The following is a 57671-nucleotide window of genomic DNA, read 5'->3' on the forward strand; positions in this document are numbered from 1 at the left end:
TGCCACCATGACTTTGGGCTTCCCAACCTCCGAAATCGTATACAATGGTTGCCGATGCAAGTTGGATTCGTCGACCACATCGCCATCTGCAATTCCGATATGTCCGACACCAGCTATTACTAAGTTCTGCAAAACGGGACAACCCAATCCACCAGCACCAATCACCAAAACACGAGCGTTTTGTAGTTTTTGCTGGCCGTGGTCACCCACTTCAGAAAGGATGATTTGTCGGGAATAGCGAGTGTTGTTTTGCATTTTAAAGTATTGTAATTAATTCTGTTTAAACATTTAAGTCATGTAAGCATCCTTTTGATTGACTAGGTTTTAAAGAAAAAATGAAGTCCATAAAAGTAAATCCTTGAATTCGATTCAATAATAAAAACAATCTGATACATTTTGCTTTAAATACTATTTTCAATCCGCTCCTATGAACTTTTACCACTCATTTTATAAATGAAATTGCTACTATTTAAAAACTTAATTGACTTAAATGTTTCATTTTTTTAATAATTTGTGAATAGCAAAAAAAGTGCTTTATCATCCTCCAGCAAATGGAGGTAAAAAAGCGATAACGTCAGCTTCTTTTAAATCAACTTCGTCATTGCATAAGGATCGATTCAAAGCAATGCTATAAACTGTTTTTTGAAAAGCGGGAAAACGATTTTCGATTGCACTTTTCAATCCCAAAAGTGTAGTCACATCGGCCTTCAATTCTAATGATTCTTCAGGGCAATGGGTGATTTCTGCCAGCAAACCAAAATATTTTAGCGTAACTCTCATTGATTTAAATTTTTATACTCTTCAGGTGTATTGATATTTTGTAATTGGGCACTCCATTGTTCAGGAACACTTAGGGTTTGATGGCTAAGCTCTTCGACAAATTTCCTTACTTTTAATTGGTTTGCTGATAAAAATTCTGGCAAAAGAATCCGTACCGACCGATCATACACTGCCACCAAAGGACAGGATTTTTCATCGACTTGTACTTGCGTCATTTGATATGCATTTGAGTGAGCATCGACCAACCACTGTAGCAATTCGGAGGAAATCATTGGAACATCGACACTCAAAATCAGATTCCGTTTGGTAGCGGTATGTTTCAAAGCGCTATAGATTCCTCCCAAGGGTCCTTTGTTGGAAACAATATCCGAAATACGGGTTACACCCAAAGCATCATATCGTTCATCCGAAGAGACAATTACGATATTCCCCCCCACTACAGGCGTTACCGCAGCGATAATATTGGCCATAAAAGATTGTCCTTTCCATTCCAAAAAACCTTTGTCTGTACCCATGCGCTGACTTTTCCCTCCAGCCAAAATATAAGCAGTTATAACGTTTTCCATAGCTCTATTCTAATTAATTGAAAAATATTCAATGACGTATTAAATCGATTTCTTTTTTAAGTCTTTTATCTTTCGTCTATTATCTTCTTATGCGGTTGTATACAATTTTAAAATAGCAATACCTAATACCAAAGCTAAAACGTAACGCAACTGATGGGTATTCATTTTTTTACTACCAAAAAAGGCTCCCAATAATCCTCCTACAAAAACAATTCCTATCAATGGTAATGAGGCTTCTGGTACAATACCCCCTTTGGAAACAAAACCAATTAATCCAGAAATTGAATTCACCAAAATAAATAATGCCGAAACCGCGGCAGTTTGTTTCATATTCGCCCAGCCCAAAAGCAAGAGTACGGGACTCAATACAATTCCCCCTCCGATTCCTAATAACCCCGACAAAAAACCAATTACAGCACCAATACCCAAGGCCAAAGGAAGATTTACCGCTCGTAATTCCGTTATTTCTTTTCCAAAAAATCCCAGTAATCTTAGCACTGCAAAAACCAAAACAGTGGCTAACATGATTTTATAATAAAACGCATTAATCGTCAAAAAACCACCTAAAAAAGAAAACGGAATCGAGGTAATTGCAAAAGGATAAAACAACAACCAATTCATTTTTTTTTCTTTATAATAAAAATAAAAAGATACCGCCGAAACTAAAATATTCAACACCAAAGCGGTTGGTTTCATAAACGTCATGGGCAAGGCAAAAAGACTCATCAAAGCCAAATAGCCACTTGCTCCACCATGCCCCACACTAGCGTACAAAAAAGCCACAATGGGCAAAAGTAGTAACAAGAGTGGTGAATCAAAAAGCAAAGCAACCGTCATACTATAATTGTTTTAATTGTTCGTCTAAAAATGTCCAACAAGAGCGATTGATGGCTTCAAATGAAGCGATTAAAGATTTACCGTAAGGAGTCAAAACCGAGCCTCCTCCACTTTTTCCTCCAACTTGAGTTGTTATCAAAGGGCTAGGTGCTGATCGGTTAGATTCGTCCACCAACTTCCACGCTTTTTGATACGACAAATTCATGGCTTTTGCGGCTTTGTTCAACGAGCCTGTCTCGTCTATAAGCTTTAGCAGCTTTACGCGACCTTCGCTTATCAAAATTCCATCCTCGGATTCAATCCAAATTTTACTTTTAATTTTCAATTGTCGTTTCGTTATCTTTTATCAAATATAACGAAATGTATTGTATTCCACCCTACTTAACATCATAAAGTATTCTTATCTATCAAATGCTGATGTGAAATACTGAAATTCAGACTAGAGCAAATAGACCTGTACCATATCTCCTTTTTGTAATTCATAATTGCCTTCGGGTACATAAACCAACGCATTGGCAAGCGAAAAAGAATTCAACATTGACGAGGCTTGATGCGATAAAATCTTCACCCCTTCGTCAGTAACAAAAGCTTTTAAAAATTGAGAACGAGTAGCATTTACCGTTAAATTATCTTTGATACCTATTCGTTTTGTAGCATCAAACCGAGCAGATGCACCAGAAATCATTTGCAATGTTGGCAACACATACACATAAAAACAGGTCAAACAAGCCGCAGGATTTCCAGGCAATGCAAAAATCATCTTTTCATTTACTTTTCCTGCAAAAAGAGGTTTCCCAGGTTTTTGATTCACTGTATGAAACAAGGTTTTTACTTGTAATTCCTGAAGTGCTTGCGCTACAAAATCATAATCCCCTACCGAAATCCCACCAGAAACCAAAACCACCTCGTGCTGACTTATTGCGGTTTGAAGGGTATTTTTAGTACTTTCAAAATCGTCTTTTACTGAATACAGCGTCACATTTTGATAAAAAGCATCTAATAAGGCGACTTCCAACATTACACCATTACTTTCATACACTTTCCCGTAAGTCAAAGGCAAACCAGGAGCAAGCAATTCGTTGCCTGTTACCACTATACCTACACTTTGTTTTTTATACACCGGCACACTAGTTACCCCCAAAGCAGCCAAAAAACCTATAGCTGCAGCATCTAGTAACGTACCTTTTTCAAGAGCTAGATCTTCCTTTTTAATTTGCTCTCCTATAGGTCGAATGTTATCATGGAGTTTTGGAATGGTTTGCAAGGTTAAAACTGATTGCTCAACTAAAACTTTCTCAATCGGAATCATGGCTTGTCCCGAATCAGGTACAGGAGCGCCAGTGAATATTTTTACAGCTTGACCTGGTTGCAATACAAAAGATTCGGCATCACCCGCTTTGATTTCACCAATAATTTGATATCTCAAACTTTCATGTAAGCAAACCACATAACCATCCATAGCCGATTGTCGAAAAGGAGGCATATTGATTGGTGAAAGGATGGATTGTGAAAGTATCTTTTTTCTAGCTTCAAGCAAAGAACAATTTTCTTCTTGAGGAGTTGGTATATTACTTTGTAAAATTGAGAAGGCTTCTGAAACGGTAATCATAAAAATCAGTTTTTGATGCTTTCAAAAATACAATTCCGAATTGATTTTACTGTGTCAGAATGTAGCATAAATCGTCTTTATTGTTGTTGTTTATTCCCTGAAGGCAAATAGTACAACCATCCAAAACCGATTAAAAAAAGAATTAAAGATGCTATAAAAGCAGGAATTAATATCTCTCGATTGTTTTCTAATGCATTGTTCAAAGCGGCATACAACAACCAAATTTGTATGGTGACATTCAATATCAAAATGAATATCAACGTAGAAAGGATATTATTAAGTTTGTTGGGATTGGCTTGATTCTGACTGGTTCTAAAAGTGCTCATAATATTTTTGTTAGTTTAAACTACTTTAGCTTCCTGTTGCCCTGCTTTTACATAGAGATCGTTTCCTATTAAAAAAACTTCTAAGTTTGGTAATGCTCTTGGTGGAGGCCCTGCTAACACTTCTCCTGTATTGGCATCAAAGGAGCCGTTATGACAAGGGCAATAAATTACATTTGTACCCGGTTTATAAAAAACAGAGCAAGACAAATGAGTACACTTTTGTTCATAAGCTTTGAATTCACCTGATTCTAAATGTATCAAAATGTAGGGAATAGTACTGCCTTCAATGACAAATGCACGAGTGCCACCTACAGGAATTTCGTCTTTTTTACACACAAAATGCTCGCCTTCTACTTCCTCTTTTGGAAGTATGTAAGCTTTTGCGGCTACTAGTCCACTTCCTACCATTAATCCGCCAGAAACTAGCGTAAGAAACTTAGCGAAATCTCGTCGGCTAACATTACTCGCTTGCTGCTTGAGAATAGGAAAATCTTTTTTCCAATTTTTATTTAAATTATCTTCTTTTGACATAAGACAGTTATCTGTTTTCGGTTATCAGTTATGAGTTGTCGGTTATTGGTGTTTAATGTGCTATGAAGTTACCCCTTTGGAGTTGGGAATTTTTAATAAATGATTAATTCCGTACTTCCTTTAGGCATCATAATATTAACTTTGGTATTGACCACTTCTTTTCCAAAAATAAAAGTATTGATTGGACTACTATTGGGACGCATTTCTTCTATTTCGGCTCGGGTTCCATAAAACAAAGCACCACTAGGACAAACAGTTGCACACATGGGTTTTTTACCAATGCTTGTTCGGTCATAACACATGGTACACTTCATCATCAAATCGTAGGATTCCTCTTTTTTGGGCACGCCAAACGGACAAGCCATCACACAATTGGAACAACCTATACAACGTTCAGTATTGGCGGTATGCACGATACCGAACTCGTCTTTTGAGATGGCATCGGCTGGGCAAACATTGGCACACACTGGATCATCGCAATGCATACAAACCTGAACTGTGGTTTGGATTGTCGACGCTCTATCTACATAATTGACATGAATCATAGAGTCCTGTCCATTAGTCTCGCATTCGGCACAAGCCATTTCACAAGCTTTGCAACCAATGCATCTTTGCATATCTACAAAAAATTCCTCGTTTGTATTGAAACTGGTGTAATTCATATTTCTTTTTTATAGATTAAACACTAGCAAATGCAGTTGATTCTTTAGAAGGTCCAGCTATTTCTTTTAGGGGTTCCAAATGACAAGCGCAAACTTTAAATTCAGGTATTTTAGAAACGGGATCTAAAGTTCCTGGTGTTAACTGATTCGCTGATTTTTTTCCTGACCAATGATAAGGGATAAAAACAGTATCTTCTCTGATGGTTTCAACTATATTCGCAGGAAAAATTCCTTCACCCCTTCGAGTAGACACTTTTACTAATTCTCGTTGTTGAATACCATATTGCTCAGCCAATTTGGGATGAATTTCTAGCAGCGGTTCTGGAAATTGATCTACTAATTTCCCTATACGTCGAGTTTGCGTACCACTTAAATACTGAGAAACCACTCGGCCTGTAGTCAAAACCACTGGATAATCTGCATCAACTACTTCGCCCGGTAATTTATATGGTGCAGGATTAAAATGCGCTTTACCGTCTGGAGTTTTAAATTTTTTATCTTCCCAAAGTCTTGGAGTTCCAGGATGATCCTCGGTGGGACATGGCCAAAAAATACCCATATTATCTTCTATTCTTTTATAGGTAATTCCGTTATAATCGGCTGTTCCTCCTTTAGACGCTACTCGTAATTCGTTAAAAATTGCCTCACTATTTTCATAAGTAAATTTATCCTTAGCTCCCAAGCGATCCGCCAACTCTAATAAAATAGAAGTATCCGTTCTCGCATCACCTGGAGGCGTTACTGCTTGACGAATACGGATGACGCGACCTTCTGCCGAAGTAGTAGTGCCTTCCTCTTCTTCTTGTAAGGAACCCGCTAAAATCATATCGGCATGACGAGCCGTTTCATTCAAGAAAAAGTCAATACAAACATAGTATTCTAATTTCTCTAATGCTTCACGTACGTAATTACTGTTTGGTAATGACACTAGAGGGTTGAAACAAATCGAAATCAATCCCTTAATTTCTCCACGGTGAATGGCTTCGATAATTTCATAAGCAGACAAACCTTTTCCGGGTAAGTCTTTTTCATTAATTCCCCAAACTTCCGAAATATACTTACGGTGTTCAGGATTTTCAATATCTCGATTTCCAGGTAATTGATCGCATTTATGACCGTGCTCTCTTCCTCCCTGACCATTTCCTTGCCCTGTTATCGTTCCGTAACCACAATAAGGTTTCCCGATTCTACCTGTTGCCAATACTAAATTAATACAGCCTACCACATTGTCTACTCCTTTAGAATGGTGTTCAATTCCTCGTGCGTGTAATAAAAAACTAGTTTTTGCTTTGCCCCATAATTCTGCTGCAGCCTTTATTTTATTTCGATCAATTCCGGTCACTTCCTCTGCCCATTCTAGAGTATACTCTTTAACCGCATCAATGGTTTCTTGAAATCCAGAAGTGTAATTATCAATAAAATCGTGATCCAAAAGATCATAATCTACTAAATATTTCAACATAGCACCATACAAAGCTGAATCCGTTCCTGGACGAACATCTAAATGAATATCGGCTGTTCTTGCTAAAGGAATCATCCTTGGATCGACAACAATAATCTTAGCACCACGATCACGTGCTTTCCAAATCCAATGGGTTAGCGTAGGAAACGTTTCACTAATGTTGGCTCCAGCCACAATAATGACTTCGGCATATTCTAAATCAGAATAGTTATTTGAAGCTCTGTCCAAACCAAAGGCCTTCTTATTACCCGCTCCTGCACTCACCATACACAAACGACCGTTATAATCTAAGTTTTTGGTTTTTAAAGCTACCCTAGCAAATTTTCCAACCAAATAACTTTTTTCGTTGGTCAATGAAACACCTGAAAGCATCGAAAAAGCATCTTTACCATATTTTTCCTGAATACGTTGTATTTCTGAAACGGTTGTACCTAAAGCCTCGTCCCAAGAAGTAGGCACAAATCCTTTACCCTCTACCCTTTTAAGTGGAGAAAGTAATCGGTCTGGGTGATTGTTTTGCAAATAGCGTTGTACACCTTTGGGACACAATCTTCCTTCGTTAAATGGAAATTCCATCCAAGGTTCAAAACCAACCACTTTATTGTCTTTGACCAATAACTCAATGCCACACTGCATACCACAAAAGCAACAATGGGTTTTTACATTTTTGTCAGGTTCGTCTTTACCGTCGTAACCATCCTTGGGAGCATAATTCAAATGTGGCCCAAACTTGGCAATGATATTTTCTTCTGCTGTAGGTAATTTTGCCATTTTATATATTATTAGCCCCTAACCCCCAAAGGGGGAATTAGTGATTGGGATTTTTTTTATTTTCTTAAATTCCTTATTTTATCTTCAACAATTCCCCCTTTGAGGGTTGGGGGGCTTTATCCAAACAAATTCCCTCCAGCTTGTCTTGCTTTCAAATGAGCTTGTGCCAATCGAGATCTCTTTCCTTCAGGACTCAAGTCCAAGTGAGAGGTACCGTCTTCATGAGAAAAATCAAAACCTAACTCCTCTGTTACCATTTTCAAATCTTGAATGTGCAATTTGGTAGCAAATTCTTCCCCAGTATGAGGACAAACCGCCATACCCATCTTCATACCTTGTTTTTTATAGATATGTGCCCCAATTTGAGCGGGTCTTTGAATGATGTGGAAAAACTTTCCAAAGGGAATCCAAATCAAAAATAGTATCACCGTAACAGCATGTAAAACTGCTAAGAAATCAAAGGCAAAACCTTTCATGAATTGATAAGAATAGGTCAAACCTAAACCCGTTACTGAAATAGCAATTAACAAAATCAATGGCAATAAATCACCTTCAAAAGTTTGGGTAGCAATTAAACCTGGATTGGTTAAACGTCTTCTTAAATAATATAAAGACCCAAAAATCACCAAGTACGAGGACCAATTCAAAGCATGAAAAGTTAGAAAAGCCATAATAGAATCGAGTTCAAAATCCATTACTTTAAAACCAAAGAAATAGGCCTCATAGGTAGAAATCGTATTGGGCGCCATTGCGAAATGAATCCAACCAAAGGTGAGTGGAATGGTAATCAAAAAAGCAGAGGTACAGCCCACGGCAATCATAAAATGTGCTAACCAACGGTATTTACCCCTTGGATAAATAAATTTTTGAAACGCGATATTTTCAACTGATTCCTTCGTGGCAAACCAAAAATGAGAAAACACTTTACCGGTTACCAAATAAGTAATTCCCCTTTTGAAATAAATCCATGTCGGCGGGCGTTGTAACCACACCGAATAACGATAGACAATTCCGAAAAACGCAAAAACGGTTCCAAATAAATAGGTAATTAAAGCCGCATCGAAATTTTGTAGTTTTCTCGAACCAAAAAACACCAAGGCGATCATAACTATAGAAAGCCCTGTTGCAATTAGTAATGCTTTGGTATTAAGATTTTTATTTTTCATTATATTTTATAACAAATTAAATACTCAAGACTTTCAATTAACTTGGTTTTTCACAACCTTTTCTATTATAAAACCACCAATTAATGATTGTAGCTAAGATACTAAATAAAATCAAACCAATAAAGAATTGATTTACAGTACCATTAGAAGATAAATTATTTCCAATTAATTTTGAGAAAATAAAAGGCCCAAAAGCAGCTATAGCAGCAGTCCACCCAATAACACCGGCAGCTTGACGCGGATCGTGTGAAAAAATAATAGGATATTGTCTAAAGGTACCAGCGTTACCAACACCTGTAAAAAAGAACATCACTAATATTACCCCAACAAACATCGGAAACTGATCTAAACTAGTAGGAGCGACAAGACCTTGAACAATCAAAATAATTGAGCCACCAATAATACCAACCCCTGTAAGCGTAGTCAAAATAGCACCACCCACTCTATCGGCTACAAAACCAAAGGCTACACGGCTCGCAGAACCAATTAATGGGCCATAAAAAGCATATACTAAAGGATCCGGAGCATTAGGAAAATCGCCATATAAGAACTTAATCATTAATGGAAATGCAGCTGATAGTCCAGCAAAAGTTCCAAAAGTCATCACATAAGTAATAGTACAATACCAAGTATGTTTGTTACCAAAAATATCCATTTGCTCTTTTATAGAAGAATGCATGGGAATACTTTTCAAATACAACCAGCTTATAATCGCAAGAAGCACCAAAAAAGGAACATACCAGAAGGCTGCAGATTGAATAAAAATTTGCTTATTCACAACCGCTTTATTATCTGAACTTAAATTATTTAAGATTTTTTCCGCTAGTTTTGGATTTGCATTAGCTATAGCTTTGGCTTTGGCTTTGGCAGGTAAGGCTGATAAAAGTGTAGCAGTGTCAGCTGAAGCAATAGTAGCCTTCACAGAATCTAAAACAGTAGGTTTTATAGAAGATAATAAAGCATTTTGCACTTCAACTTCTAGTGTACCAAAAACCTCTTTTTGTTTGGCAACGTCCACAGTTTTAAAAACACTTAAAGCTTCTTTGGCATCAATACTTGTAAAAATAGAACCTGCACCATAAAGACTTACACTTAAAATAAGAGGTGTTACAAACTGAGCCAAAGACACACCAAAGTTACCAATACCCGCTTGAATCCCTAACGCTGTTCCTTTGAGCCTTTTTGGAAAAAACAAACTCGTACTTGGCATGTATGACGAAAAATCACCTCCACCAAAACCACAAGTAAAAGCCAAAACCGCAAATACCCAAAAAGGAGTACTGTTGTCCATAACCGCAAAACCAATTCCAACAACAGGAATTAATTTTATGATGGTCGCCCAAGCTACCACGTGTCTTGTTCCAAAAATTGGTAAAATAAAGGTGTGTACAATCCTTAAAAAACCTGCAGCTAATCCTGGTATAGCCACCAACCAAAAGAGTTGATCTTTTGAAAAAGAAAATCCTAAGCCTGGTAATTTTACAGCAATTACACTCATCATAAACCATGAGGCAAAGGACAATATTAATGAAAGTGTGGTAATTGTTAGCGTTTTCCAAGCAATTGCGCTACCTGTATTGTTCCAAAATTCGTTATCTTCTGGTTCCCATTTATCTAGCCATGTTTTCATGTGTGATTTTTTTTTATGTTAGCAATACTTTTAAAAAATGATTATTTATAAATTTTCGATGTTTTTGCAAATAAAACACCTATTATTCATGTTCTATATGTTTAGAAAACTGAGGGATTTGTACTCGGATAGCTTTGATGATGGTTTTGTGCATCCATAGTAAACAAATCGTTGAAATAGCAAAAATGAAGATCCAAGAACTCGTCCACAAACCGGTTGTACTGAGCAAATACCCAAAAATGATAGGCCCCAAAAAACCGCCTAAACCTCCGATTAACCCAACCATTCCTCCTACTACACCCACTTCATTAGGAAAGTACTCTGGTATGTGTTTGTACACCGCCGCCTTACCAATTCCCCATGAAATCCCAATCAAAATGACTAAAACTAGGTATACCCACATATTGGCTTCAAACTTAATTTGGGTAATTCCTTTAGCAATGAGTTCCTTCTTTTTGACCGCCTGATTTTGTTGCACCAGTATTTCCTGCCAAGAAGTTTTTTCGGGAAAAATAGCTGCTTTTTCAGTTTCAACATTTTTTTTGCTGTTTATAGTGTGAACTTTATCATCAATTTTTATTTCATTGGAAGTGATTTGGGTAACCACACCACTATCAGTGGCTAAAACTCCTGGTCCTGCAGTGAAAATCTCCATTTTGGGAAACATCAATAAAAAACTGATTACGATTGAAGAACCCAACACCCAATACATTACTTTTCGTGCCCCAAATTTATCAGATAGATAACCGCCAAAGGCTCTAATTACTCCAGAAGGTAAGCTAAATAATGTAGCAAACATACCGCCCATGACTAATGAAGTTTGATAAACATTCATAAAATTGGGTAATAACCATTGAGAATAGGCCACAAAACAACCAAAAACTAAAAAATAGTAAGCGCCAAAGCGCCAAACACGAACGGATTTAAGAGGTTTTAAAAGATTTTTAAGCTCCTTCGCTTCTACAGCTGATTTCTTATTTTTAGCAAAGAAGATAAATAATAAACCCATTATTACTAAAACAACGCCATAGGTAATGGGTAACATTTTCCAACCTTCAGAAGGATTATCTTGAGAAAAATTGGTCAACAAAGTCGGCGCTACAAACGTAGTGATCGCAGCACCTGCATTGCCCATCCCAAATATACCCAACGCTCTTCCCTGCCAATGTTGCGGATACCAAACAGAGGTATACCCAATACCAACGGCAAAACTAGTCCCTACCATTCCGAAAAGAAAACTCAAAACAGCGAAACTCCAAAAACTAGTTGCTAGGGGCAATAAAAAAAGAGGAACCGCACAAAGTAATAATAACAGAGAAAAAACTATTTTACCTCCAAACTTATCGGTCAAAATACCTATTGGTAGTCTGAAAATCGATCCTGATAAAATAGGAATTCCAAGCAACCATCCCACTTGTACCACACTCCAGTTGAAAATACCTCTATCTACCAAAAAAGTAACCAATACACCATTGAGTGTCCAACAAGCAAAGCAAATGGTAAAAGCCAAGGTATTTAGAAAAAGGATTTTGTGAGATTGTACTAAATTATTCATAAATTGTTTTATATCAATTATTACAAGAAACTTATTGTTTTCAAAAAAAAAAGGGGATTTTAACCCCCTAATTTAATTAAAAAAACCTAAACATCAACACTTTAGACCTATTTGTTATTTGTACTAAATAATTTTGGACTGAAAGAAACCATTACCCAAGCCCAGTTGTTGGCATCGGCAGCATTGGTAACATTTTTAACTCGCTCTAAAGTAGATGAGGTGAATATTTGTGAAAAACCACCACTTAAAACGATGTCTTTTTGCAAGGCATAAGAGGCGGTAAAGTCAATTTCTGTCCCTAAATAGCTATCCATTTTTTTGCCTTGAGCATCGAATACTTTACTAGGCGCATTAAATATATGAGGTACTAAAGTAAATTGCCATTGCTTATTTTTATAATTCAATTTCAAATAAGCATCTTGTAAACCTACATTATTTTGGTGATTTCCTACATAAAAATAATCCATCAAACCATTAAAAGCATGGTTGGTACCAAACAATGGTGTAAATGATTTCAGCTTAGCATCGGTATCATTTTGATCTTTACCTGAAAGAAATTCATACCCTAATCCTGTTGAAAAACCATCCGCTATAGCATAATTTACAAAACCTGAAGCATACCAAGCACTCAATTGTTTGCCTGCACTTTGTCCAGTTTGCGCGTACAATCCTAAATTAGCATCCCACTTGTTTTCTTTATAAGTAAGATAGGTCCCAAAGGTTTGCTTGTAATCTACTTCTAATTCGTTTGGATTTTTTTGAAATTCATACCCTGTATTTAAAAACAACAAACTCATGTTGATTTTTGACCAGTTATTATGAAACCATGCATATTGCATCGATTTGTAATTGGTGGTATAAGGCGTTTTAGGCTCTACCAAATTCTCCGCATTAGCGTTTAGAGCAAACCCTAAATCGAGTTGGCTTTTACCTTTTTTATAACTGATTAATGCCGCATCATGACTTTGTCCTTGTTGCAACCAATCAATACCTCCCATAATTCTTTCATTGTCATACGAAAGTACTTGTCGTCCTAATCGGGTCGACCAATTGTCATTGAAAGTATATTTTGCCCAAGCTTCAAAAACAGCCAAACCGTTTTTACCAGCAGTGGCAGTTGTGGCAGCATCTCCCCAAGTACGAATGTCTTGAACGCTTAATTTGGTTGTTAATTTATCTTGATGAAAAGAGAAATTAACACGAGAGCGTTGCGAGATAAACGAAGTGGCATCTTCCGAATCTAAAAGAGGACTTTTAAAACCATTTCTGAATTCAAATCGAGGTCGTAACTGAAGATCAACATCAAACTCTTGCGAAAAAACATGATGACTACAACCGATTATCGCGACAAGGAAAAACTTTTTTAGAGTATTCATTTTAAATGTATTTAATTTACTGTTCAAAAATAAAAGACATATTTATCTTTTATTATGATAAAAATCATTTTATGTTAAATTTATTAAAAATATTTATAAGCTTTGTAAGTTTTTAATAATTAAATCAAAAACAGGCTTAATTTAAGAATTAGTGTAAGTATGCACACTATTCTGTGCAGTAGGCAAATAATTCACTCCAAACCAACAGATTAACAAGATCAAAAAGGCAGATGCCAATAAATACATGGCTTTTTTATCTTCTCTTGGATGGTAGAATCGATAATGAATGTAAAGAATATAACCGATCCAGGTTAAAAAGGCCCAAGTTTCTTTTGGATCCCAAGTCCAATAATGCCCCAAGCTTCTTTGGCCCATAACGCCCCAAATAACAATCCTAAAGTTAAGAAAGCAGTGCCTATGTACACCAAATTATCAGCCATTTGAAGGCTATTACTGGATGGTTTTAGAATTTCTTTAATGGCAACAAGACAAGAAACACCAAGCGCAGCATAAGAAAACAAATACACTATAACATGAGGTACAAACCATGGACTTTGCAACGCTGGCATTAACGTTTGGGAGTACATATCAGGATTAAAATAGTTTAAAGTAAGAAACAAAAATGCCATAAGAATAGTGTAAAATAATATCCAAATGTATTTCCATCTCAGATAAAAAACGGTTCCGATAATGGGCAAAAATAAAGCGTACCACAATCGGGTTTCACCCAAAGTTCTCATGGGTGGACGGTCTAACATCTGCCATAAATAAACTACAAAACCAATAATAACTAGTATTGCCATGGCATTAAAAACCAAACCTACTTTTAAAAAAGTATTCGAGTTTTTAAACGACAACAGTAAGAATACTATGGACAACAACCATAATACTCCACTGACATAATAAAATGAATTATAATCAATCATTTTTTTTAGATTTTACATTGCCAATAAAAAAGAGATAAATTGCTCCAGCAATCATCATAAAGACTCCTGTGTATACTACAGGCAACCAAGGGTCTTTTACCAACTCAATAGTTGATGTGGTTGAGTATTTTCCAAATCGATCATCATAACTCAATTGATACATTTTCCAACCCATGACCTCAAAAGGCTTGTTTACTTCTACCACAGCCGAATATTCTTCCTTGTCAACGGTGAACACTTTTATTTTTGAACTGAATTTTTTAGGCTCCGGTTTCGTTAAAACCAAATATTGATGTTGATCTAAATTCAAAGATTGTTGATCGTACAAAAAAGACCCCGAGGCTAACCAACCCTCACTTTTAAAACCGCTACTTTTATTAACCACTTTAACATATACCGCTGGAGTAGCGCCTTCTTGATTTACGGAACGGTACATAGATTCAAAGCGGACGGCATCAGGAATATAGTCGACAACTTCAACTTCATAATTATTTTCTAGTTGGGCCTTGACACCTTTTTTGACTAAAATCAAATTTTTACCTTTCTCTTTGATCAGTTCTCCCTTTTGGTTGATCAGAGCTAATTTGGGTGCAAATTCTTCCATTACAAAATCTTCCAAAACCACAGCAATCGGCATGACAACAGCTTTATTATTCTCGTCATTAGCCACCCAAGAGATCTTACCCTCTTTGAGCTCCATGGTATAACGAATCAAATCGCTCGAACCAAAAATCCCAGCATTTAAAGCTATATACAGCCCCAAATGATTGGCCAAAAAACCTAAATTAGAACGAATTCCCAAACTGATTCTTTTGATACTAACCATTAACAAAGCGGTAGAAAAAAAGAAAACTAAAAGTAAGAAATACCAAGTTTGTGTGATTTTATTTAATCCCAAAAGGGTAACAAAACTTGGCTCGTTTTCAGGAATTTGAGGTACAGTTCCTATTAGCATTGTCAATAGCAATACCATCACAATAGCTACCATTGAAGCGGGCACACGAGTGATCCACCTGATGAGTTTTGAACTTTTAAAAAGAACAAAACTCATGGTGCAAAACACGATATGAATCACAAAAGAGATCATGTTAAAAGGCCATTCCAAACGTAACTCAAGACTGTTGCCGAGTACTATTTGCAAAACAACCCCCAAAAGGAATAGCGTAACACCCACAATGATGGACTCTCTATACCCCCATGATGTCTCATTTCTAGTTTTATTTTCCATACTTACTTTCTCTTTCCTTTGCCTTAGCATCCCAAGTTGGCAATACTTCTTTTTTCCATTTTTCTTTGTCGGCATGCAATTTTTTCATGTTCAACCCTAAGTATTCTTGAGCTTTAGCTTTTGTAGAAATATCAGGCATTGGTACTGGCGTTTTTTGACCTAAAGCAGCCAAAACTCTCGCTAGTTTTACACGAGCATCGATGGCTATAGCTAAACCAGAGGAAACAGTTCGACCAATTTCAACTGGAGCATGAAAAGATGCACCGTGACCAGCTGTAGCATAATCCCAACGCCATTGTGCGTGACGAATATCCATCAAGATATCTTTCATTTGAGCCTCTTTAGCTCCTAATTTCCATGCTTGACCTGCTTCAATATGTGCTTTTACTAAATTTTCTTCCAAAGAAGTTACATTTTCCTTAATACTTTTTTGACGGGTGTACACATCGTCAATCAAAGAATTGGCATCGTCTCTATGACAAACCTGACAAGAATTTTGAACATTGTTTAAAGGAGATTGTAAGTGGTGATCGGTAAATTTGGTTCCTCCTTCTGTTTTATAAGGCATGTGACAATCTGCACAAGAAACCCCTTTTTTGGCATGAATACCTGTAGTGAAGGTTTCGTAATCCGGGTGTTGCGCTTTAATCATTTTGGCTTTACTTATTGGGTGTACCCAGTCTTCAAAGCCTTTTTCATCAAAATATTTCTCAATCGCTTCTGCCGTCATTCCTTTTTCCCATGGGAAAGTCAGATAAGGAACTTTTGGATTCTCTACTGTTTTTTTATCAAAGTAGTATTCAACGTGGCATTGCGCACAAACCAACGATCTCATTTCGTTATGCGTAGCTTTTTTAATATCCTTTCCTTGTTTGGCATACGCTTCGATCAAAGCAGGACGAGTAATGGTCAAATTCATGGTTTTCGCATCATGACAATCCGCACAACCAATTGGATTTACAATTTCTGGTCCTAATTTTTCAAAAGAAGTTTTATAGAATTCAGCTACTCCTCTTTCGGCCATAATACGAGGCACATCAGGACTTTTACAGGTCCAACAAGTTCCTGGCATCCCTTTGGTCGTATCGTTTGGATACAAATTGCCGGTACGTAGCGTATTTCGAATATCTTTGATCGCATAGGCATGACCACGACCTTGTGTATAATCTTTTGCGAAAGCATAACCCGCCCATAAAATCACTAATTTTGGGTTTTCGGCCAATTCATCAATCATGGCACTACCGTTATACATACTTCTAAATGAAGTGTCTTGTGTAGCCATATAGGTTTCGTATTGCTGCGGAAATTGTTCACCCCACACTGCATTACGAGGGTCATTTTCGTGGATATCCTTTTTTTCTAAGCCTGCAAATCGAGATTCATATTTTCGTTCGATGATTGATGAGGCTAAAATTCCTAATACAAATACGATTAGGATTGTACCGATAAGAAACGACCAATTTCTTATGTTTCTTTTTTTGATTGGATCCATTTTAAGTGCTATTTATTTATTTTTTATTTTTCTCTTCTAATTGTTTTGCTAACCATTCTGGCATTTTATCATCCTCTTCGGTTGTTTTTTTTCCGAGCATGGAGGAGGTTGACAAACTTTTGGTTCTACCGTGAGGCATTTCTCTATGACAATCCCAACATTTTCTGTCGGTTCTATGTACATCATAATCTGCCATTAGGCTAGATTGTTTTGGATTTTTTAATTGTCTATCGTGACAACGAATACAATTTTCTTTTACTACTTTTTGACCGGGTTCGTGCATGATTATGGCTTCGGGTTCCGTTCGGGTGGTGAACACAAAGGCATGATACAAACCATCTTTCGCTTTAAAGAAATATTTATTAAAAACATTGTCGTGAGGTACATGACAATCATTACAAGTTGCTTTTTTGGCATGAGAAGACACCATCCAAGTAGCATATTCTGTATTCATAACATGACAATTAATACAAGCCTTTGGATCATCAGAGGCATAGGACGCCACGTTACCAATTTTTAGCATGTACAATCCCAAACCAAGAATAATCCCTATTAGCAACAATACTGCAGGGCGCCATTCTGGTGGCGGATACATTCTTCTAATCCATCGTGCTTTCATTTTTGTTAGTCGTTTGAATTCTAATTATTACTTTATTATAAACAAAAATATTAAAGACATTTTTGTCTTTTTATGATAATTATCATTTTAATAAAAATTTAGTAGCTATTTGTAATTAATTAACACTTGAAAATTTCAATTAAAGATAAATTTGTCTTTTATTGAAAAATAAGTACCTTTGTACCCAATTTTAATTCAAATAGTATGAACACAACAAACACTACTACCATAGGAGAATTTGTAGCAAAAGATTTTAGGACCGCTGCAGTATTCTCTAAATACGGAATCGATTTTTGCTGTAAAGGCAACAGAACTATAGCAGAAGCCAGCGAAAAAAAAGGGGCTGATAGCCAAACTATAATAAATGAAATCGAAGCTGTTCTAGCCAACACAACCGATACGACAATTGATTTCAAATCTTGGCCTTTGGATTTATTAGCCGATTATATTGAAAAGACGCATCACCTTTTTGTAGTTGAAAAGACCAATGTATTGCTTCCTTTTTTAGATAAATTATGTAAAGTTCATGGACCTAGTCATCCTGAATTATTAGAAATTAATACCCTATTCTTGGGTTGCGCTGCAGATATGGCACAACATATGAAAAAAGAAGAATTGGTCTTATTTCCTTTCATTAAGAAAATGGTCAATGCTACTTTAACTGATCAATTATTGGAACAACCCCATTTTGGAACCGTGGAAAATCCAATTGCCATGATGATGCATGAGCATGAAAACGAAGGCGATCGCTTTAGAAAAATTGCTGAATTGACCAACAATTACACGCCTCCTTCCTATGCTTGCAATACTTTTAAAGTAACCTTTGCCATGCTTCAGGAATTTGAACAGGATCTTCACAAACACATCCACCTTGAAAACAATATTTTATTTCCAGCTGCTGCTGAACTTGAGAAAAAATTTGTAGCCTAGTTGAATTATTTTAAAAATACCCTAAATGCGATAAATACATTTTTTTGCATTTAGGGTTTTGTGTTTTCTATAAACTTTTGTTTTTCAGTTTGTATTATTTTTTTACGTAGCCAGCAATAATTATCAATAAAATAATAATCTATTTTGCGATAAAAGCTCAAAACAATCTAGATTAATTTAAATAAATTTGCAGAAACACAACTATTGTGTACACATAATACAGCACGATTTTTACTAGCTGACTAAATGTGTGTTTTTTTCTAAAAATCTACCATATTATGGCATTGACTCAGTGACACTAAAATTATAAGTATGTTTTCAAAAACCTGTGAATACGGCATTCGAGCGGCAATTTTTATTGCTTCCGAATCTTATCAAAATAAAAGAGTAGGATTAAAAGAAGTAGCCAAAAAAATTGATTCTCCCGAGGCGTTTACCGCCAAAATCATGCAAATTTTAACCAAAAATAAATTAATCGATTCCAATAAAGGCGTTGGAGGAGGATTTGAAATTCCTCTGGATCGTATTTCGAAAATAAAGATATCCCAGCTTGTGAATGCACTAGAAGGTGATCGTGTTTTTACCGGATGCGGATTAGGTTTATCCGATTGTTCCGAAGAGCACCCCTGCCCTATTCATGACAAATTCAAAGCCATTCGCAACGGATTGAGTGAAATGTTAGAAACTACCACCTTAGAAGAATTGGCTTTAGGATTAAAATCTGGGGATACTTTTTTGAGATATTAATCAATACTATTTTCAGAAATATTTTTACGGAAAGCAATAATTAACTCCCTTTCAGTCAAAAATCACTCTTTACAAAAGTAAAGTCTGACACATTCGTATATACAACAAAAATCCCATCTCAAAATACTGAGATGGGATTTTTGTTGTATGACTAAAAACCAAAGATTATTTTAATCCCGCCAAACTTTGCTCAATAGTGGCAATTTTGGCTAAGGCATCGGCCTCTTTTTTACGTTCCATTTCAATTACTTTCTCAGGTGCACCAGCCACAAATTTTTCATTCGCTAATTTTCCTTGAACCGATTTCAAAAAGCCTTTGGTATAGTTTAATTCCTCTGTCAATTTAGCAATTTCTGCTGCTACATCAATATTTCCAGTAATCGGAATAAAATATTCGTTGGATTTTACACGGAAAGACAAAGCGCCATCCACTTTTTCTGAAACATATTCTAATGAAGTTATATTCCCCAATTTAGTTACTATTGCATCGAAATAAGTAGAAGCTTTATCATTGTTCACCACTTTCAATTCGATAGTATCTTTAAACGGAATGTTCTTATCTTTACGAATGGTTCTAATTCCAGAAATTACTTCGATTGTATTTTCAAAATCAGCTATCAATGCCGAATTAAATGGTTTAATTTCTGGCCAAGTCGAAACAATTAAAGCCTCTTCTTTGGTTCTATCCGCGATTAAATGCCAAATTTCCTCTGTTAGGAAAGGCATAAATGGATGCAACAATTTCATATTGTTTTCTAACATTTCGATGGCTTTATCAAACGTAGCTTTATCAATTGGTTGTTGATAAGCAGGTTTGATCATTTCTAAGAACCAAGAACAGAAATCATCCCAAACCAATTTATAAATTCCCATCAAAGCATCTGAAATTCTATATTTTTCAAAATTATCTTCAATCTCAGCTAAGGCTTGTTGCAACTTCGCTTCGTACCATTCAATGGCAACTTTTGAAGATTCGGGTTGTGGAATCGTTTCAGAAACTTCCCAACCTTTGATCAATTTGAAAGCGTTCCAAATTTTGTTAGAAAAACCTTTTCCTTGATTGCATAATTCTTCATCGAACATAATGTCGTTTCCAGCAGAAGCACTCAAAAGCAATCCTACACGAACACCATCGGCCCCAAACTTTTCAATTAATTCCAATGGCTCTGGTGAATTCCCCAAAGACTTAGACATTTTGCGACGTTGTTTATCACGAACCAAACCTGTTAAATACACATTCGTAAATGGTTTTTCACCAGCATATTCATATCCTGCAATAATCATTCTAGCTACCCAGAAAAATAAAATGTCTGGCCCTGTAACCAAATCATTGGTTGGGTAATAGTATTTAAAATCTTCGTTTTCAGGATCCATGATTCCACCAAAAACAGACATTGGCCATAACCAAGAAGAAAACCAAGTATCAAGAGCATCAGGATCCTGACGAAGGTCAGAAGTTAGAAGTGAGGAGTTAGAAGTTTTTTCTTTGGCTAAGGCTAAAGCCTCTTCAATATTTTCAGCTACTACAAAATCTTCTTTACCATCACCATAGAAATAGGCAGGAATTTGTTGTCCCCACCACAATTGACGAGAAATATTCCAATCGCGAATATTGTTCAACCAATGCGCATAGGTATTATTAAAACGTGCTGGGTGCAATTTAATTTCGCCATCAACTAAAACAGATTGAATCGCTGGTTTTACTAAATCATCCATTTTCAAGAACCATTGATCTGACAATCTTGGTTCGATTACGGCCTTAGTTCTTTCAGAGGTTCCTACTTTATTTAAATGAATCTCGGTTTTAGCCAAAGCACCAATTGACTCTAATTCCTGAGCAATTTCGGTACGAACTACAAAACGATCTTTGCCTTGGTAATGTAAACCAAAACTATTTAAAGTCGCATCTTCATTGAATATGTCGACAATCTCTAAATTATGCTTCTCACCCAAGGTTTTGTCATTCATATCGTGTGCTGGTGTCACTTTCAAACAACCAGTACCAAACTCCACATCTACATACTCATCCTGGATAATTGGAATCACACGGCCACAAATTGGTACAATCGCTTTCTTTCCTTTTAAATGGGTAAAACGTTCATCATTTGGATTGATACAAATTGCAGTATCTCCAAAAATCGTTTCAGGACGCGTAGTCGCTACCGTCAAGAAATCTTCCGACCCTTCAATTTTGTATTTTAGAAAAAATAACTTTCCTTGTTGTTCTTCGTAAATTACTTCTTCATCAGATAATGTAGTTTTAGCCTCAGGATCCCAATTTACCATTCGGTAGCCGCGGTAAATCATTCCTTTGTTATACAAATCCACAAAAGATTTGATAACAGAAGCCGACATATCTTGATCCATTGTGAATTTGGTTCTATCCCAATCACAAGAGCAACCTAATTGTTTCAATTGTTCTAAAATGGTTCCACCATATTTATCTGTCCAATCGTAGGCGTGTTTCAAAAATTCTTCACGCGTCAAATCGGCTTTATTGATGCCTTCTGATTTTAATTTAGCCACTACTTTTGCTTCAGTTGCAATCGATGCGTGGTCCGTTCCTGGCACCCAACAAGCGTTAAAACCTTTCAAACGAGCTCTTCGGATTAACACATCTTGAATCGTATTATTCAACATATGCCCCATATGTAAAACTCCCGTAACATTTGGAGGTGGGATTACAATAGAATAAGGCGTTCTGTGATCTGGTTTTGAATGAAAATACTTGTTTTTCATCCAATAGTCGTACCATTTCGTTTCAATAGTTTTAGCGTCAAATTGTGCAGGAATATTCATTTTAAAGGGATCTATTTTTTTATTAACGTTTGCAAAACTTCTTAGTTCTTGATTTACAAGCCATAAGATACTTACAAATTACAAATTAATTTCTGGTTCAATGTTTGTTGTATATTGTGGACAAAAGTAATTAATAAAGTAGAGTATAAAAAACGATTTAATAATTTGTGTCTTAATTAAAAGAAACTATATTTACTCTGCCCAACTAAAGTAAACAACATGAAAAATCTCCTTACCATCATAGCGATCTTGTTTATTTCAATGACAAGCTTTGGACAAAATAGTCCTAAAATAGAATTTTCCGCACCAGATAATACTATCGATTACGGTAAAGTCAATAAAAACGCAGATAACGGTATTCGTACTTTTGAATTTAAAAATACAGGCGATGCTCCACTAGAAATCATCAATATCTTTTCTACAAAAGAATGCAATATTTTGAGTAAACCTAACGCTGCAATTCAGCCAGGACAGTCTGGTAAAATACAAGTAAAATACAACATGGCTGTAGGTCCAATTAGAAAAACCATCACTGTTGAAACTAATGCTGTGAATCAAGAAAATGGACGAGTAGCCTTGAAAATAAAAGGCGAAGTCATCTAAAAATCATAAGTAAAAAAGGTTAAAGTTCATTTTCAAGTTTAAAAGTGAACTTTAACTCTTTTCCTTCTCGCAGCACAACAATCGTGATTTGCTTATCTTCCTCTACCATAAAGAGACTTAACACTTTTTGCAATGTATATTTGTAAACCGATACGCCATCAATTGAAAGAATCTCGTCACCCACTAGTAATCCTTTCTTTTCTGCTGCCGATTTTTTTCGAATATTTGAAATAAAATAATTGGGTTTTAATTCAAATTTATACTGAAAATCATTGAAACTTTTAGCTATTTGCTGTCCGCTATTGGCATACGACACGAGCTGATTGTTTTCAAGCTTTATGTATTCTTGCACCCATCGCAAACCATTTTGTTCAATTTCGATTCCACTTCTATTGTATTTAAAATGCGATTTAAAAGTGTGATTTTTTTTCAAATAGATGTTTTGATTTTGATAGTCAAAAACTACTTTGAACCTTCTAAAAATTTCGGCCCCTACAGATCCCACTCTATTCGGAACCATTCGTACATGCTTTAAGGAACTTGAGTCGGGAAAAGCTACAACCGGTGTTTTGAAATTAAAATTAGCCAATTGAACCTCATTAATCTTAGCTCGTTTGCCTTCTATATCACCACTAAATCCTTTACCCAAAAAATCGTCAAAATGCTTCGTTGGCACTTTTATTCCTACAGTCGGATTTTGAAAAACCCAAATCGCATCACTATTACCAATATCAATTAGCATTTTTGCTTCCTTAACAATACTATCGATTTTTAATTTTGCGGTCAAGTAAGGTTTAGCATTTTCAATAGTAATAGGAATTTTAGTGAATTTTTTCTCTAGTTTTTGTAGGTATTTAGCGGAAGGTTTAGTAATTACTAATTTCTTCTTAATGTAGTTAATTTCAACTAAATTATTCCTAAAAAATGGAGCACCGATAATACCGTTAACTGGAATACCGATATGAGAGGATAAATTGAATTTTTGATCTAAAATAATATAAAACAACTGTTTATTTGCTACCAAACCATTAACAAACAAATTATTATTGGTAGATTTCAAACCCTCTACAGATTCCTCACTGCCCAACCCTCGAAGTAAAACTTTTTCAACATTGTATAAATTCAATTCTTTTTTTTCATCAAGACTAAACAAAATAGTTTCTTCAACCCCACTATCTAATAAAAAATTTAAGGGAATACCATTGACCTCCATAGTAATAAAAATAAGATTATTGATCAATTGAAATGGGACTTCCGTTTTAGTTGGATTGGAGAGAAAACGAAAACCTTCTTGAGCCTGAAAAGGAACATACTGAATTAAAAAAAAGACTAAGAAGAATTTAACTTTCATTTGAAATGGGTTTGTGTAATATTACAAAAAATGCAACATATTTTTTGGATTTTGATATATAATTGAGTGATTTAAATCATTTATTTTAGAAAAAAATTGCAAATTTGCACCTCAATCATTACAAAATGCCAAATATATCCAACAGAGGCAGACAAATGCCAGAGTCACCAATTCGAAAATTGGCTCCCTATTCCGAATCCGCTAAGAAAAAAGGACTAAAAGTATACCATCTAAACATTGGACAACCAGACATTAAGAGTCCACAAATTGCCATTGATGCTATAAAAAATATTGATTTAGATTTATTAGAATACAGCCCATCAGCAGGCTATGAAAGTTATAGAAAAAAACTAGTTACTTTTTACACCAACCAAAATGTTGCAGTAGATTACGAAGATATAATTGTTACCACAGGAGGTTCAGAAGCTTTGCTATTTGCCTTGGGCAGTATTATGGATCCAGATGATGAAGTAATTATCCCAGAACCTTTCTATGCTAATTACAGTGCGTTTTCAGCGGCTTCTGACGCTAAAGTCGTTCCTGTAAATTCAACCATCGAAACAGGTTTTGCTTTACCTCCTATTTCTGAATTCGAAAAATTAATTTCGGATAAAACCAAAGCGATCTTAATTTGTAATCCCAATAACCCAACTGGATATCTGTATTCAAAAGAAGAAATCGAGCAGTTAGGCGCTTTAGTCAAAAAACACGATTTATTCTTGATTGCTGACGAAGTGTACCGTGAATTCATTTATGATGGTGACACCCATTACTCGGTGATGAATCTCAAAGGTTTAGAACAGAATGTTATCATGATCGATTCGGTTTCTAAAAGATACAGCATGTGCGGCGCTCGAATTGGATGTATGGTAACGAAAAACAAAGAAGTAATTGCCGCTTCGATGAAGTTTGCACAAGCACGATTGAGTCCGCCAACTGTGGAGCAAATTGCCTGTGAAGCCGCCATCGATGTCCCTTTAGCTTACTTTGAAGAGGTCATTAATGAATACAGAGAAAGACGTAATACAGTCATTGAAGAACTACAAAAAATAGAAGGTATACAAGTCACAGCACCAAAAGGCGCTTTTTATTGCATTGCACAATTACCCATTGCCAATACCGATCATTTTGCACAATGGCTATTAGAAAGCTATCAATTGAATGGCGAAACGGTAATGGTCGCTCCAGCTGCAGGTTTTTACTCCACACCAGGCATGGGACTCAACCAAATACGTATTGCTTACGTTTTGAACAAAAAGGATTTAACAAAAGCCATTCACATCTTAAAAGAAGGCTTGCAGCAATACCAAGAAATTACAGCCTAAGATTAAAATTTATTACGCTATTTTGTACGTACATTATCTTATTAAAGCCAATAAAATAGCGTAATAAACAAATCAATTAATTCGATATTCTGATTGAATTTGTTGTTATTTATTATTTATCTTTACCCTCTAAAAAAAATAGACCTATAAATAGTACTTTTTAATGATAAATAACGAAGAATTCCACGACGAGATTGGAAACAACCATATTAGCACTAGTGCAAAAAACCCAGTTAGAGACGATGCCTTTTCCATTTCGGATGAAGAAAAAATAGAACGTATCAAAAAAGACGTCGAAAATATGTTGCTTACCTTAGGCATGGATTTAACAGACGACAGCTTAAAAGGCACCCCAAATCGTGTAGCAAAAATGTTTGTGAAAGAAATTTTTGGCGGTTTAAATCCAAATAAAAAACCAAAAGCTTCTACTTTCGACAACAACTACAAGTATGGTGAAATGTTAGTAGAAAAAAACATCACCTTGTACTCCACCTGCGAGCATCATTTATTACCCATTATAGGAAGAGCTCACGTGGCTTACATTTCAAATGGAACAGTAATTGGCTTATCCAAAATGAATCGCATCGTTGAATACTATGCCAAAAGACCGCAAGTACAAGAGCGTTTGACCATGCAAATTGTACAAGAATTACAAACAGCTTTAGGTACCGAAGATGTTGCTTGTGTAATTGACGCCAAACATCTTTGCGTGAATTCTAGAGGAATAAAAGATATCGAAAGTAGTACGGTTACCTCAGAATTTGGTGGAAAATTCAAAGAAGCTCAAACCAGAAGAGAATTCTTGGATTACATTAAACTAGAAACGAAATTCTAAGAGTTTATGGTTTGTTGTTCTTAGTTCATAGTTCTGATTGGAAAAATTCAAAAATTTGAAGATTTAGAAATTTGGAGTTTGGCACGAGAAATTTGCCAGCTTGTTGAATTTCTCATTCAAAACACCAACTTAAAAACTAATTATTCACTGAGAAACCAAATCGATAGAAGTTCAGGGTCAATAATGGATAATATTGCCGAAGGTTTTGAGCGAAACGGCAATCGAGAGTTTATTCAATTTTTAAGTATTGCAAAAGGTTCTGCTGGGGAAGTAAAATCACAATCCTACAGAGCTTTTGACAAAAATCTAATCACGAAAGAACAGCATTTCAAATTGAATGAAATAGTTGAATTAGAAAATAACAAAATCGGTGCAATGATGAACTATTTAAATAATTGTGAGATGAAAGGTCTCAAATTCAAATAATTCAATCTACACAACAAACAATAAACAATAAACGATAAACAATAAACAAAAATGCCTTTATATAGTAATCAACCCCTCAAAATATACAATTCTCTATCTGGAGAAAAAGAACCATTTGTACCCGTTCACGAAGGAAATGTAGGAATGTATGTTTGTGGTCCCACAGTTTACAGTAATGTTCACTTGGGCAACGTGAGAACTTTTATGTCATTTGATGTAATCTTCAGGTATTTATTGCATTTGGAATACAAAGTTCGCTATGTGCGTAACATTACCGATGTAGGTCATATTGTAGATGATGTAGATGAAGGAGAAGATAAAATTGCTAAAAAAGCGAGATTAGAACAATTGGAACCGATGGAAGTGGTCCAACGTTATACTGTTGATTTTCATCGTATTTTGAGTGCTTTTAATTTTTTACCTCCAAGTATTGAACCTACAGCTACTGGACATATTATTGAGCAAATTGAAATTATCAAGAAAATAATAGACAACGATTTTGCTTATGAAGCCAATGGATCTATTTATTTTGATGTGGTAAAATATAACAAAGACCATCATTATGGTATTTTGAGTGGTAGAAACATCGAAGATATGTTGGCTAATACTCGAGATTTAGACGGTCAATCCGACAAACGAAATCCTCAAGATTTTGCTTTATGGAAAAAAGCAGAGCCTCAACATATTATGCGTTGGCCTTCGCCTTGGAGTGATGGATTCCCAGGATGGCACCTAGAATGTACTGCTATGAGTACAAAATACTTGGGCAATCATTTTGACATTCACGGTGGTGGAATGGATTTGAAATTCCCACATCACGAATGTGAAATTGCTCAAAATGAAGCGTGCACAGGCCACACGCCTGTAAATTATTGGATGCACGCCAACATGCTTACTTTGAATGGTAAGAAAATGGCAAAATCGACTGGAAATAATATTTTGCCAGGAGAGATTTTGACCGGAGACAATACTATTTTGAGCAAACCGTTTTCTGCTTCAGTGACGCGTTTCTTTATGTTACAGGCGCATTATAGAAGTATTCTTGATTTTTCGGATGATGCTATTGTGGCTGCCGAAAAAGGATACAAACGATTAATGGAAGCTCTTTCGTTATTGAAAGACTTGCCTACAAGCGCTCAGTCGTCTATTGCAATCGGAGATTGGAAACAATTGTGTTATGACGCGATGAATGATGATTTCAATACACCAATTTTGATTGCGCATTTATTTGAAGGCGTTCGTTATATTAATGTCATCAAAGACGGCAAGGAAACCATAACAGCAGAAGATTTGGCTTCATTTACAACCGCTATAGAAGCTTTTGTATTTGAGGTTTTAGGTCTTGAAAATGAAAAAATTTCAGATAGCAGTAACGATAAATTAGAAGGCACCATTCAGTTATTGATTGACATGAGAAAGCAAGCCAGAGAAAACAAAAACTTTGCGCTTTCGGACCAAATTAGAGACCAATTATTGGCGCTAGGCATTCAGTTAAAAGACGGAAAAGAAGGAACTACTTTTAGTTTATAATGCAAAAGTGAGAGGTGAAAAGTGAACAGTGAGAGGTGTGGTGTTAGCAATTTGAATGCTGCGTGAACAAAAAACATCTTAGTCCTTAGCCCCGATGGGAGTGGCATCCTTTGCCTTTTTAACAAAAAAGGCGAAGATATAACGGACAGCGGGACCCATGCTTACAGAAACTCCCTTTGTTTGCTGCTCCTAAAACTGCTTATTTTTCTATTTTTTTAAATCTGAATGTATGTTGAATCGAATACTTACTTATCCGCTGATTGTTTTGGTTCGGTTTTATCAAGGAGCCATTTCCCCTTTTACACCTGCGGCCTGTCGTTACGAACCGACTTGCTCAAGCTATATGATTGAGGCCTTGCAGACTCATGGTTTTTTTTATGGCGGTTACTTAGGTATCAAACGGATTTTGAGTTGCCATCCGTGGGGTGGAAAGGGCTATGATCCCGTGCCCGAAAAAAAATGCAAACACTAATAGTAATAAATATTTGACATTTTTATCATATTAAATTTTTATTTTTACGAAAAACAAAAAACATAATGACACACGCTTTGCACCTTGTTTGGAATCCAACTGAAGGAATTGATTTGGGCTTTTTCATGATTCGTTACTACAGCCTCATGTTTGTAGTGGCTTTTGGATTGGGTTGGTACCTGATGAAACATATTTTTGAACGCGAAGGAGAATCGATCGAAAAACTAGATTCGCTTTTTATATGGACCGTATTGGCTACTTTAGCTGGGGCACGATTGGGGCATGTGTTCTTTTATGATTGGGAATACTATCGCAATCATTTGATGGAAATTGCCCTTCCGATTCGAGAAAATGCTAACGGAAATTTATTAGGGTTTATTAGTGGCTGGGAGTTTACTGGTTTTACAGGATTAGCAAGTCATGGTGCTGCTATTTCTATTGTGATTGCCATGTATTTTTACAGCAAAAATATTTTGAAACGCCCACAATTATGGATTTTGGATCGTGTGGTGATTCCTGTGGCTAGTGGAGCTATTTTTGTGCGTTTGGGTAACTTTTTCAACTCAGAAATCATTGGTCAAGAAACTACATCTTCTTTTGGTATTCGCTTTTTGAGAGACCAATTCAGCCCAAGAGAGGTGGTGAATGCTACTGGAATTGCCAATCCAAATGAAGCCTATACTGCTATTGCTACCGACCCAAAATTTGCGGATATACTAGCACAAGTACCAGCAAAACACCCTACACAATTGTATGAAGCTTTTGGTTATATCTTTGTTTTTGCCATTCTGTTTTTCTTGTATTGGAAAACAGATGCTAGTAAAAAACCAGGGTTTTTATTTGGCTTATTTCTAATACTTTTATTTACCGTTCGTATTATTGTAGAATCGGTTAAGGAAAGTCAAGGCGGTTTTGAAAGTAATCTAGGCAACATATTATCAACAGGACAATGGTTAAGTATTCCGTTTATTGTCGTTGGTTTGTTTTTTGTGATTAAAGCCAAGAAAGAGGATTAAAAAAAACCTATTATTACATAAAAAAGGCTTTCAGCAAACACTGATAGCCTTTTTTTACTTTATTGAGTACCATTACATATTTCTTCTGTATTGCCCTCCTACTTCAAACAAAGAAGCGGTAATTTGCCCTAAAGAGCAGACTTTTGTCGCTTCCATCAAATGATCGAAGATATTTTCATTCTTAATAGCTGCTTCCTGTAAGGTTTTCAAATGTTGTGCAACCAAATCTACATTGGCTTTTTGCAAATTATTCAACATAGTGATTTGGTATTGCTTTTCTTCTTCGGTAGCTCGAATTACTTTTGGCATTGTCACTATTTATTTAACTACTTTCAGAAAACGACAATAGTTATATCTTAATTATTTTTTTTGAAATACTCCCTTTCGATGTAAATATTCTTAAAAAATAATTTCCAGCAGCAAAACTTTGAAACGGAATTACATTTGTACTATATCGCCCTACCAATTCCCCTGAACTATTATACAATTCAATTTTTTCCAAAACCAATTCTTCAGGTATTGCGATTTCAACAATATCTCTTGTTGGATTTGGATGCGCTACGACTTCGATTGTTTTTTCATAGGAATCTGTTGATAGATTTTTTGTAATTGAAATTGACACTATCACAACATTACTATTCCTGTATCCATCATTTGCTTGATAAGTAAAACTATCCGAAGTTGTTTCAGAACCGTTGTGAACATAAGTAAAAGTTCCGTTACTGTTCAAAGTCAAAGTTCCATTGCTTACACCAGATACCAAGACCGCACCAAGTGGATTGTTTTCGGCATCGGTATCGTTGGCCAAAACACTAATTGCACCTCCAACAAGAGTAGTTGCTGTGCCTGCTTCAACCACTGTGATTTGATCGGCAACCGCTATTGGAGCATCATTCGCTGGGCTAACTGTAATAGTAACTGTAATTGTGTTGCTATTTAATTTTCCATCATTTGCTTGATAAGTAAAACTATCCGAAGTTGTTTCAGAACCGTTGTGAACATAAGTAAAAGTTCCGTTACTTTTCAAAGTCAAAGTTCCATTGCTTACACCAGATACCAAGACCGCACCAAGTGGATTGTTTTCGGCATCGGTATCATTGGCCAAAACACTAATTGCACCTCCAACAAGAGTAGTTGCTGTGCCTGCTTCAACCACTTTGATTTGATCGGCAACCGCTATTGGAGCATCATTCGCTGGGCTAACTGTAATAGTAACTGTAATTGTGTTGCTATTTAATTTTCCATCATTTGCTTGATAAGTAAAACTATCCGAAGTTGTTTCAGAACCGTTGTGAACATAAGTAAAAGTTCCGTTACTGTTCAAAGTCAAAGTTCCATTGCTTACACCTGATACCAAGACAGCACTAAGTGGATTGTTTTCTGCATCGGTATCGTTGGTCAACACACTAGCTGCACCTCCAACTAGTGTAGTTGCTGCACCTGCTTCGGCTACTGTGATTTGATCGGCAATTGCTATTGGAGCATCATTCACTGGACTAACTGTTATGCTAACTGTAACTGTGTTGCTATTTAAATTTCCATCATTTGCTTGATAAGTAAAACTGTCTGAAGTTGTTTCAGAACCATTGTGTACATAATTGAATGTACCGTTGCTGTTCAAAGTCAAAGTACCGTTGCTTACACCTGATACCAAGACCGCACTAAGTAGATTGTTTTCGGCATCGGTATCATTGGTCAACACACTAGTTGCACCTCCAACAAGAGTAGTTACTGTGCCTGCTTCGGCAACTGCGATTTGATCGGCAACCGCTATTGGCGCGTCATTGAGTGTTATTTTCCCTTCCTCTAATGCTATACTAGCGATATTTTGATTTGAAGTGTTACTTAAAATAACGTTGGAATAAACAAAAAAATAATTCCTGGAACTGAGATTAGCATTTAAAAACACAGGGAAGTTTAATATTGATTCACTACCTGCACTTATAGATGCACTAGAGAAACTATATAACAAAATCCTATATTTATTTCCACTTAATAATGAAGCCGACACATTAAAACCTGCTGACCTCGCTGTAGTTGTGAGATTTGAGGATTGTAAGATAAAACCAGAAGGAAGTTCAACGTCAAACTGTACAGCTCTTACGGCATCATTATTCTTGAGTAGGATTGAAAAATTATTCAATTGATTTTTAATCCCCACTTGGTTTTGAATCATTACATAATTAGGAGAAAAAACAGAAGCCTGAACATTTACTATTTTTTGTAAATCGGGACCGTTATATCTAAAAGAAATTGTTTCAGAAAAAGAACCATTATTCGTTGGCTTATATTTGAGCTCCACCATTTTACTTGCACCGGGTAAAATCTCAATTGGCAAAGGCGTGCTAATGACCATTTGGCTAGAAGAGGTTACGATCGAATCTATAATCAGAAGCGAAGAACCTGTATTATATAAAGTCACATCAGTTGTTCTTGATTCTGTAATAGGAATATTTCCGTAAGAGATGGAATTAGTGCTTAAACTTAGATTTGATGCGCTAATTTGTATAGAACCATTGAATGCATCCGACACAATATTACCCAATGTGGTACTGGTAAGTATCGGGTTGGAAATACTCAAATTATAAATCCCAGACGATACCGCGGGTTTTAATTTGAATCGAAACAATTCGCCATTGTTTCCATTGAACTCTTTGTTTGAACTTGAAAATGCGATAAACCGCAAGGTATTCCCATTTACAACAGAAGCACTAATACTATGACCATTAAACCGTGAGGATTGTATAACAGAATTATTCACATAGGCGATATCAGCGGGAAGCAAGACGTCTAATTGAAAACCATTAAAAGCTTCCATATTATTGACATAAACAGGAATCTCAATTTCGGTATTAATAGTGCCACTGCCGTTACCAATATGAATTTCATTAACAGCATAAACTGTTGAACTTAAGGCAATAGTTTGTATGTTTCTGATCGGATCTGGGTCATTATTTTGAAACCCAAGATGCAACGTGGTATTTATTTTGGTAGCGGTATTTAACCCAACTGTTAGTTTTTTGGTTTCGTTTGGACTTATGCTAACAGGATACGTATCAAGAACAGCAAAAGGTGCAATCGAGGAATTTCCGCTAAGTACCAAAGGGAGATTGCCGGTGTTTTGAATCGAAATTTGGCGTGTTGGAGTACTCCCAATTGGAGTTTTACCAAAATCTATACTGTTGCTCAAAAGGCTGAGCATCGGGCCTTTTACTACAACATTTTGATTGCTACCTGTGATAGGAATCGCAGCCCCTAGTGGAGAGGACCCAATTACATTACTGAAACTACAATTAAAAGTACCCGCTACCGTTTTGGATTTCATTTTAAGATGCACCAATTGACCTAAGCTCTGATTTAAGACTGCGTTGGATGCCGAATAAATGATAACTCGTATTATTCCAGGCGACGGTTTGCTTACGGAAAGGGAATGGTTAGGGGCCATACTAGTTAAAACATGACCGCTCAATAATTCAATTGCAGTTGCATTGTAATTCAGGTCAAATTGCAAAGCAGCAATATTATCTTGATTTTGCAATGAAATGCTTATCTCAAAATCAGAACCAGTTCCCACTTCAACAGCTTGAAAGGAAAGCGTATTTTGAGCAAATAATGTTGATGGCACTAAATTGACGAAGACCAGTAAGAAAAATAGTTTACATTTCATTGTTATTTTTTAACAATTATTTTTTTAACAATTCTATCTTTTAGCTCTCCATTTCTCTCCACATCCATGACCAAAATATACACATTGCTGCTAAGACTGTTCAATTCTAGATTGGCCGTGCCATAACCAGAGGTGTTTTTAAAATTACCTTGATTCCATACTTTTTGACCTAGTAAATCAAAAACACTGAATGAAACGGCATCCATCTTTTCTGGCAAGTAGTATTCTATGTTCACTGTCCCTTTGGTTGGATTAGGAGACAGACTAGTGATGACAGAAAAATTGGTTTGCACAGGTGCGTTAATGTCAGGTATTGCGTTTTTATTGTATAGTGCATTTAGTTTGCTACCATTTGGTGTTCCTACCACCGCTTTGCTAATATCTAAATCTCCTCCTACAGCCGCATTTTTGGTTAAAAGCTTGGTTTTTCCAGCCGGAATCGCAGTACCATTAAAACTATAGATCATAATAACTTTTTGATTGTCCTGTGGATAAGCAATCGATTCAAAACCAGAAAAGGCAGCTGATTTTGTATAATCGAAATCAGCATTGAACGCAAGTTGAACACCTCCAATAGCTTTTTTTGATTCTACATACAAATCATTTCCTTCCCAATAGAACAATGCCTCACCAACAGCTTCTTTGGAGTAAAAGGTGATGTTGTTTTTGGCAGACGCTGTTTTTCCTGTTTTAGGTTTTAAAATGATATCAACCGTTCCAACAATGTCTAAAACATTGATGGATTGGTCTGCATTGACATCAGCTGCTTTGAAAATAAAAGGAGTCGGGTTGTTACCCAAAATATAATCCACAGATTGCACTAGATCCATTACATTCACATCGAAATCACCATTACCGTCTCCGAGCTTAGAGGTCAGTGGACTAGAAGCCACCACCTTCGAATAATCGGTTTCTTCCAGATTGGTTCTAAGTATTTTATATTGGTAGTAATAGTTTTGCCCTTCTACCACATCAAAGTCAGTATAGGTTGCGGTTGGAATAAGATTTTGGTTTATCTTTACTGGATTTGTAAAAGAGCCATTTGTATTGGCTTTGTATCGATACATATTGTAACCCAAAACATCTTTGAGAACAGTATCGGTTGGCGCTTCCCAATCTAAGGCAATCTTCCCCAATCCCGGAGTAGCTTCAAAACCTACAGAGGCAGAACCAGCACTTTGCACCAACATATTGAATCGATAATCCTCAACAGGAATATCAAAATAGTCCAAATCCCTAGCCCCTTGCACGCGTATTCTATTAATCCCATCAGCAGCTCCAATTTTCACTTCGTGAGTTACGCTGAAAATTTTGCCGTCTGGCGACCATGTCCCTTTTTCTGCAATTATTTTTTGTGTGTATGGTTCTTTTACTCCGTAACTTATTTGAGGAGGATAGTTGGTATCCATTGCTCTGTTAAAATAGATGTCAAATTGATGCGTTCCTATTCCTACTGGATCCATTTGCTCATACTCATCTTGGGCATCTTTACCATTTACTAGTACTTTCCAAACTATACCATGGTTTTCTTCATAAGGGATTTTGGAAATACTACTCATATTCATTAGACCAGCTTTAAATGAATTAGTTTCTGCGTCTTGGACTTCTCTTTTATATTTTGAGGGTGAAGATGAGCCAAGATAAGCAAAAATTGGAGTTGTTGTACCTAAACTTTCTATTGAGTAGGAAACTACATTATCGAAAATATTAATTTCTTCGGTAAATATCGGTTCGGTAAAATAACTAAATATTCTCATACCAATTTGAACATCATTGTTGATGAAATTCATGTTTTTGTAGTAATTTCTTTGTGATGTAATCATTGTAAAATAATTATGAATTACATTTGACTTGCTTATAAATGAATTTTCACCAATAACAAAGGCAGCAGCTATATTACAATTATTGATGATTAAATTAGTCCCTTTTAGGTTTTTGGCTGCACTTTGCTCTGTAGAGAATATGTTATAATAAAAATAGTTAGAATTAATTGATACACCTTCAATTCGCACAAAATCAAGAATTGATTGATTTCTATTATTGCTGCCAAAAATAAAACCGCCCCAACCTCTATTTTCATTTGTAAAAGTAATAAAGGCTTCCTTAGTTCCCTTGGCAATCAATCTAGTATTATCAAATAAAGAAATTTTTTTATTATCAGCAATTTTAATAGTCGTTCCAGGTTCAATAGTTATGGTCGCATTTTCTGAAAAAATGACATTGTCGGACACCAAGTATTCCTTATTGGCGTACAAAGTCATATCTTTATTGATAATCCCAAATAAAAGAATAGAATTCTTTACAGTAATCACATATTCCGTAGAAGTTAGAAACTCTTTATTTGGGCCCGACCACACTTTTAGAGCAAATTTGATATTGACATTATTGGCTACATTGGAAGCAATTTGTATTTTCAAGGCTTTTGTTAAGTCTTGCAGGCTTGCATAGGCCGTTATGGAGCCAATAGCGATTTCGGGTACTAGAATAGTGGCTTTGGATTGGTCTTCAAATTCAGCAAATTCAATCCCTACTCTCACATCATTAGTAGGACCCCAGTAGTTTTTAATGAGTGGAAAAACATCCACAATTTCATTCGGTTCCAAGAAGCCATTTCCATTTTGCCCATTGCTATTGTCCTTGTTGATAGCAGACAAAACTTTCAATTCGGGCGTTGGAGTAACCTCCATAGCTGCTTTGAAGTTCACAAACGAAGCCGATGTATTTATTAAATTACCAAACAACAATTCTTTACTATCGTTCGGTTTTTGTTGCAAGTATAATGCAATACCACCAGAAACCAAAGGAGCGGCCATAGAAGTACCTGTCAAAGAACGATATCCTCCATTGGGTACCGTACTCATGATCCCAGAGCCCGGAGCCTTAACTTCATAATTTAACAAATTAGGATAGCTCGAAAAGATGGATCCATCTTGATCATAGTTTGAATATTGAGCGATGTCTTGCGTTCCCAAAACAAAAGAGTACGCCCCAGGGTAAAATGGAACTCCTGGTAACTTATCTGGGCATAGACCAGGACCTATGCAAGTTGCATTATTCCCTGCTGCCCCAACCAATACACTAGTGGCATAGGCATTTTCTAAGGCATTACGTAAGGTTATCGATTCAGCAAAAGAACCAAAACTCATGTTAATGATAGTTGCACCATTAATACTAGCATATTGCACAGCTAAAGCAATGGTGCTTGCATTTCCCTCACCATTGCTTTGAAAAACTTTTAGAGGCATCAGTTTGACATTCCATGCAGCACCGGCCACTCCAAGATTGTTGCCCCCTACTGCACCAGCTATTCCTGCTACGTGCGTCCCATGCATATTATCGTCAAGTGGCGCATTATCATTATTGATAAAATCCCAGCCTCGTATATCGTCTATAAACCCATTGCCGTCATCGTCAAATCCAGCAATACCATTCAACTCTTTGGTATTTGTCCAGATATTAGGTTCCAAATCAGGGTGGTTGTAATCTACTCCTGTGTCCAAAATGGCTATGGTTTGGGAACCATTACCTGTACCATAGGTATCCCAAACCTCGTTAAGGTGTGTTGCAGTAATGTTCGATTGTTGGCTAAACAAAGGGTCGTTTGGAGTAACAAGTGTAGTTGTTGCTTTTGTATTTTTTAAATCGGCTTCCGTGTAGATTTTCGAATCAACTGTAAAGTCATTTACACTATAGCTATAATCCGGTTCGGCATACTCTACATTTGAATTTGCTTTAAGATTTTCCGCAAGCGCTAAAACATTCTCTTGCTTGTCTTTTAAATCGAGTACAAAAGTATTTTTTAAAGAATGTACTTCCTTTAATCTACTGTCTTTAAAACCAGCTTGCTTTCGCATCGCGCTTTTTTCAACAGATTGCTGGCTAAACATAACAGTTGTTGTAACTACTTTATTTTCAATCCCTAGAAGCTTACCAATGTTTTCACTAGTAGAACCTATACCTTTGCTCGTGTAGGAAATTTTTGCATTGACATTGTCTTTTAATTTAACGATGATCTTTCCCGGAGTAAAATTCATCATATCCTGACGTGGATCATGTTTTTGTGACCAGATACATTGAGAAACCAAAAACATTAGCAATAAAGTTTTTTTCATAATTAAAGATAATTCAAAAAAAAATCACACAACACCCTGACTAACAAAACATTAAAAGTTTTATTTTCTAGTAAATTGTAATGAAATTTATGTTAAAATTTAACAGTAAAGCAAATATAATTAATTATTTTAATTATAACACACATACTTCATCAAACATCATATTTTAGTCCACTTAATCTCAACGACATATACCACATCATTCCGAAAAAAATTACAAACCAATTTTAGACATAATTATATTGATGCGTAGTTAAAATTCAAAACACAACTAAATTAAATTTTTAAAAAAAACAATGATTCAATAAGGCATTGACTAGAATTACCATTTATTTTCACACATTAAAAACAGACTCTGTTCCAAAAAGAGCATGTATCCTAGTATTAGATTTTAAAATCTATTTAAATACAAAAAGAAAGGCTGTCAGTATTGACAGCCTTTCTTTTTGTATTTAAATAAATTAGGATTACATATTTCTTCTGTACTGTCCACCTACTTCAAACAAAGAAGCGGTAATTTGCCCTAAAGAACATACTTTTGTTGCTTCCATCAAATGGTCGAAGATGTTTTCATTCTTAATAGCTGCTTCTTGCAAGGTTTTTAAATGTTGAGCAACCAAATCAGCATTGGCTTTTTGCAAATTATTCAACATAGTGATTTGGTATTGCTTTTCTTCTTCGGTAGCTCGAATCACTTCCGCTGGAATTACCGTTGGAGATCCTTTAGAACTTAAAAATGTGTTTACCCCAATAATTGGAAACTCACCTGTATGTTTCAATGTTTCGTAATACAAACTTTCTTCTTGAATTTTAGAACGTTGGTACATGGTTTCCATAGCTCCAAGCACTCCACCACGCTCTGTAATTCTATCAAATTCTTGTAAAACGGCTGCTTCCACCAAATCAGTTAATTCTTCGATAATAAAAGCACCTTGAATTGGATTCTCATTTTTAGCCAAACCTAACTCTTTATTAATAATCAACTGAATAGCCATCGCTCTACGCACCGATTCTTCTGTTGGCGTTGTAATAGCTTCGTCATACGCATTGGTATGCAAAGAGTTACAGTTGTCATAAATCGCATACAAAGCCTGTAAAGTCGTACGAATATCATTGAAATCAATTTCTTGAGCATGCAAAGAACGACCTGAGGTTTGAATATGGTATTTCAACATCTGAGCTCTTTCGTTGGCTCCATATTTATTTTTCAAGGCTTTTGCCCAAATTTTTCTAGCTACACGCCCGATAACTGCATATTCAGGATCCACACCATTCGAGAAAAAGAAGGATAAATTCGGTCCAAAATCATTGATGTTCATTCCTCTACTCAAGTAGTATTCTACATATGTAAAACCATTGGCCAAAGTAAAAGCCAATTGAGTAATAGGATTAGCTCCTGCCTCGGCGATATGATATCCTGAAATAGAAACCGAATAAAAATTTCTAACATTTTTAGTAATAAAATATTCTTGTACATCACCCATCAAACGTAAGGCAAACTCCGTAGAGAAAATACAAGTGTTTTGCGCTTGGTCTTCTTTTAAAATATCCGCTTGAACGGTACCACGAACTTGCGCTAATGTTTTGGCTTTTATTTCATTATAAATTTCCAATGGCAACACTTGATCGCCCGTAACTCCCAAAAGTAGTAATCCCAAACCATTATTACCTTCTGGTAAATCACCTTGATATTTTGGGCGCTCTACTCCTTTTTCTTGGTAAATCGCTTTTATCTTAGCTTCTACTTCATCCACCAAATCATTCTGCTTGATATACATCTCACATTGTTGATCGATAGCAGCATTCATAAAGAAACCAAGCAACATAGGCGCTGGTCCATTGATAGTCATACTCACCGAAGTCATAGCGTGCACTAAATCAAAACCCGAATACAGTTTTTTAGCATCATCCAAGCAACAAATAGAAACTCCTGCATTTCCGATTTTACCATAAATATCAGGACGAATGTGTGGATCGTTTCCGTACAAAGTCACACTATCAAAAGCTGTCGAAAGTCTTTTGGCTGGTAAACCTGCACTTACATAATGAAAACGTTTGTTAGTTCGCTCTGGACCACCTTCACCTGCAAACATTCGAGAAGGATCTTCACCTTCGCGTTTGAAAGGATACAATCCTGCAGTAAATGGAAATTCTCCTGGAACATTTTCTTGTAAACACCAACGCAAAATATCACCCCAAGCTTTATACTTTGGCAAAGCAACTTTAGGTATTTGTGAATGCGACAAACTCTCGGTATGCGTCGCCATTTTGATTTCACGATCTCTAACTTTAAAGGTATAGACTGGATTTTTATATTTATTTACTTTTTCATTCCAAGTCAGAATCATTTCCCAATTGTAAGGGTCTAAATCCATTTTTACTTTGTCGAATTGATTCAAAAGTAAATTCAAAAAGATGCGGTTTTCATCATGCGGCGCTGTAGCCGATGGCAATACAGACGCGTCATCAATTCCAGCTTTATTGAGTTCTGGCTTCTTATTAGAAACCGTTTCGATTGTTTTATAAATTCCGTATAACTTTTGAGCCACTTGCTCTTGACTTAAAGCGGTTTCATCATATTTACGGTTGTTCTCCGCTATTTCAGATAAATAACGAGTACGATGTGGTGGAATGACAAAAATTTTCTCGCTCATTTCACGAGTAATCTCGAAAGTCGATTTTAAGTCCGAACTCGTTTTGGCTACAATTTTATCCATAATTGATTTGTAGAGCGTGTTCATTCCTGGATCGTTAAACTGAGAAGCAATCGTTCCAAAAACCGGCATTTCATCTGGATTTACATCCCATAAATTATGATTGCGTTGGTATTGTTTTTTCACATCTCTAAGCGCATCCAAAGCACCACGCTTGTCGAATTTATTCAAGGCTACCAAATCGGCAAAATCAAGCATGTCAATTTTTTCCAATTGCGTAGCTGCACCAAACTCAGGTGTCATTACGTATAATGAAACATCTGAATGGTCCATAATTTCAGTATCCGATTGCCCAATTCCTGAAGTTTCTAAAATAATAATATCGTATTTCGCTGCCTTAAGCACCTGAATCGCTTCGGCTACATATTTAGACAAAGCCAAATTAGATTGACGTGTCGCCAAAGAACGCATATAAACTCGAGGATTATTGATTGCATTCATACGAATTCTATCGCCTAACAAGGCGCCACCTGTTTTACGTTTTGATGGATCTACAGAGATTAATCCAATGGTTTTCTCTGGAAAATCAATTAAAAAACGACGAACCAATTCATCTACCAAAGAGGATTTTCCTGCACCTCCAGTTCCTGTGATTCCTAGAACAGGAATTTTAGAAGTTTCATTTTTAGTATGAATTGTATCAAAAACTGGTTTTGCAATATCAGGAAAATTCTCAGCAGCCGAAATTAATCTTGCAATAGCTGTAGGAGTTTTATTTTCTATCAAATCCAATTCATTGGTCAATTGATTCCCAATAGGAAAATCAGACTGTTGTACCAAATCATTAATCATTCCTTGCAGTCCCATAGCGCGTCCATCATCTGGAGCATAAATTCTGGTGATACCGTACTGATGTAATTCCTCAATTTCTGAAGGCAAAATGACGCCTCCGCCTCCGCCAAAAATCTTGATATGCCCTGCTCCTTTTTCTTGAAGCAAATCATACATATATTTAAAGTATTCGTTATGTCCCCCTTGATAAGAAGTCATTGCAATCGCATTGGCATCCTCTTGAATAGCTGTATTTACTACTTCTTCTACACTTCGATCATGCCCCAAATGAATTACCTCTACTCCAGTTGACTGAATAATACGACGCATAATATTTATAGCGGCATCATGACCGTCAAAGAGTGAGGCTGCGGTAACAATTCTTACTTTATTAACAGGAATATAAGGTTTTTGTGGTTCCATTTTATGAATATGATAATTAATAGCGCCAAATTACACATTTTTTAAAATAAAAATTAGCATTTTATTGAATTACTATAAAACAACTAAATGCTGCTATTTCTTAAAAAAAATAAGTTAGTTTTGGTAAAAAAGGATAACTAATCGCAATAGAATCAAAAGAAAACGTTTTCTTTTGATTCTAAAACAAACAAGATTTTGTCCTCAAATAAACAAAAAAATAGTCATTCAGTACGTTTAATGATAAAAACATTTTAAAACCTAGCAATAAAGCACAATTAAAAGAAAAAATGCAAAAAATTACCATCCTCATACATTGTAAAGATCAAAAGTCAATTATAGCCTCAGTTACCAATTATATTGCTTCGATAGAAGGAAACATTATTTATTTGGACCAACACGTGGATGCCGATGAAAATGTTTTTTTTATGCGATTGGAATGTGAATTAGAGTCAGAAAAATGGCCTATCGACGCCATAAAAGCTGATTTTGAAACCAATCTAGCCCTTCCATTTGATATGGATTGGAAAATTTATCCGCAACAGCAAAAACCGAGAATGGCTCTATTTGTTTCTAAATACGATCATTGCCTATACGATATTTTGGGACGTTATAGCGCTAGTGAATTACCACTTGAAATCCCTGTAATCATTAGCAATCACGAAGATTTAAGAAAAGTAGCCGAACAATTTGCTATTCCTTTTTATTGCGTTCCTTTCACCAAAGAAATTAAAGCAATAGGCGAAAAAGGACAATTAGAGTTATTAGCTCAATACAATATCGACTTCATTGTATTGGCGCGCTATATGCAAATCATTACCCCTAAACTGATTGAAAAGTACCAAAACAACATTATCAATATCCATCATTCTTTCTTACCCGCTTTTCCTGGGGCTAAACCTTATCATTCAGCATTTAAACGCGGAGTAAAAATCATTGGCGCTACTAGTCATTATGTAACCGAAGGTTTGGACGAAGGCCCAATTATCGAACAAGATATTGCCCGTGTAACCCACAGCCACTCTATAGAAGATTTTATTATGAAAGGACGTGATTTAGAACGAATGGTTTTGGCAAGAGCCATTAAATTGCATGCAGAACGAAAAACTATGGTGTATAACAACAAAACTGTAGTATTTTTGTAGCCTTTTCAATTAAAAAACCCCAAAAAATCCTAATGAAGAAATTTTTATTCCTACTTATTTTATTCCCTGTTATTAGTAATGCTCAACTCAAAAATATTCTAAAACAATCATCCGAAACGGCAACTGGCCTTTTAAACAAAAAAGGAACTGTAGATATTGCTGCTGGACTAAAAGAAGCTTTAAACAAAGGAATCACCGAACAGGTATCGAAATTGACGCAAGTAGACGGTTTCTACAAAAATGAATTGGTCAAAATCGTAATGCCAGAAGAGTTAACCAAAGTCGACAAAACATTACGTAAACTAGGAATGGGTTCGCTTGCAGATGACGGAATTAAAGCCCTGAATAGAGCCGCTGAAGATGCCGTAAAAGAAGCAACTCCCGTATTTGTAGCTGCTATAAAAAACATCAAAATTGCAGATGCCAAAACCATTTTGATGGGCAATGAAAATGCAGCAACAACCTATTTACAGCAATCTACCAACAAAGAATTATATGCTAAATTCCTTCCTGTAGTACAACAATCCATCGGAAAGGTTGGTGCCGATAAAATTTGGAATGGAATCGTTCAAAAATACAATACGGTTCCCTTGGTTTCAAAAGTGAATCCTGACTTAAATGACTATGTTACCAACAAAACCTTAGAAGGAGTATTCAAAATGATTGCTGTAGAGGAAAAAAACATCAGAACTAACTTAAAATCAAGGACTTCACCTCTATTAATAAAGGTGTTTTCATTACAAGATTAACATTTTATAATAAGAAAAAATACCTTAAAAAAAAACCCTTTTTAAAGGTTAACTTATTGACAACAAAGTAATAACAAAAAATTAACAACATCACCTCGACTTTATGTCGATCTTTGCAGAGTAATAAACTGGTTATTTATTATTTGGTTTTGGTTAGTTATAAAAATGTCGACGTCATTGGATGTCGGCATTTTTTATTGCGCTGAAGTTAAAAAAGATAGGACTGCCGAGTTGAATACTACAGGTTGCTCAACATTCACCACGTGACCACATTTTTCTATCACAAAAAGCTTTGAAGAGCGATAGTGATTTTCGACAACTTTTCGAACAGAAGGCAAAAACATATAATCTTCTTCTCCCATAACGTAAAGTGTTGGAATATTTAGTTCAACTTGTCTGAACCATTTCAAAACTGGATTGATTTCGGCAGTCAATTTAAACCATTTTATAAACTCTTTTTGGTATAATTTTTTCGCCTCGTTGATAAACATAATACGAGATTGTTTATGACTTTTTTTAGGCATAATGACAAAAGCAAAAAAACGATACAAGACCAAATAAGGCAATACATACTTAAAAGCATTCCCCAAACGCATCAAAATTTGTGAGCGGAAATTCATTTTCAAAATGGCACCACCCAAAATCATACTTTGTACTTTTTCAGGATACATTTCGGCCAACTGACGGATCAAAATCGTTCCTAATGAAATGCCTACAAAATGAGAACGTTCAATTTTTAAATGCTCCAAAACCTCCACGATATCATTCGCCAAAGCCGAAAAAGTATATTTCTGTTTAAAAGCCGCTTTAAGTGTGGGTTTAGATTCCCCATGACCACGTAAATCCAAAAGTAAAACATTGTAATGCTTTTGAAAATCTCGAATTTGCTTAAACCATATCGAAGAACTACCTCCCGCTCCATGAACAAAAGTTACCCATTGCGTAGTTGTATCGTTCTTGTATAGCGTGTAGTTAAGCATATATCTTTTTTTGGTAAAAATAGAATAATATTTTCATAAACCAATCCCAACATCACAATACACCATAAAACACAAAACCCATCACGATGCATAACGCTAATAAACACTGCAAAACTCGGTAAAACATAAGGTTTACGCCAAGAATTCTTACTCCGTTAAGATCGTTTGATGAAATAGTTTAAAATAAGAGATCGCCTTCAACAATCGACTGCCGTGCCAAGAAAAATATTCACCATCGACTAAAAGTATTTTGGCATTAGGGAAAAATGAAGTGAATTCGGTTACATCTTCATTCTTAAATGGATAAGGTTCCGAAGAAAGCAGCACCAAATCGACAGCATCAAATCGAGTTGACGCATCAACAGCTATTTCGGGATAACGGGATTGTGTTCCAAAAAAATTATCAAATCGATTCAATTGTAACAACTCGTTGATAAAAGTACCTGAACCTGCTATCATATATGGCTTTTTCCAAATAAAATAGACTGCGTTTTGAGTAGGAATAGTTGCTATAAAAGTTGTAAAATCAGCCAATGCCAAATGGATACTTTCATTCAAAATTTTGGCTTCACCAGTTGTATCGAAAAGCAATCCAAAATCCGTTATCATTTGAAAATTATCTGCAATCGTAACCACATTCGTCACCCAAACTGGCGCAATTGCTGAAAGTTCTTGCACCATTTCCAGCGTGTTTTCTTCTTTGTTACAGATAATGATATCAGGTTGTAAGGCTTTTATTTTATCAAAATGAACTTGTTTGGTTCCTCCTACTATTTTCTTGGTTGTAAGCAAATGTTTTGGATGCACGCAAAACTTGGTGATTCCAACGATTTGGTCTTCCAATCCTAAATCAAACAACAACTCCGTTTGTGAGGGAACCAACGATACAATTCGACGAGGTGTAGATTCCAAAAAATGAGAAGTACCGATTTGATCTGTTAGTTGTTTCATACTGATTGAATTTAACCGCAAAGGACGCAAGGATTTATGCAAGGGCCGCAAAGTTTAAAATAATAGCTTTGTGCTGCTTCGTGAGTTCTTAGTGTTTCTTCGTGGTAAAAAACTTAACCACAAAGAGCACAAAGACTTACACAAGGTTCACAAAGAAAAAACTTCAATGACCTTAAATGCCTTAAATGGTTTAAAAAACTTAACCGCAAAGGTCGCAAAGGTTTACGCAAGGGTCGCAAAAAAACTTCAATAACCTTAAATGCCTTAAAATGGTTTGAAAAACTTAACCACAAAGAGCACAAAGACTTACACAAGGTTCACAAAAAAAATTAAATGACCTTAAATGCCTTAAATGGTTTGAAAAATTTAACCGCAAAGGACGCAAAGATTTACGCAAGGGTCGCAAAGAAAAAACTTCAATGACCATATATGCCTTATATGTTTAAAAAAATAACCGCAAAGCACGCAAAGGTTTAAACAAACAATATTAAACCTTTAAACTTTAAACTTTTAAACCTTAAACTTTAAACATTTAACCTAAGAATCTCCTCCATTTCCTGTTGCATTTTCAACGCTTCGTTTCTTGCAACTTCGGCAAAATCTTCTTTATTCGAAGCATAAATAATAGCACGAGATGAGTTGATTAACAAACCAACTTGACTATTCAATCCGTATTTGCAAACCTCAGACAGACTGCCGCCTTGTGCGCCAACACCAGGAACCAACAAGAAGCTATCAGGTACAATTTTACGAATTTCAGTAAAGTATTCTGCTTTGGTCGCGCCAACCACATACATCAAGTTATGACTGTTTTTCCACGATTTTGAGGTTTCTAAAACCTGTTTGTACAATTCTATACCATTTACCGATAAGGTTTGAAAATCAAAAGCGCCTTCGTTAGACGTCAAGGCCAACATTATGGTGTGTTTGTTTTCGAAAGCTAAAAATGGCTCTACCGAATCTTTTCCCATATACGGTGCCACCGTGACACTATCAAAATTCAAATCCTCAAAAAAGGCTTTGGCATACATTGAAGACGTATTCCCAATATCGCCACGTTTTGCATCTGCAATCGTAAAGAGTTCAGGATAATTGGCATTGATGTATTCAATGGTTCTTTGCAACGACTGCCAACCTTTTATGCCATACGCTTCAAAAAAAGCCGTATTGGGTTTGTAGGCCACACATAAATCGTGAGTCGCATCAATAATGGCTTTATTGAATTCGAAGATTGGATCTTCCGTTGCTAATAAATGAGAAGGTATTTTATTCAAGTCAACATCTAAGCCTACGCATAGAAATGATTTTTTGAGTTGGATTTGTTCTAGTAGTTGTGATGTTGTCATTTCTATTTTATTTTAAGCGCGTTAATTGAAGAACAATGGTACTTTTTGAGAAGTGGTGCAAAAATAAAAAAAGCCATTCAATTAAGAATGGCTTTTTTTTTAGAATTACAAAAATTATAATTTTCCTTCATAGATAGTCCCTACGTGAATCACTTCGGTTCTTCTATTTTCGGCTCTACCTTTTGCTGTTTTGTTACTAGCAACAGGTTTAGTCGCACCATAACCTACATAAGTTAAATTTGCTGGATTTACTCCTTTGGCTACCAAAGCATCCATCACCACTTTGGCTCTTGCCTCAGAAAGTTTCTGATTGGATTTTGGATTACCTACATTATCCGTATGCCCTTCAATAGAGAATTTTGCATTTGGATAATTTTTAATAATTTCTTTGATAGCATCCAAACGTCCGTCGGTAGCGCCATTATCTGTATTTTGTAACACCGCTTTTCCGGTTACAAAAAACACTGCTCTTGCCTGAACTTTTAGTTCTTTCAATGCTTCTTTGGTAACTTCTGGACAACCTTTATTACTTGCTGGTCCAGCCACAGTAGGGCATTCATCCTCTTTGTCATTTATTCCATCTTTATCCGCATCGTAAATTGGGCATCCTGCATTTTCGACTAATCCTGCTTCGTTTGGACATTTGTCGTCTTTATCAAGAACTGAATCACCATCGGTATCAGGCCAAGGACATCCTTTATTTTCAACTGGTCCTGCTACTGTTGGACAAGCATCAACATTATCCAAAAGCGTATCCTTATCCGCATCACCCCATGGACAACCGTTGTTTTCTACAGGACCCACTTCGGTTGGACATTTATCATCTTTATCTACTACTAAATCTCCGTCGGTATCAGGCCATGGACAGCCTTTGTTTTCAATTGGTCCCGCAACTTTTGGACACTTATCCAATTTATCTAAAACATCATCTCCGTCTCTATCTTTAAATTTCTTTTGAAATACAGGATATTTAAAACCTAAATAAAAATCCAACCCTTTTGAATTACTAGAAACTAAATTGGTCAAAACAGAACTAGAACCTACAAAAAGAGGTCCAAATCTCAAAGAAGATCCTACTTGTGTCCCTGTGTATTGCATATAACTAACTGGAATAGCATAGGTAAACCATCTAGTCTCGAAACGAGGCGTTAAAACCACCGCATTTGCAATACTGTTTGTATTCACAGCCGTTTTATTCACCAAACTAATATCACTATTCAAATTCAAATAGAATTTGTTATGAATATGCCAATCAACATTTGCATGTAAAGCAGTTGGTAAATTAGTCTTGATTCCCGTTGTAGAAGAAACTTTAGTATAATTAGCATTTAAAAACTCATACACATCCCCAATATTATCGATCATTTCTTGTGTTACAACACCCGTAACATTGTACGTATCTTGTTTCGCTTTCGAATAATTTATGGATCCAATATCTGTAATAGAAAAACCAAAACGTAATTTATATTTGTTCAACGTCTTGAATTTATTGTCTACAGCTTTAGCTTTACTTACGTCATATTGATCATAATTAGGTCTCCATTCATATTGAAATCCTAAATCAAATCCTAAACCACTTGAGTTGGTATCGAATTCTACCTCCGAATTGTTTTCAAAATCCTGACTACCCCCAATAGTTACTAAACCGTTTGTGGCCAAAACACTTAAATCTGGATTGGTCGAATTTTTAACAAAAGCAGCTGATAAATCTTTAGTATTGGCGTAACCGTTTACACCACCTTGTAAATATTTAATCGTAAAACCACCTTTCAAGAAGTTTTGTCTTTTATTCAAAATGACACCTGCGTAAGACAAACCAACTTCTCCCCAAGTATTTGAAACAGTGTTTAAACTCCCAACAGAATAAGCAAAATCATTCGAAGAGTCAAGCCCTTCCTTAACTTCATTAATCAAATTACCATTTGCATTGACTACATTGGTAAAGGATCTAACTCTAGTAAAAACAGCAATAGCATGCTTTGGCGCAATGTTAAACATAAACGAAGGCCCTAAAAAGTCAACATTGATAACCGCATTGTTTTTGAATGAAGGAGTAAATTTTGATTGACGGTCAAAATCATAATTTTCTTTGTAGATATCGGTGATTTTCACCCCATACAAATCATTTCCTACAGCAGTACTAATGGAAAACAAATTAATATCCGTTTTGAAACGTGAATCCACTATGGAAGCTGGGTTAAAAAGCACTCCATGAATTCCAGTATAATTATCCGAAGAATATCCTACATAAGATTGCGCATTAGCAGACGATACAGCTAACAATAAGATAAAAAAAAGTAATTTTCTTTTCATTGAATTGGTTTTGAATTGATTAAAATTTAAATTATGTAATATTTAATAAGATTTAGATTATCTAAATATAATAGGCACAAAAAAAACATTTACTTAAATGAAATTAAGTAAATGTTAATCTTTTTTTTGAGCAGCTCTTTATTAAAAAACCTCGCTAGCTTCTTTGAGTTTTTCCATATTGTTCACCAATTGTAATTCGTCTACAATTTTCTGAATATCACCGTTCATAATGTTACCCAAATCATATAAGGTCAAACCAATTCGGTGATCGGTTACACGACCTTGAGCGTAATTATAAGTACGAATTTTAGCAGAACGGTCACCTGAACTCACTTGCGAAGTACGTTTTGAAGCATCTTCGGCTTGTTTTTTGGCCAATTCCATTTCGTACAAACGAGAACGCAATACGTTCAACGCTTTGTCTTTATTCTTATGTTGTGATTTTTGATCCTGACATTGCGCCACCAAACCAGTTGGAATGTGCGTCAAACGAACGGCAGATTTGGTCGTGTTTACCGATTGTCCACCAGGTCCTGACGAACAGAAAAAGTCCACACGAACATCGTTCATATCAATTTGCACATCAAATTCTTCTGCTTCTGGAAGCACCATAACTGTGGCTGCCGAAGTATGCACACGTCCTTGTGTTTCTGTTTGTGGTACACGTTGCACACGGTGAACACCCGCTTCAAACTTCAAAGTTCCGTACACATCCTCTCCTGTAACCTCAAAAATCACCTCTTTGAAACCACCCGAAGTTCCCTCGTTCATATCCACCACTGAGGTTCTCCAACCTTGACTTTCGCAATATTTAGTGTACATACGGAACAAATCTCCTGCAAAAATACTCGCTTCATCACCACCCGTACCCGCACGAATCTCGACCATTACGTTTTTCGCATCTTCTGGGTCTTTTGGAATCAACATAAATTTGATTTCGTCTTCCAGTTGTGGCAAACGTTCTTTGGCTTCGTCTAATTGCATTTTAGCCATTTCTACCATATCAGCGTCACTGCCGTCAGCTATGATTTCGTTCGCCTCGTCAATGTTGGCTAAAATTATAATGTATTCTTCTCTTTTTTCAACCAACGCTTTGATGCTTTTGTATTCTTGATTGAGTAGCACATAACGTTTTTGATCCGCGATCACATCGGGTTGAATAATCAAATCCGAAATCTCGTCGAAACGCTGTTTTACATATTGAAGTCTATCTAACATATTCTTGTCCTTATATTTTGGACGGCAAAAATACAAAAAAGAAAGCAATTTACAGAAACCCCTTTTCAGATTTTTTTAGGAGCTAAATGCTTCGCCAGTTCGCTTCGCTCGTGCCCTGCTGTCCACTATATCTGTGGCTCTGAACCCCAGAGCCACAGGATGCCGCTCCCATCAGGGCTAGAAATGGTAACACGACACGAATAGAAATTCCAAATTTTAAATTCCAAATTCCAATAAATAAGAATTTATTATAAAAGCTCTAAAATTCGCGCAACTACTCCCCTCTTGAGAGGGGCTGGGGGTGTGTGTTTTTTTATCCCAAACTTCAGAAACAAACCAAAGACAATAAATTTTGTAATGAAATTTGTATATATTTGAGAAACCTATATTTAACGTCTATCACAATTATCTCTCAAAACGAGGTGATTTTGAGTGATTTTGTCAAACATATTTACTAGTTGTAAAACATTTAAAACAAACATTGTGCATATGAGAACATTTATTTCAGCCATTTCATTTTTTCTATTATTTCATACATATGCCCAAAATCAAAAAACTGTAAGCTGGATTAATGAAAATACAATTAAAATTGAAGATGCATATCCAGACACCAACCTTACTATATTTAATGATAACATCCCTCAAAAGTTTGCAGATGCAAAAATTTTCGGATTCGGAGAAACTACTCATCAAGGGAAAGAATTTTTCGATTTAAAGGCTAAATTCTTCAAATATTTAGTTCAAAACCAAAATGTCAAAATATTTATTATTGAGGACTCTTATACTTCCGAAGCAGCTATCAATGAATGGATTAGCGGTGGAAAAGGAAACGCAGAAACTATTGCTAACAATTTTAGCCTCGGATTTTGGTATTGCAAAGAAGTGGTCAATCTTTTGGAATGGATGAGAAATTATAACTTCAATAAAAGTAAGGATGAGCAAATTCGCTTTTATGGTATGGACATTCAAAACGTAAAAAAAATAAATGAGGAAATTCGAAGTTTAGTAAAAAAATATAATATTCCTGTAAGCGAAGAATTTCTTTTAGTAGTAGACAATTGTGTAGAAAAAAAAGTAGAATACGGTGTATCAACAGATTGGTCAGAAATTCAAACTCCAAAGCTAAATAAAATTCTGAGTATTTTACTTGATTTTAGAAAAGGTATTAAAGACGAGAATATTGATGAGTTCAATTCAACAATAAGAGCCTTGAATTATTTAATAAAATACACCTACTACGTACAAAATCACTATAGTCAAGATAGAGATTTAAAGATGTTTGAAAATGCTAAATGGATAATAGAAAATAAATCAAAAAACGGGAAAGCTTTTATTTGGGCTCATAACGAGCACATTAATAATAAAGGATTTGGCAATTATAGTAATCGAAACATTTATAATTTCGGAAGAAATATGAAAGAATATTATAAAAACGATTATTATAGTGTTGGTTTTGATTTTGGCACAGGTACACAAGCTGGTTATTTTTCTAATTCGGACGATAAACCTAGTTGGAAAAAAGTTGAATTAAATAAACCATTTGCAAAAACTTATGCCGAAACACTTATTGAGGCTAAAGATAAAATTTACTTTATTGATATGTCTACAGCTTTAAATGGTAATTCCTCGGAATTTTTCAAAAAGAAAGCAAAACAAATAGTTGCTGGTGGAGGAGGTTTTAATCCCAAAAAAAATAATTTGTATCAAAAAAAATTTTCCGAAATGTATGATGGATTAATCTTTGTAAAAAACATTACACTTCCGACCAATAATTTGATTACTAAATAAACTTTTTAAAATAGCAACTGCAACAGATTTGATCAATTGACTTAATGAAAAGTTGGTTTTGTATTTGGAGACTTGGCAAAGCTATTCAATGACGAATTATGCAATTGATAATGCCTTAAATCCTTATAAAATAAAAATGATTAGAAAAAGTAAACCTTTATAATTATGAAAAAAACATTTTATTTATTGTTGCTTATATTTATCTCTTGTAGTTTGAAACAAAACAAGACAAGCAATTTTGAAACAATAAACATTGAAAACTTTTCATATGGAAAATTAGGCATATCATATGAAGAAATAGATAGTATTGCAAGTATTTTTAAGATTAGTAAAAAGAAAATTACCAGTAGTGTTTATGATACTTCATTGAAAAAAAATTTCCCTATAAATGATAATACGTTTAATTATATATTCTTTGACGATAATACAAAAGAGATTACCAAAAAAGCAACACTTTATGTGAAACCTTATTTTTATAAAGGTGAAAAAAAATATTTTGCCTATAAAATCGAATAAAACCTGATCCCGCTGCCCAAAGTGTTCTTACTTACGAATAAACTTTTTGTGTGTGCTGCTCGAACATCTCTGACTTCGCGCCGTTTTAAATCGTGTTGTAAACCGTAAATGTGATAAAAGTATGTGCTGCGCATCCTATGATAAAAAACAATTAAAAAAATGAAAAAAATTTTATTACTACTTTCTATACTTCAATACACTTTTACGTATGCTCAAAAGGAGCTAAACTTTAAAATACATTACAACCCAGAAACCAATTATAACCAAACCGTACAACAAACTTCAGAAATGAGTGTGAAATACATAACATCTGAAGATATTCTTCAAAAACTAAAAGAAAATGGAATTCAAAATCCAACAATTACAAGCTCTAATTCAAAAATTGAAATGGTTTTAAGAACTGGAAAATTATCTAATGCTAAGAGTTTTCCAATAACTATGGAATTTATTAATACAACTAGTAATGACGGAAAAAAATCTATTCCTGATGGGACACTAATTTATGGTGTCGGAACAATTGATGATTTGCCTAGACTTGACTCTATTGTTTCAAAAAATCTTGATGAAAATTACAAAAAAGCTTTACTTCAAACTTTACAAAGCACATTTTCTCAATTATCATTTCCAGAAAAAAAAATGAAAATTGGTGATAGTTTTTCTCAAAAAACTCCTTTAACAATGCCAATTGCAGATGTTAGCATAAAAATGTTAATCACTACAACTTATAAATTGTTAAGCATAACCAACAACAAAGCAAGTCTAGATGTAGACTTAATTTTTACATTGGATTCAAACATTACAAAATACAATGTAAAAGCTACTGGCCAAGGAAAAGGAATAATGGTTTACGACCTAAACACGCAATTCATTTCTAAATACGAAACAGAAACACTAATGGAAATGTTTTTAAAGGCAGATAAGTTTGATTTGGAATTAAATGCGAAAAGTGGTTTTATCCAAACTGTGGCAGCTTCTAGAACTTAAAACTGATCCCCCGCAGCACCCGATAGCGCGGATTTGCAATCCGTGCCTACCACCCGCTCTCCAAAGTGTTCTTGTGTATAAATAAATTTCTTGCGTGTGCTGTGCGAACGTCTCTGACTTCGCGCCGTTTTAAATGATGTTGTAAACCGTAAATGTGATAAAAGTCTCCTGACTTTTTAAGGGAATAGCTTTAGAATGATTTACGTGCCAAATCCCTAAATATTTTTGACTACGTTTTTACTATATCAATAAACGAAGTTTTTTCACAGGCTTACGTTGGCGGCAATAATTTGACAAATATTGTGTAAAATCAAATATTGTACATACATTTGTACAAATTACAATAATTATGTTGGTAGCAAATATTTCAGATTTCAGAAAAGATATTAAATCTTACTTTGATAGAGTAGCATTAAACTTTGAAACTCTAATTATAAATCGTGGAAAAGATTCAGGGATTGTTGTTATTTCACTTGAAGAATACAATTCACTGATTGCAACAAATCATGAATTATCAAACAGAACTAATGAAAGTAGGTTAGATTCTGCAATTGATAAATTTAAAAGTGGTAAGTCATTTTCTAAAGACTTAATTGAGGATTAAAATGAAATATGTTTTTGTTGATGAATCTTGGGAAGATTATTTATACTGGCAAAAAATAGACAAGAAGAAAGTTAAAAAAATAAATGACCTACTCAAAGATATTTCTAGAAATCCTTTTGAAGGAATAGGAAAGCCCGAAGCATTGAAGCACAAGTATGCAGGATTTTGGTCAAGAAGAATTGATGATGAACATAGATTAATCTACAGGTTTATTGATGATGAAATTCAAATTGTCAAATGTAGACATCATTACGACTAATAGTACCCGAAGTGTTCTTATTTACTAATAAATTTCTTGCGTGTGCAGTGCGAACGTCTCTGACTTCGCGCCCGATAGCGGGATTTACTTCGTCAGTTCGCTATCGCTTGGGAGCAATCCTTGTCTACAACTTCAAGCATAAAAAACAAAAAGCTACTAGAGACAATTCCTGCAGCTTTTTTTTATTTATAAAAACTCGTTACCAATAGCCGTAACGCTATTGAAACCTATCAATTTTCAAGCGTTATGCAAAAAAAACTTCGGCTGGAAGGCTAAAAAAAATTTTAAGCTTTTGCGCCATTTTCAAGGTAATTTCACGCTTTCCAGAAAGAATGGCTGAAACGTGTCCTTTGCTTCCAATAATGGACTCGAGATCTTTGGCTTTGATTCCCATTTCTTCCATTTTATATTTAATTACTTCCAATGCATCCAATTCGGGTAATTGATGGTGTTTTTCATCATAATCTTTGACCAAAACCAGTAGCAAATCGAGTTCGTCACCTTCTGCTGTATTTGGTTTCGCGTGAAATAGCTCCATCAATCGCATGGATGCTTTTGTATAATCTTCCTCGGTTTTTAGTACTTTCCAGTTCATCTTTATTGCTTTTTATAGTTCAAAATTGCTGTGTCAAAAGCAACAGTTGCAACATTTATTTTATCGTATTCTTTGTGCGTTCCAAACCAAATTACATAACAAGCGGTCTGAAGAAAATTAATCGAAACCACTAATCTAAAATCATTCCCTTTTATATTGAAAACAACCCTTTCGTTATTGACTACACTCGCATTTCCATAAACTCTTTTGAGCTCATTGAAATTTTGAAAATCTTGTTTGGAAAATTCATTGTACCAAATCAATAATGGCATTTTGGAAATGGGATATTTTTCGGTGTAAAATAAAACGGTTTTCTTTACAAGGATTTTCATTTAACAAATGTACTCAAAAGTTTTCAATTTGCAAACTATTTATTTTTTTTTAAGTATTGAACAACTAATCAACACATAAACATAACCCGATAGCGGGGATTTACTTCGTCAGTTCGCTATCATGTAGGCTTTATTACAAAAAAAAAAAATGTTTTTTATGTTATGAAAAGGAGACGTTCTTGCCTAGCCCTGATGGGAGCGGCATCCTGTGGCTCTGGGGTTCAGAGCCACAGATATAGCGTACAGCAGGAGGATTCGTGAGGATAGCGCTATTGTTGCTGCTCCTAAATACAACCAAAAGATTCGTTCATAACTCCTGGCTGTTTTGATGGTTTCTCAATTTCTAAATTCCTAATTTGCGCCTTCAAATTAATAAAGAAAAAATGAAGGTTTGTATTGCCGAAAAACCCAGTGTTGCTCGAGAAATTGCCACCATATTGGGCGCGAATACCAAGCACGATGGGTATTTTGAAGGTAATGGTTATGCGGTAACGTATACGTTTGGGCATTTGTGTACCTTAAAAGAACCAAACGATTATTGGCCTCACTGGAAGAGTTGGGATTTGAATAACTTACCGATGCTTCCAGAAAAATTTGAAACTAAATTGGTGCAGAATTCGGGAATTCAAAAGCAATTCAACATCATCAAAAGTTTGTTTGACAAAGCTACAGTTGTGATTAATTGTGGTGATGCTGGACAAGAAGGAGAACTCATTCAGCGTTGGGTAATGAACGAAGCGAACTACAAAGGCGAAGTACAACGTTTATGGATTTCGTCTCTAACCGCAGAGGCTATTAAAGAAGGTTTTCAAAACCTAAAACCTGCTTCCCAATATGATAATTTGTTTTATGCTGGTTTCTCTAGAGCCATTGGCGACTGGTTGTTGGGGATGAATGCCACGCGTTTGTACACCGTAAAACACGGTGGTTACCAACAAGTATTGTCAATTGGACGGGTGCAAACGCCTACGCTGGCGATGGTTGTAGAACGCTTCAAAGCGATTGAAAATTTTAAACCTCAGCCCTATTGGGAATTGCAAACCTTGTACAGAGAAACGCTTTTTAGTTATGAAGAAGGGCGGTTTTTGAATAAAGACGAGGGAGCGGTTTTGGCCAACAAAGTTAAAGAAAGTGATTTCGAAATTATTAGTATCGATAAAAAGAAAGGCAATGAATATGCTCCAAAACTTTTTGATTTAACGGGATTACAGGTGTATTGCAATACCAAATTTGGCTTTTCGGCGGAGGAAACTCTTAAAATTGTTCAGACTTTATACGAACAAAAAGTAGTTACTTACCCTAGAGTTGATACTACTTTCTTGCCCAACGACATTTATCCAAAAGTACCCGCTATTTTGCAAAACTTAACGCAATATGCTGCACTGACTGAACCGCTGTTGGCAAAAAAGATAAAAAAATCGCCCAAGGTATTTAACGATAAAAAAGTGACCGACCACCACGCCATCATTCCTACTGGCGTGCAGAGCCATTTACAATTCAATCAGCAGCAAGTATATGATAGCATTGTAAAGCGTTTTATCGCTGTGTTTTATGACGATTGTTTGGTGGCTAACACTACCGTAATTGGTAAAGCAGCCGAGGTACATTTCAAAACTACTGGGAAGGAAATCTTAAAGAAAGGATTTCGTGTTGTTTTTGAAGACCCAAATGCCAAAGAAAAAGAAGCAGACCTCCTTCCGAATTTTGTGGTTGGCGAAAAAGGACCACACCAACCCTCCTTTTTAGAAAAGGAAACCAAAGCGCCCAATCAGTTTACCGAGGCTACACTTTTGAGAGCAATGGAAACCGCTGGCAAACAAGTAGACGACGAGGATTTACGAGAATTAATGAAAGAAAATGGTATTGGTCGTCCTTCTACTCGCGCGAATATTATTGAAACGCTCTTTAGACGAAAATACATAGTCCGCAATAAAAAACAAGTTTTGCCCACACCAACAGGAGTGCAATTGATTGATACCATTCAGAATGAATTGATAAAATCAGCAGAACTCACAGGAACTTGGGAAAAGCAATTGCGCGATATTGAAAAGGGCACCTATACAGCTTCGGCTTTCATAAAAAACATGAAGCAAATGGTGGATAATTTAGTCTATGAAGTGAGAAGCGAAACCAGACGTGCCAATATTTCGCACGCCGAAAATGTCCCAAAAATCGAAACTGTTGTAGAGAAAAAGAAAGCGGCAGGAATTTTGGCAGCAATCTGTCCTAAATGTCAAAAAGGAAATTTGATTAAAGGAAAATCGGCTTATGGTTGTAGTGAATATAAATCGGGTTGCGATTTTGTACTTCCCTATGTTTTTGAAGGTAAAAAGATTTCTGAAAGTCAATATTTGCGCTTGCTTCAAAAAGGATCAACTGTAAATTTAAAAGACTTTAAAACCGATGCAGGATCAGTTGAGGGTTTAATCCGTTTTGAAGAAAATTTCAAACTCAAATTAGAACCAAAGAAAACCGAATTAAAAAAGACACTTGATACTTTAACTTGCCCAAAATGCAAAAAAGGAACAGTGCTAAAAGGAAAAACGGCTTACGGTTGTAGCGATTATAAATTGGGTTGTGATTTTAAAGTTACTTTTGAAAGGGTTAGAGAAAAACTAAAAGATCAAAAACCGACAA

The 57671-nt window shown here is 35.6% G+C and carries 46 protein-coding genes and 2 pseudogenes (2 of these 48 cut by a window edge); 17 read left to right on the forward strand and 31 right to left on the reverse strand.

Going from position 1 to position 57671, the window contains the following annotated elements:
- From BXU11_RS08905 to nrfH, 18 genes and pseudogenes are all read right to left on the reverse strand, one after another.
- Positions 1–255 carry the 5' portion of a HesA/MoeB/ThiF family protein gene (locus BXU11_RS08905; RefSeq protein ID WP_078212284.1) on the reverse strand. It extends 813 nt beyond the left edge of the window, so only the first 255 of its 1068 coding nucleotides appear in the window; its start codon is at positions 253–255; its stop codon lies beyond the left edge, outside the window.
- A 282-nt stretch (positions 256–537) separates the two neighbouring features.
- Positions 538–780, reverse strand: coding sequence for a MoaD/ThiS family protein (locus tag BXU11_RS08910; RefSeq protein ID WP_078212285.1), 243 nt, complete (start codon positions 778–780; stop codon positions 538–540).
- Positions 777–1346, reverse strand: coding sequence for a molybdenum cofactor guanylyltransferase (locus BXU11_RS08915; protein ID WP_024980149.1), 570 nt, complete (start codon positions 1344–1346; stop codon positions 777–779). Before BXU11_RS08915 ends, BXU11_RS08910 begins: the two co-directional genes overlap by 4 nt.
- Before the next feature lie 87 nt (positions 1347–1433).
- The gene (locus BXU11_RS08920; protein ID WP_035717243.1) at positions 1434–2183 is read right to left on the reverse strand and encodes a sulfite exporter TauE/SafE family protein; all 750 of its coding nucleotides are present in this window, start codon (positions 2181–2183) and stop codon (positions 1434–1436) included.
- A 1-nt stretch (position 2184) separates the two neighbouring features.
- Entirely contained in the window at positions 2185–2508 is a 324-nt protein-coding gene (locus BXU11_RS08925; RefSeq protein WP_024980151.1) for a winged helix-turn-helix domain-containing protein, read from the reverse strand.
- Between the two features lie 114 nt (positions 2509–2622).
- The gene (locus BXU11_RS08930; RefSeq protein WP_078212286.1) at positions 2623–3792 is read right to left on the reverse strand and encodes a molybdopterin molybdotransferase MoeA; all 1170 of its coding nucleotides are present in this window, start codon (positions 3790–3792) and stop codon (positions 2623–2625) included.
- Between the two features lie 77 nt (positions 3793–3869).
- Positions 3870–4118: a DUF6755 family protein gene (locus BXU11_RS08935; protein ID WP_024980153.1), complete on the reverse strand. Its 249-nt coding sequence runs from the start codon at positions 4116–4118 to the stop codon at positions 3870–3872.
- Between the two features lie 15 nt (positions 4119–4133).
- Complete coding sequence (locus BXU11_RS08940; protein WP_078212287.1) at positions 4134–4649, reverse strand: ubiquinol-cytochrome c reductase iron-sulfur subunit; 516 nt, start codon at positions 4647–4649, stop codon at positions 4134–4136.
- A gap of 92 nt (positions 4650–4741) precedes the next feature.
- On the reverse strand, positions 4742–5311 hold the full coding sequence (locus BXU11_RS08945; RefSeq protein ID WP_024980155.1) for a 4Fe-4S dicluster domain-containing protein: 570 nt from the start codon (positions 5309–5311) through the stop codon (positions 4742–4744).
- A 16-nt stretch (positions 5312–5327) separates the two neighbouring features.
- Positions 5328–7544, reverse strand: a complete 2217-nt coding sequence (locus BXU11_RS08950) for a molybdopterin oxidoreductase family protein (protein ID WP_078212288.1) — start codon at positions 7542–7544, stop codon at positions 5328–5330.
- A 116-nt stretch (positions 7545–7660) separates the two neighbouring features.
- Positions 7661–8710 (reverse strand): MFS transporter, encoded by a 1050-nt coding sequence (locus tag BXU11_RS08955; protein ID WP_078212289.1) that lies wholly within the window; start codon positions 8708–8710, stop codon positions 7661–7663.
- Positions 8711–8747: 37 nt separating this feature from the next.
- Positions 8748–10340, reverse strand: a complete 1593-nt coding sequence (locus BXU11_RS08960) for a magnesium transporter MgtE N-terminal domain-containing protein (protein WP_078212290.1) — start codon at positions 10338–10340, stop codon at positions 8748–8750.
- A gap of 82 nt (positions 10341–10422) precedes the next feature.
- The gene (locus tag BXU11_RS08965) at positions 10423–11895 is read right to left on the reverse strand and encodes a nitrate/nitrite transporter (protein ID WP_078212291.1); all 1473 of its coding nucleotides are present in this window, start codon (positions 11893–11895) and stop codon (positions 10423–10425) included.
- Positions 11896–12002: 107 nt separating this feature from the next.
- Positions 12003–13271: an alginate export family protein gene (locus BXU11_RS08970; RefSeq protein WP_078212292.1), complete on the reverse strand. Its 1269-nt coding sequence runs from the start codon at positions 13269–13271 to the stop codon at positions 12003–12005.
- Between the two features lie 141 nt (positions 13272–13412).
- Positions 13413–14128: pseudogene (ccsA, locus tag BXU11_RS08975) on the reverse strand (cytochrome c biogenesis protein CcsA).
- A 61-nt stretch (positions 14129–14189) separates the two neighbouring features.
- Complete coding sequence (locus BXU11_RS08980; RefSeq protein WP_024980162.1) at positions 14190–15425, reverse strand: cytochrome c biogenesis protein ResB; 1236 nt, start codon at positions 15423–15425, stop codon at positions 14190–14192.
- Entirely contained in the window at positions 15415–16917 is a 1503-nt protein-coding gene (nrfA, locus tag BXU11_RS08985) for an ammonia-forming cytochrome c nitrite reductase (protein ID WP_139225536.1), read from the reverse strand. The genes BXU11_RS08980 and nrfA overlap by 11 nt, the downstream gene beginning before the upstream one ends.
- A gap of 16 nt (positions 16918–16933) precedes the next feature.
- Positions 16934–17536 carry a cytochrome c nitrite reductase small subunit gene (gene nrfH / locus BXU11_RS08990; RefSeq protein ID WP_024980163.1) on the reverse strand — a complete coding sequence of 201 codons (603 nt, stop codon included), beginning with the start codon at positions 17534–17536 and terminating at the stop codon, positions 16934–16936.
- Positions 17537–17740: 204 nt separating this feature from the next.
- On the opposite strand from nrfH, the gene ric reads away from it, so the two are divergent.
- Together ric and BXU11_RS09000 are read left to right on the forward strand one after the other, a co-directional pair.
- The gene (ric, locus tag BXU11_RS08995) at positions 17741–18466 is read left to right on the forward strand and encodes an iron-sulfur cluster repair di-iron protein (protein WP_078212293.1); all 726 of its coding nucleotides are present in this window, start codon (positions 17741–17743) and stop codon (positions 18464–18466) included.
- A 312-nt stretch (positions 18467–18778) separates the two neighbouring features.
- Complete coding sequence (locus BXU11_RS09000) at positions 18779–19213, forward strand: Rrf2 family transcriptional regulator (RefSeq protein ID WP_024980165.1); 435 nt, start codon at positions 18779–18781, stop codon at positions 19211–19213.
- Positions 19214–19378: 165 nt separating this feature from the next.
- On the opposite strand, the gene BXU11_RS09005 is transcribed toward BXU11_RS09000, so the two are convergent.
- The gene (locus tag BXU11_RS09005) at positions 19379–22012 is read right to left on the reverse strand and encodes a valine--tRNA ligase (RefSeq protein WP_078212294.1); all 2634 of its coding nucleotides are present in this window, start codon (positions 22010–22012) and stop codon (positions 19379–19381) included.
- Positions 22013–22231: 219 nt separating this feature from the next.
- Between BXU11_RS09005 and BXU11_RS09010 the strand changes: the two genes are divergently transcribed.
- Entirely contained in the window at positions 22232–22615 is a 384-nt protein-coding gene (locus BXU11_RS09010) for a DUF1573 domain-containing protein (protein WP_078212295.1), read from the forward strand.
- Positions 22616–22634: 19 nt separating this feature from the next.
- Here the strand turns inward: BXU11_RS09010 and BXU11_RS09015 are convergent, their stop codons facing one another.
- On the reverse strand, positions 22635–23966 hold the full coding sequence (locus tag BXU11_RS09015) for a retropepsin-like aspartic protease (RefSeq protein ID WP_078212296.1): 1332 nt from the start codon (positions 23964–23966) through the stop codon (positions 22635–22637).
- Positions 23967–24091: 125 nt separating this feature from the next.
- Between BXU11_RS09015 and BXU11_RS09020 the strand changes: the two genes are divergently transcribed.
- The 6 genes from BXU11_RS09020 to lgt all read left to right on the forward strand — a co-directional run bounded on the left by BXU11_RS09020 (position 24092) and on the right by lgt (position 29570).
- Positions 24092–25291, forward strand: a complete 1200-nt coding sequence (locus BXU11_RS09020) for a pyridoxal phosphate-dependent aminotransferase (protein WP_024980169.1) — start codon at positions 24092–24094, stop codon at positions 25289–25291.
- 163 nt (positions 25292–25454) lie between these two features.
- Positions 25455–26126, forward strand: coding sequence for a GTP cyclohydrolase I FolE (folE, locus tag BXU11_RS09025; RefSeq protein WP_078212297.1), 672 nt, complete (start codon positions 25455–25457; stop codon positions 26124–26126).
- Between the two features lie 36 nt (positions 26127–26162).
- Positions 26163–26552 carry a four helix bundle protein gene (locus tag BXU11_RS09030; protein ID WP_078212298.1) on the forward strand — a complete coding sequence of 130 codons (390 nt, stop codon included), beginning with the start codon at positions 26163–26165 and terminating at the stop codon, positions 26550–26552.
- A gap of 51 nt (positions 26553–26603) precedes the next feature.
- Positions 26604–28082, forward strand: a complete 1479-nt coding sequence (cysS, locus tag BXU11_RS09035) for a cysteine--tRNA ligase (RefSeq protein ID WP_078212299.1) — start codon at positions 26604–26606, stop codon at positions 28080–28082.
- 229 nt (positions 28083–28311) lie between these two features.
- Positions 28312–28554, forward strand: coding sequence for a membrane protein insertion efficiency factor YidD (gene yidD / locus BXU11_RS09040; RefSeq protein WP_078212300.1), 243 nt, complete (start codon positions 28312–28314; stop codon positions 28552–28554).
- 65 nt (positions 28555–28619) lie between these two features.
- Positions 28620–29570 carry a prolipoprotein diacylglyceryl transferase gene (lgt, locus tag BXU11_RS09045; RefSeq protein ID WP_078212301.1) on the forward strand — a complete coding sequence of 317 codons (951 nt, stop codon included), beginning with the start codon at positions 28620–28622 and terminating at the stop codon, positions 29568–29570.
- 72 nt (positions 29571–29642) lie between these two features.
- Here lgt and BXU11_RS09050 read toward each other — a convergent pair.
- From BXU11_RS09050 to BXU11_RS09065, 4 genes and pseudogenes are all read right to left on the reverse strand, one after another.
- A pseudogene (locus BXU11_RS09050) lies at positions 29643–29873 on the reverse strand (hypothetical protein); the annotation flags it as partial.
- A gap of 46 nt (positions 29874–29919) precedes the next feature.
- The gene (locus BXU11_RS09055; RefSeq protein WP_078212302.1) at positions 29920–33237 is read right to left on the reverse strand and encodes an Ig-like domain-containing protein; all 3318 of its coding nucleotides are present in this window, start codon (positions 33235–33237) and stop codon (positions 29920–29922) included.
- Between the two features lie 2 nt (positions 33238–33239).
- Positions 33240–37349 (reverse strand): S8 family serine peptidase, encoded by a 4110-nt coding sequence (locus BXU11_RS09060; RefSeq protein ID WP_078212303.1) that lies wholly within the window; start codon positions 37347–37349, stop codon positions 33240–33242.
- Positions 37350–37816: 467 nt separating this feature from the next.
- Positions 37817–41257, reverse strand: coding sequence for a methylmalonyl-CoA mutase family protein (locus BXU11_RS09065; protein ID WP_078212304.1), 3441 nt, complete (start codon positions 41255–41257; stop codon positions 37817–37819).
- Positions 41258–41544: 287 nt separating this feature from the next.
- On the opposite strand from BXU11_RS09065, the gene purU reads away from it, so the two are divergent.
- Positions 41545–42399 carry a formyltetrahydrofolate deformylase gene (gene purU, locus BXU11_RS09070; protein WP_078212305.1) on the forward strand — a complete coding sequence of 285 codons (855 nt, stop codon included), beginning with the start codon at positions 41545–41547 and terminating at the stop codon, positions 42397–42399.
- A gap of 32 nt (positions 42400–42431) precedes the next feature.
- Positions 42432–43148 carry a DUF4197 domain-containing protein gene (locus BXU11_RS09075; protein ID WP_024980182.1) on the forward strand — a complete coding sequence of 239 codons (717 nt, stop codon included), beginning with the start codon at positions 42432–42434 and terminating at the stop codon, positions 43146–43148.
- Between the two features lie 194 nt (positions 43149–43342).
- On the opposite strand, the gene BXU11_RS09080 is transcribed toward BXU11_RS09075, so the two are convergent.
- From BXU11_RS09080 to prfA, 5 genes are all read right to left on the reverse strand, one after another.
- Positions 43343–44128, reverse strand: coding sequence for an alpha/beta fold hydrolase (locus BXU11_RS09080; protein ID WP_024980183.1), 786 nt, complete (start codon positions 44126–44128; stop codon positions 43343–43345).
- Positions 44129–44275: 147 nt separating this feature from the next.
- Positions 44276–45079: an ABC transporter substrate-binding protein gene (locus tag BXU11_RS09085; RefSeq protein WP_078212306.1), complete on the reverse strand. Its 804-nt coding sequence runs from the start codon at positions 45077–45079 to the stop codon at positions 44276–44278.
- A gap of 524 nt (positions 45080–45603) precedes the next feature.
- A complete protein-coding gene (gene pyrF / locus BXU11_RS09090) occupies positions 45604–46425 on the reverse strand; it encodes an orotidine-5'-phosphate decarboxylase (protein ID WP_078212307.1) in 822 nt (273 codons plus the stop codon).
- 114 nt (positions 46426–46539) lie between these two features.
- Entirely contained in the window at positions 46540–48738 is a 2199-nt protein-coding gene (locus tag BXU11_RS09095) for a DUF5723 family protein (RefSeq protein WP_078212308.1), read from the reverse strand.
- 141 nt (positions 48739–48879) lie between these two features.
- Complete coding sequence (gene prfA / locus BXU11_RS09100) at positions 48880–49956, reverse strand: peptide chain release factor 1 (RefSeq protein ID WP_078212309.1); 1077 nt, start codon at positions 49954–49956, stop codon at positions 48880–48882.
- Between the two features lie 489 nt (positions 49957–50445).
- On the opposite strand from prfA, the gene BXU11_RS09105 reads away from it, so the two are divergent.
- The 5 genes from BXU11_RS09105 (at position 50446) to BXU11_RS09125 (ending at position 54107) form a co-directional block, all read left to right on the forward strand.
- A complete protein-coding gene (locus BXU11_RS09105; protein ID WP_078212310.1) occupies positions 50446–51744 on the forward strand; it encodes an erythromycin esterase family protein in 1299 nt (432 codons plus the stop codon).
- Positions 51745–51909: 165 nt separating this feature from the next.
- Positions 51910–52260 (forward strand): hypothetical protein, encoded by a 351-nt coding sequence (locus tag BXU11_RS09110; RefSeq protein ID WP_078212311.1) that lies wholly within the window; start codon positions 51910–51912, stop codon positions 52258–52260.
- A 159-nt stretch (positions 52261–52419) separates the two neighbouring features.
- A complete protein-coding gene (locus BXU11_RS09115; protein ID WP_078212312.1) occupies positions 52420–53244 on the forward strand; it encodes a DUF6263 family protein in 825 nt (274 codons plus the stop codon).
- Between the two features lie 349 nt (positions 53245–53593).
- The gene (locus BXU11_RS09120) at positions 53594–53848 is read left to right on the forward strand and encodes a type II toxin-antitoxin system Phd/YefM family antitoxin (RefSeq protein ID WP_078212313.1); all 255 of its coding nucleotides are present in this window, start codon (positions 53594–53596) and stop codon (positions 53846–53848) included.
- A gap of 1 nt (position 53849) precedes the next feature.
- A complete protein-coding gene (locus BXU11_RS09125; RefSeq protein ID WP_024980191.1) occupies positions 53850–54107 on the forward strand; it encodes a Txe/YoeB family addiction module toxin in 258 nt (85 codons plus the stop codon).
- 244 nt (positions 54108–54351) lie between these two features.
- Here BXU11_RS09125 and BXU11_RS09130 read toward each other — a convergent pair whose 3' ends face one another.
- Together BXU11_RS09130 and BXU11_RS09135 are read right to left on the reverse strand one after the other, a co-directional pair.
- Positions 54352–54702 carry a type II toxin-antitoxin system HigA family antitoxin gene (locus BXU11_RS09130; protein ID WP_078212314.1) on the reverse strand — a complete coding sequence of 117 codons (351 nt, stop codon included), beginning with the start codon at positions 54700–54702 and terminating at the stop codon, positions 54352–54354.
- A gap of 2 nt (positions 54703–54704) precedes the next feature.
- Positions 54705–55034: a type II toxin-antitoxin system HigB family toxin gene (locus BXU11_RS09135; protein ID WP_024980193.1), complete on the reverse strand. Its 330-nt coding sequence runs from the start codon at positions 55032–55034 to the stop codon at positions 54705–54707.
- A gap of 383 nt (positions 55035–55417) precedes the next feature.
- On the opposite strand from BXU11_RS09135, the gene BXU11_RS09140 reads away from it, so the two are divergent.
- Positions 55418–57671, forward strand: partial view of a DNA topoisomerase 3 gene (locus BXU11_RS09140; protein ID WP_078212315.1) — the 5' portion only. The gene runs 38 nt beyond the window's last position; the window shows 2254 of its 2292 coding nt (coding positions 1–2254); its start codon is at positions 55418–55420; the stop codon falls past the right edge of the window.

Origin of the sequence: Flavobacterium sp. LM5 (assembly GCF_002017945.1) — a bacterium.
Classification (GTDB): Bacteria; Bacteroidota; Bacteroidia; order Flavobacteriales; family Flavobacteriaceae; genus Flavobacterium; species Flavobacterium succinicans.

Coding starts and splice junctions, on each gene's coding strand:
- nrfH (WP_024980163.1), bottom strand. CDS start 17,536: ATGAAAGCACGATGGATTAGAAGAATGTATCCGCCACCAGAATGGCGC.
- BXU11_RS09020 (WP_024980169.1), top strand. CDS start 24,092: ATGCCAAATATATCCAACAGAGGCAGACAAATGCCAGAGTCACCAATT.
- lgt (WP_078212301.1), top strand. CDS start 28,620: ATGACACACGCTTTGCACCTTGTTTGGAATCCAACTGAAGGAATTGAT.
- nrfA (WP_139225536.1), bottom strand. CDS start 16,917: ATGGATCCAATCAAAAAAAGAAACATAAGAAATTGGTCGTTTCTTATC.
- BXU11_RS09135 (WP_024980193.1), bottom strand. CDS start 55,034: ATGAAAATCCTTGTAAAGAAAACCGTTTTATTTTACACCGAAAAATAT.
- BXU11_RS09110 (WP_078212311.1), top strand. CDS start 51,910: ATGAAAAAAACATTTTATTTATTGTTGCTTATATTTATCTCTTGTAGT.
- BXU11_RS09075 (WP_024980182.1), top strand. CDS start 42,432: ATGAAGAAATTTTTATTCCTACTTATTTTATTCCCTGTTATTAGTAAT.
- BXU11_RS09130 (WP_078212314.1), bottom strand. CDS start 54,702: ATGAACTGGAAAGTACTAAAAACCGAGGAAGATTATACAAAAGCATCC.
- BXU11_RS08940 (WP_078212287.1), bottom strand. CDS start 4,649: ATGTCAAAAGAAGATAATTTAAATAAAAATTGGAAAAAAGATTTTCCT.
- BXU11_RS08955 (WP_078212289.1), bottom strand. CDS start 8,710: ATGAAAAATAAAAATCTTAATACCAAAGCATTACTAATTGCAACAGGG.
- BXU11_RS09085 (WP_078212306.1), bottom strand. CDS start 45,079: ATGAAACAACTAACAGATCAAATCGGTACTTCTCATTTTTTGGAATCT.
- prfA (WP_078212309.1), bottom strand. CDS start 49,956: ATGTTAGATAGACTTCAATATGTAAAACAGCGTTTCGACGAGATTTCG.
- BXU11_RS08920 (WP_035717243.1), bottom strand. CDS start 2,183: ATGACGGTTGCTTTGCTTTTTGATTCACCACTCTTGTTACTACTTTTG.
- BXU11_RS09005 (WP_078212294.1), bottom strand. CDS start 22,012: ATGAATATTCCTGCACAATTTGACGCTAAAACTATTGAAACGAAATGG.
- BXU11_RS08945 (WP_024980155.1), bottom strand. CDS start 5,311: ATGAATTACACCAGTTTCAATACAAACGAGGAATTTTTTGTAGATATG.
- BXU11_RS09065 (WP_078212304.1), bottom strand. CDS start 41,257: ATGGAACCACAAAAACCTTATATTCCTGTTAATAAAGTAAGAATTGTT.
- BXU11_RS09000 (WP_024980165.1), top strand. CDS start 18,779: ATGTTTTCAAAAACCTGTGAATACGGCATTCGAGCGGCAATTTTTATT.
- BXU11_RS08980 (WP_024980162.1), bottom strand. CDS start 15,425: ATGGAAAATAAAACTAGAAATGAGACATCATGGGGGTATAGAGAGTCC.
- BXU11_RS09060 (WP_078212303.1), bottom strand. CDS start 37,349: ATGAAAAAAACTTTATTGCTAATGTTTTTGGTTTCTCAATGTATCTGG.
- BXU11_RS08960 (WP_078212290.1), bottom strand. CDS start 10,340: ATGAAAACATGGCTAGATAAATGGGAACCAGAAGATAACGAATTTTGG.
- BXU11_RS09125 (WP_024980191.1), top strand. CDS start 53,850: ATGAAATATGTTTTTGTTGATGAATCTTGGGAAGATTATTTATACTGG.
- BXU11_RS08965 (WP_078212291.1), bottom strand. CDS start 11,895: ATGAATAATTTAGTACAATCTCACAAAATCCTTTTTCTAAATACCTTG.
- ric (WP_078212293.1), top strand. CDS start 17,741: ATGAACACAACAAACACTACTACCATAGGAGAATTTGTAGCAAAAGAT.
- BXU11_RS09055 (WP_078212302.1), bottom strand. CDS start 33,237: ATGAAATGTAAACTATTTTTCTTACTGGTCTTCGTCAATTTAGTGCCA.
- pyrF (WP_078212307.1), bottom strand. CDS start 46,425: ATGACAACATCACAACTACTAGAACAAATCCAACTCAAAAAATCATTT.
- BXU11_RS08930 (WP_078212286.1), bottom strand. CDS start 3,792: ATGATTACCGTTTCAGAAGCCTTCTCAATTTTACAAAGTAATATACCA.
- cysS (WP_078212299.1), top strand. CDS start 26,604: ATGCCTTTATATAGTAATCAACCCCTCAAAATATACAATTCTCTATCT.
- folE (WP_078212297.1), top strand. CDS start 25,455: ATGATAAATAACGAAGAATTCCACGACGAGATTGGAAACAACCATATT.
- BXU11_RS08935 (WP_024980153.1), bottom strand. CDS start 4,118: ATGAGCACTTTTAGAACCAGTCAGAATCAAGCCAATCCCAACAAACTT.
- BXU11_RS08910 (WP_078212285.1), bottom strand. CDS start 780: ATGAGAGTTACGCTAAAATATTTTGGTTTGCTGGCAGAAATCACCCAT.
- BXU11_RS09010 (WP_078212295.1), top strand. CDS start 22,232: ATGAAAAATCTCCTTACCATCATAGCGATCTTGTTTATTTCAATGACA.
- BXU11_RS08950 (WP_078212288.1), bottom strand. CDS start 7,544: ATGGCAAAATTACCTACAGCAGAAGAAAATATCATTGCCAAGTTTGGG.
- yidD (WP_078212300.1), top strand. CDS start 28,312: ATGTTGAATCGAATACTTACTTATCCGCTGATTGTTTTGGTTCGGTTT.
- BXU11_RS09080 (WP_024980183.1), bottom strand. CDS start 44,128: ATGCTTAACTACACGCTATACAAGAACGATACAACTACGCAATGGGTA.
- BXU11_RS08915 (WP_024980149.1), bottom strand. CDS start 1,346: ATGGAAAACGTTATAACTGCTTATATTTTGGCTGGAGGGAAAAGTCAG.
- BXU11_RS09115 (WP_078212312.1), top strand. CDS start 52,420: ATGAAAAAAATTTTATTACTACTTTCTATACTTCAATACACTTTTACG.
- BXU11_RS09095 (WP_078212308.1), bottom strand. CDS start 48,738: ATGAAAAGAAAATTACTTTTTTTTATCTTATTGTTAGCTGTATCGTCT.
- BXU11_RS08970 (WP_078212292.1), bottom strand. CDS start 13,271: ATGAATACTCTAAAAAAGTTTTTCCTTGTCGCGATAATCGGTTGTAGT.
- BXU11_RS09120 (WP_078212313.1), top strand. CDS start 53,594: ATGTTGGTAGCAAATATTTCAGATTTCAGAAAAGATATTAAATCTTAC.
- BXU11_RS09015 (WP_078212296.1), bottom strand. CDS start 23,966: ATGAAAGTTAAATTCTTCTTAGTCTTTTTTTTAATTCAGTATGTTCCT.
- purU (WP_078212305.1), top strand. CDS start 41,545: ATGCAAAAAATTACCATCCTCATACATTGTAAAGATCAAAAGTCAATT.
- BXU11_RS09105 (WP_078212310.1), top strand. CDS start 50,446: ATGAGAACATTTATTTCAGCCATTTCATTTTTTCTATTATTTCATACA.